General features: G+C 50.1%; 44 protein-coding genes (1 of these 44 only partly in view). 15 read left to right on the forward strand and 29 right to left on the reverse strand.

Annotation, left to right across the window (positions count from 1 at the left end):
* Positions 1-20: 20 nt before the first annotated feature.
* Complete coding sequence (locus ACTJJJ_RS25495; protein ID WP_440703416.1) at positions 21-461, forward strand: DUF6934 family protein; 441 nt, start codon at positions 21-23, stop codon at positions 459-461.
* Between the two features lie 159 nt (positions 462-620).
* Here the strand turns inward: ACTJJJ_RS25495 and ACTJJJ_RS25500 are convergent, their stop codons facing one another.
* The 19 genes from ACTJJJ_RS25500 to ACTJJJ_RS25590 form a co-directional block, all read right to left on the reverse strand.
* On the reverse strand, positions 621-1,556 hold the full coding sequence (locus tag ACTJJJ_RS25500) for a sugar ABC transporter substrate-binding protein (protein WP_440703417.1): 936 nt from the start codon (positions 1,554-1,556) through the stop codon (positions 621-623).
* 106 nt (positions 1,557-1,662) lie between these two features.
* The gene (locus tag ACTJJJ_RS25505; protein WP_440703418.1) at positions 1,663-2,595 is read right to left on the reverse strand and encodes an ABC transporter permease; all 933 of its coding nucleotides are present in this window, start codon (positions 2,593-2,595) and stop codon (positions 1,663-1,665) included.
* Positions 2,596-2,714: 119 nt separating this feature from the next.
* The gene (locus ACTJJJ_RS25510; protein WP_440703419.1) at positions 2,715-4,217 is read right to left on the reverse strand and encodes a sugar ABC transporter ATP-binding protein; all 1,503 of its coding nucleotides are present in this window, start codon (positions 4,215-4,217) and stop codon (positions 2,715-2,717) included.
* A 76-nt stretch (positions 4,218-4,293) separates the two neighbouring features.
* Entirely contained in the window at positions 4,294-5,454 is a 1,161-nt protein-coding gene (locus ACTJJJ_RS25515) for a Gfo/Idh/MocA family protein (RefSeq protein WP_188937001.1), read from the reverse strand.
* Positions 5,455-5,607: 153 nt separating this feature from the next.
* The gene (locus ACTJJJ_RS25520; RefSeq protein ID WP_440703420.1) at positions 5,608-6,642 is read right to left on the reverse strand and encodes a TIM barrel protein; all 1,035 of its coding nucleotides are present in this window, start codon (positions 6,640-6,642) and stop codon (positions 5,608-5,610) included.
* Positions 6,643-6,698: 56 nt separating this feature from the next.
* Positions 6,699-7,913 carry a hypothetical protein gene (locus ACTJJJ_RS25525; protein ID WP_440703421.1) on the reverse strand — a complete coding sequence of 405 codons (1,215 nt, stop codon included), beginning with the start codon at positions 7,911-7,913 and terminating at the stop codon, positions 6,699-6,701.
* Between the two features lie 117 nt (positions 7,914-8,030).
* Positions 8,031-9,122, reverse strand: a complete 1,092-nt coding sequence (locus tag ACTJJJ_RS25530; protein WP_440703422.1) for an aldose 1-epimerase family protein — start codon at positions 9,120-9,122, stop codon at positions 8,031-8,033.
* Positions 9,123-9,209: 87 nt separating this feature from the next.
* Positions 9,210-10,022, reverse strand: a complete 813-nt coding sequence (locus ACTJJJ_RS25535) for an alpha/beta fold hydrolase (protein WP_440703423.1) — start codon at positions 10,020-10,022, stop codon at positions 9,210-9,212.
* Positions 10,023-10,031: 9 nt separating this feature from the next.
* A complete protein-coding gene (locus ACTJJJ_RS25540; protein WP_188937012.1) occupies positions 10,032-10,859 on the reverse strand; it encodes a sugar phosphate isomerase/epimerase family protein in 828 nt (275 codons plus the stop codon).
* A 29-nt stretch (positions 10,860-10,888) separates the two neighbouring features.
* A complete protein-coding gene (locus tag ACTJJJ_RS25545; protein WP_440703424.1) occupies positions 10,889-11,938 on the reverse strand; it encodes a ThuA domain-containing protein in 1,050 nt (349 codons plus the stop codon).
* A gap of 26 nt (positions 11,939-11,964) precedes the next feature.
* Positions 11,965-12,816, reverse strand: coding sequence for a sugar phosphate isomerase/epimerase family protein (locus ACTJJJ_RS25550; RefSeq protein WP_440703425.1), 852 nt, complete (start codon positions 12,814-12,816; stop codon positions 11,965-11,967).
* Between the two features lie 45 nt (positions 12,817-12,861).
* Positions 12,862-13,602, reverse strand: coding sequence for a 3-keto-disaccharide hydrolase (locus tag ACTJJJ_RS25555; RefSeq protein ID WP_426295877.1), 741 nt, complete (start codon positions 13,600-13,602; stop codon positions 12,862-12,864).
* A gap of 212 nt (positions 13,603-13,814) precedes the next feature.
* Entirely contained in the window at positions 13,815-14,960 is a 1,146-nt protein-coding gene (locus tag ACTJJJ_RS25560; RefSeq protein WP_188937020.1) for a glycoside hydrolase family 130 protein, read from the reverse strand.
* Positions 14,961-15,072: 112 nt separating this feature from the next.
* A complete protein-coding gene (locus tag ACTJJJ_RS25565; RefSeq protein WP_188937378.1) occupies positions 15,073-15,672 on the reverse strand; it encodes a YceI family protein in 600 nt (199 codons plus the stop codon).
* Positions 15,673-15,788: 116 nt separating this feature from the next.
* Positions 15,789-16,358, reverse strand: coding sequence for an RBBP9/YdeN family alpha/beta hydrolase (locus tag ACTJJJ_RS25570; protein ID WP_426292072.1), 570 nt, complete (start codon positions 16,356-16,358; stop codon positions 15,789-15,791).
* A 24-nt stretch (positions 16,359-16,382) separates the two neighbouring features.
* Positions 16,383-17,468 (reverse strand): formylglycine-generating enzyme family protein, encoded by a 1,086-nt coding sequence (locus tag ACTJJJ_RS25575; protein WP_440703426.1) that lies wholly within the window; start codon positions 17,466-17,468, stop codon positions 16,383-16,385.
* A gap of 16 nt (positions 17,469-17,484) precedes the next feature.
* A complete protein-coding gene (locus tag ACTJJJ_RS25580; RefSeq protein ID WP_440703488.1) occupies positions 17,485-18,927 on the reverse strand; it encodes a phytoene desaturase family protein in 1,443 nt (480 codons plus the stop codon).
* A gap of 35 nt (positions 18,928-18,962) precedes the next feature.
* On the reverse strand, positions 18,963-20,534 hold the full coding sequence (locus tag ACTJJJ_RS25585; protein WP_440703427.1) for a sulfatase family protein: 1,572 nt from the start codon (positions 20,532-20,534) through the stop codon (positions 18,963-18,965).
* A gap of 202 nt (positions 20,535-20,736) precedes the next feature.
* Positions 20,737-21,315 (reverse strand): DUF4142 domain-containing protein, encoded by a 579-nt coding sequence (locus ACTJJJ_RS25590; RefSeq protein ID WP_440703428.1) that lies wholly within the window; start codon positions 21,313-21,315, stop codon positions 20,737-20,739.
* Between the two features lie 193 nt (positions 21,316-21,508).
* Here ACTJJJ_RS25590 and ACTJJJ_RS25595 point away from each other — a divergent pair, with 193 nt between their 5' ends.
* The 5 genes from ACTJJJ_RS25595 to ACTJJJ_RS25615 all read left to right on the forward strand — a co-directional run bounded on the left by ACTJJJ_RS25595 (position 21,509) and on the right by ACTJJJ_RS25615 (position 26,856).
* A complete protein-coding gene (locus ACTJJJ_RS25595; RefSeq protein ID WP_440703429.1) occupies positions 21,509-21,952 on the forward strand; it encodes a response regulator in 444 nt (147 codons plus the stop codon).
* A 28-nt stretch (positions 21,953-21,980) separates the two neighbouring features.
* Positions 21,981-22,631, forward strand: coding sequence for a biliverdin-producing heme oxygenase (locus tag ACTJJJ_RS25600; protein WP_440703430.1), 651 nt, complete (start codon positions 21,981-21,983; stop codon positions 22,629-22,631).
* Positions 22,628-24,913 carry an ATP-binding protein gene (locus ACTJJJ_RS25605; RefSeq protein WP_440703431.1) on the forward strand — a complete coding sequence of 762 codons (2,286 nt, stop codon included), beginning with the start codon at positions 22,628-22,630 and terminating at the stop codon, positions 24,911-24,913. The genes ACTJJJ_RS25600 and ACTJJJ_RS25605 overlap by 4 nt, the downstream gene beginning before the upstream one ends.
* 184 nt (positions 24,914-25,097) lie before the next feature.
* Positions 25,098-26,198 (forward strand): DNA topoisomerase IB, encoded by a 1,101-nt coding sequence (locus ACTJJJ_RS25610; protein ID WP_440703432.1) that lies wholly within the window; start codon positions 25,098-25,100, stop codon positions 26,196-26,198.
* Positions 26,199-26,388: 190 nt separating this feature from the next.
* Positions 26,389-26,856 (forward strand): ferritin-like domain-containing protein, encoded by a 468-nt coding sequence (locus ACTJJJ_RS25615; protein ID WP_188937038.1) that lies wholly within the window; start codon positions 26,389-26,391, stop codon positions 26,854-26,856.
* Between the two features lie 80 nt (positions 26,857-26,936).
* On the opposite strand, the gene ACTJJJ_RS25620 is transcribed toward ACTJJJ_RS25615, so the two are convergent.
* From ACTJJJ_RS25620 to ACTJJJ_RS25640, 5 genes are all read right to left on the reverse strand, one after another.
* Positions 26,937-27,587, reverse strand: a complete 651-nt coding sequence (locus ACTJJJ_RS25620; protein ID WP_440703433.1) for a LolA family protein — start codon at positions 27,585-27,587, stop codon at positions 26,937-26,939.
* A gap of 102 nt (positions 27,588-27,689) precedes the next feature.
* Complete coding sequence (locus ACTJJJ_RS25625; protein WP_426292081.1) at positions 27,690-30,251, reverse strand: DNA translocase FtsK 4TM domain-containing protein; 2,562 nt, start codon at positions 30,249-30,251, stop codon at positions 27,690-27,692.
* Between the two features lie 41 nt (positions 30,252-30,292).
* Entirely contained in the window at positions 30,293-31,324 is a 1,032-nt protein-coding gene (locus ACTJJJ_RS25630; RefSeq protein ID WP_426292082.1) for a quinone-dependent dihydroorotate dehydrogenase, read from the reverse strand.
* Positions 31,325-31,419: 95 nt separating this feature from the next.
* A complete protein-coding gene (locus ACTJJJ_RS25635; RefSeq protein ID WP_188937050.1) occupies positions 31,420-31,728 on the reverse strand; it encodes a hypothetical protein in 309 nt (102 codons plus the stop codon).
* A 97-nt stretch (positions 31,729-31,825) separates the two neighbouring features.
* Complete coding sequence (locus ACTJJJ_RS25640; RefSeq protein WP_440703434.1) at positions 31,826-33,469, reverse strand: beta-N-acetylhexosaminidase; 1,644 nt, start codon at positions 33,467-33,469, stop codon at positions 31,826-31,828.
* Positions 33,470-33,717: 248 nt separating this feature from the next.
* On the opposite strand from ACTJJJ_RS25640, the gene ACTJJJ_RS25645 reads away from it, so the two are divergent.
* The 4 genes from ACTJJJ_RS25645 (at position 33,718) to tamL (ending at position 44,561) form a co-directional block, all read left to right on the forward strand.
* Positions 33,718-36,147 (forward strand): TonB-dependent receptor domain-containing protein, encoded by a 2,430-nt coding sequence (locus ACTJJJ_RS25645; RefSeq protein ID WP_440703435.1) that lies wholly within the window; start codon positions 33,718-33,720, stop codon positions 36,145-36,147.
* Between the two features lie 274 nt (positions 36,148-36,421).
* Positions 36,422-37,132, forward strand: a complete 711-nt coding sequence (locus ACTJJJ_RS25650) for a hypothetical protein (RefSeq protein WP_440703436.1) — start codon at positions 36,422-36,424, stop codon at positions 37,130-37,132.
* A gap of 45 nt (positions 37,133-37,177) precedes the next feature.
* A complete protein-coding gene (locus ACTJJJ_RS25655; protein ID WP_440703437.1) occupies positions 37,178-42,136 on the forward strand; it encodes a translocation/assembly module TamB domain-containing protein in 4,959 nt (1,652 codons plus the stop codon).
* Entirely contained in the window at positions 42,126-44,561 is a 2,436-nt protein-coding gene (gene tamL, locus ACTJJJ_RS25660; RefSeq protein ID WP_440703438.1) for a translocation and assembly module lipoprotein TamL, read from the forward strand. Before ACTJJJ_RS25655 ends, tamL begins: the two co-directional genes overlap by 11 nt.
* 14 nt (positions 44,562-44,575) lie before the next feature.
* On the opposite strand, the gene mce is transcribed toward tamL, so the two are convergent.
* Positions 44,576-44,977, reverse strand: coding sequence for a methylmalonyl-CoA epimerase (mce, locus tag ACTJJJ_RS25665; RefSeq protein ID WP_440703439.1), 402 nt, complete (start codon positions 44,975-44,977; stop codon positions 44,576-44,578).
* A gap of 74 nt (positions 44,978-45,051) precedes the next feature.
* A complete protein-coding gene (gene rsgA, locus ACTJJJ_RS25670; RefSeq protein WP_440703440.1) occupies positions 45,052-45,987 on the reverse strand; it encodes a ribosome small subunit-dependent GTPase A in 936 nt (311 codons plus the stop codon).
* A 454-nt stretch (positions 45,988-46,441) separates the two neighbouring features.
* Here rsgA and ACTJJJ_RS25675 point away from each other — a divergent pair, with 454 nt between their 5' ends.
* Entirely contained in the window at positions 46,442-47,554 is a 1,113-nt protein-coding gene (locus tag ACTJJJ_RS25675; RefSeq protein WP_426292089.1) for an ROK family protein, read from the forward strand.
* Positions 47,555-47,590: 36 nt separating this feature from the next.
* On the opposite strand, the gene ACTJJJ_RS25680 is transcribed toward ACTJJJ_RS25675, so the two are convergent.
* Positions 47,591-48,847 carry a 3-deoxy-D-manno-octulosonic acid transferase gene (locus ACTJJJ_RS25680; RefSeq protein ID WP_440703441.1) on the reverse strand — a complete coding sequence of 419 codons (1,257 nt, stop codon included), beginning with the start codon at positions 48,845-48,847 and terminating at the stop codon, positions 47,591-47,593.
* Positions 48,848-49,066: 219 nt separating this feature from the next.
* Here ACTJJJ_RS25680 and ACTJJJ_RS25685 point away from each other — a divergent pair, with 219 nt between their 5' ends.
* From ACTJJJ_RS25685 to ACTJJJ_RS25700, 4 genes are all read left to right on the forward strand, one after another.
* Entirely contained in the window at positions 49,067-49,819 is a 753-nt protein-coding gene (locus ACTJJJ_RS25685; RefSeq protein WP_188937074.1) for a hypothetical protein, read from the forward strand.
* A gap of 18 nt (positions 49,820-49,837) precedes the next feature.
* Entirely contained in the window at positions 49,838-50,716 is an 879-nt protein-coding gene (gene lipA / locus ACTJJJ_RS25690; protein WP_090156965.1) for a lipoyl synthase, read from the forward strand.
* A gap of 384 nt (positions 50,717-51,100) precedes the next feature.
* Entirely contained in the window at positions 51,101-52,381 is a 1,281-nt protein-coding gene (metK, locus tag ACTJJJ_RS25695) for a methionine adenosyltransferase (protein ID WP_188937076.1), read from the forward strand.
* A gap of 215 nt (positions 52,382-52,596) precedes the next feature.
* The gene (locus ACTJJJ_RS25700) at positions 52,597-53,679 is read left to right on the forward strand and encodes a fatty acid desaturase family protein (protein ID WP_188937078.1); all 1,083 of its coding nucleotides are present in this window, start codon (positions 52,597-52,599) and stop codon (positions 53,677-53,679) included.
* 37 nt (positions 53,680-53,716) lie between these two features.
* Here ACTJJJ_RS25700 and ACTJJJ_RS25705 read toward each other — a convergent pair whose 3' ends face one another.
* Both ACTJJJ_RS25705 and ACTJJJ_RS25710 read right to left on the reverse strand, forming a co-directional pair.
* Complete coding sequence (locus ACTJJJ_RS25705; protein ID WP_440703442.1) at positions 53,717-56,830, reverse strand: efflux RND transporter permease subunit; 3,114 nt, start codon at positions 56,828-56,830, stop codon at positions 53,717-53,719.
* Positions 56,827-57,671: the 3' portion of an efflux RND transporter periplasmic adaptor subunit gene (locus ACTJJJ_RS25710; protein ID WP_426292092.1), read on the reverse strand. The gene runs 223 nt beyond the window's last position; 845 of the gene's 1,068 nt are visible here — the last part of the coding sequence; the start codon falls outside the window, past its right edge — the gene reads right to left on this strand; its stop codon occupies positions 56,827-56,829. Before ACTJJJ_RS25710 ends, ACTJJJ_RS25705 begins: the two co-directional genes overlap by 4 nt.

Genomic DNA, 57,671 nt, shown 5'->3' on the forward strand with positions numbered 1-57,671 from the left:
ACCTGTTATCTCCCGATTGTATGGATTTAGAATTTTATCCTTTAACTGCAAGAGAAAACCGTCTTCTTTTCGAGTTTGAAAGTATAAGCGAACAAAAGCGGATTTCAAAACGTGTCACATTTGCTGCTTTACCCGATACCCCCTCCGTCTTCAACCTTGCGCTGATGGATCTTGATCAGTATGGAGCAACCACTGATGTCACCGTCAGTAACAATTCGGACATGCCCAAAGTAATGGCAACCGTGATCCAATGCGTATTTTTGTTTCTGGAAAAATACCCTTCGGCTACTGTACACATCACAGGCAATTCTCCTGCGCGTACTCGACTGTACCGCGCTACCATCAGCAGAGAGATTTCAAAAGCGAAAAATTTTATCGAAATTTATGGAATGGACGGCTGGCAAATTGAGCCATTTCGCTCTGGTAAACACTATGACGCGTTCTTAATTAGAAGACTATGAAAAGTACATTGAATAAAAGTGAAAGAAGACGCCCTCGGGAGGTAGTTACCTATCCATCCGTTGAAGCATTCACCCAAGCCAAGCTTGAACAGGCCATGAAACTTCTGGAAGGCGCGGATTTATCTCCTATCTTCGGTCCAGGTTATGAATGTTTTTCTTTTAAAACTCCCCCACATTCTCCTTCGTCACCAGCTGAAAAGGAATAATCACTTCCTTATCAAATGCCTCTTTTTTAGCTGCTTTCACTGCCGTTTCTATCGCTTTTCCGCCCTGTTCTTTGGCATTCTGGAAAACCGTGGCGTCCAAGGTTCCCTTTTTTACAGCTTGTAATGCATCCGGAATAGCGTCTACGCTAACCACGAGTACTTTGCCTTTTAAGCCTGCGGCTTCCAGTGCTTTCACCGCGCCCATGCCCATTTCGTCGTTTTGAGCAAAAATGGCGTTGATTTTATCGCCGTAGGATTGGATCCAGTTTTCTGTGAGGGACATTCCCTTGGCGCGGTCCCATTCGCCGGTTTGCTCGGCGAGCAGTTTGAGGCCCGGATTGGCTTTCAGGATTTCCTTCGCACCGTTATCGCGCCGGATCTGCGCGGCCTGGCCCATGAAGCCGTGCATCATCAGCACGTTGCCTTTTCCTCCCAGCTTTTCGGCGATGTATTTCATCGCGATGCGTGCCGATTCGGTGTCATCCGAGCCTACAAATGCCGTGGGCTTGGCAGAAGTTTCGGAATTGACATTGATAATGGGAATCTTCGCATCCATCGCCAGTTTGATCGCCGGCGAGCTTGCTTCCACTTCGCAGGGATTCATGATAATCGCGTCCACTCCCTGGCCGATAAAGCTTTCCACCTGCTCCACCTGCTTCAACGCAGAGCGCTCGGCGTCGACGGTGATCAATTCTACGCCCATCTCCTTCGCCTTCGCCTCCATTGCGTCGCTCACATTCACGATAAACTCATTCTGCATGCTCAGCATCGTAGCGCCGATCACCAGTTTTTTCCCTCCATCCGATCCCGTCTCTTTGTCAGACGATTGATTACAGCCCGCCAAAAGGACTGTCGCGATGAATATTGCGAAAATTGCGTTGCGTTTCATAGAGTTATCAGCGGTAGCCCGTCAGTTTATGTTTTAATATTAAAATCATTTTCAAATCCCACTTCTCCATCCTCCCCTTCTTCCCTCCCCCCCTTTCCTCCTTCAATCAATCCTTCTTCCCAACCCCATCCAGCACCACGGCGCCGATAATGATCACACCCATTACCACCTGCTGGTAATAGGAGGTTACATTCAGCAAATCGAGGCTGTTGCTGATTACTCCTATCAGCAAGGCGCCGATCAATGTGCCTGTCATGGTTCCCGTGCCGCCCGAGGTGCTGGTACCGCCGATTATCGCAGCCGCGATAGCATCCAGCTCGAAGCCGGCACCGGCATTGGGCTGACCAGTCGTGATGCGCGACGTAAGCAAAATACCTCCTAACGCAGAAAGCAGCCCGCAAATCGTATATACCCACATCTTGACACGGCTCACACGTATACCTGACGCACGCGCAGCAGGCTCGTTGCCCCCAACCGCGTACATATAGCGTCCGAGAATCGTTTTATTCAAAATAACCGAACATACCGCGAATGCAATGAGCAGAACAATGATAGGAAATGGAATTCCGCAAATATTACCTCCTCCGATGAAATTGAATGAATCGGAAAGATTTGATACCGGCCTTCCCTTACTGAGAATCAATGCGAGCCCTCGCCCGATTGTCATCGTTCCGAGCGTAACGATGAATGGAGGGACTTTGCTTTTGGTAACCACCAGCCCGTTGAATGCACCCATGGCAGAGCCGGCTCCCAGTCCGACGAGCAGCGGCACCACGAGCGGATAAGTATCGGGGTGAGCGAATGTCGCGGCGGCTACGCCTGTTACCGCTACCATCGAGCCAAGCGAAAGGTCGATTCCCCCGGTGATGATCACAAAAGTGACACCAAATGCTAATAATGCGTTGATTGACACCTGATTACCAATGATCAGCAGGTTCGAAACGGTAAAAAACTTCGGCGTACTCAACGCCAGCACCAGGCATATCAATGCAAATGCGAAAAAGATGCCGTACTGGCCTAATTTGGAGAGCTTGTTCATTCGTTTGTTGGGTATTGTGCCGTGGTTCGGTTTGACCGCCGTTTGCTTCTTTTAAATTTCGATTCGTATGTAATCTGCATTACATGTCGGCGGTCAGTGGTCGGCCGTCGCCACTCCGCTCACGCTACCGCATACCGCATAATCAACTCCTGTGTCGCTTCCGCCCTGGAAAGCAGCGCGGTTTGTTTTCCTTTGGATAAAACCAGAATCCGGTCGCTGAGTCCCAGGATTTCCGGCAGCTCCGATGATATCATGATGATCGCCATGCCCCGATCGGCCAGGCTGCGGATCAGTTTGTAAATTTCAAACTTGGCCCCTACGTCCACGCCGCGGGTTGGCTCGTCGAGGATAATGATCTCAGGCGAGGCAAGCAGTACTTTGCCGATAACGACTTTCTGTTGGTTCCCTCCACTCAAATAAGTGACGTGCTGATCATCCCCCGCTGTCTTAATCTTCAAATCGGCAATCATTTTTTCGGTGGCCGATTGTTCGCTGTGTGTATTGATAAAACCGCCTTTGCGGTGATTTTTCATGCTCGAAAGTGTGATATTGCTCTTTACCGACATCCTTGGAATAAACCCAAGCCCTTTCCTGTCCTCGCTCACATATCCAATTCCGCGGTCGATGGCCTCGCGTGGCGTACGTGCGCAAAACGGCGATTGTTTGATCGAGATCTCTCCCTCATCCCATTGATCCAGCCCGAATATTGCTCTTGCTATCTCAGTTCTTCCCGCACCCATCAACCCCGCTAACCCCAGTATTTCGCCGGATTTTACATCAAAACTGATATTTGAAAACTTACCAGCCCTACCCAGGTTCTGCACCGAAAGTACTTCCCGCCCTGCCGGCTGCGTTGCTTCCGGAAACATCTGATCTATTTCTCTTCCCACCATCATGGCGATCAATGCATTCTGATCCAGATCGGCGGCACTTTTCGTGCCGATGTATTTCCCATCGCGGAGCACGCTAATGGTATCCGAAATCTGGAATATCTCATCCATTTTGTGGGAAATGTAAATAATACTAACACCCTGCGCTTTCAGATCACGGATAATCTGGAATAATGTACCGACTTCCTTATCTGAAATAGCCGAAGTAGGCTCATCCATGATGATTACTTTCGCGTCGTTCGAAACAGCCTTCGCAATCTCGACCATCTGCATTTGCGCCACGCTGAGGTGTTTCATTTTCGTCTTTGGCGCGATGTCAACACCCATCCGGTCAAGCAATGCGCCCGCTCGCTGGTTTATTTCCGAATCATTCAACCAGCCGGAAAGCAGTCCTTTTTTACCAGAAACCTCCCTTTCCCTTCCCAGGAAAATATTCTGCGCCACGGTCAGTTCGGGAATAATCAGGATTTCCTGATGGATCATGGAAATACCTTTTTTCAAAGTCTCATTTACATTGTTACCGATCAGGTTTTCGCCTTCCAGCAAAACCTCCCCGGAATCGGGCGCAACCAATCCGATCAGTATTTTCATGAACGTCGATTTCCCGGCCCCATTTTCACCCATTAAGGCATGTACTTCGCCTTTTATCAGGTCAAAATGGATATTGTCCAGCGCTTTCACACCGGAGAATGACTTGGAAATTTCCTTAATCCTCAGAATGTAGTCGGACATAGCAGTATCGAAACTGAGGCTTTAACCTATCCCGCAGGAAATGGTCAAAGCCTCAGATTATGAATGCGTTATTGGATCAACCTTCCCAATGTACGCCGGTATCCTTCCAGCTTTTGGAAGCCGCCGAATCCAGTACCGCTTCGCACACTTTCTGTGTTTCGTAAGCGTCGCGGAAAGTCGGTGAACAAGGTTTGCCGGTTTGCAGGCTTTCGAAGAAATCGGCTGCCTGGTGGATGAACGAATGCTCGTAACCAATGCTGGTCCCGGGAATCCACCATCTTTTCATGTAAGGCTGATCGCTGTCGGTGACAAGGATCGATCTCCATCCGCGAACGATCGACTCGTCGTTGTGATCGAAGTATTCCAGGCGGTTCAGATCATGCAGATCCCAGCGGATCGATGCGTGTTCGCCATTGATTTCAAAAGTATAAAGCGCCTTGTGGCCGCGTGCGTAACGAGTAGACTCGAAAAGGCCGAGTGAGCCGTTATCGAAGTGGCAATGGAAAATACAAGCGTCGTCGATGCCCACTTTCTGAACTTCGCCAGTTCCGGTGTGCTTACGCTCTTTGATGAATGTCTCAGCCACGGCCGAAACGTCCTTGATACCGCCATTGATCCACATGGCTGTGTCGATACAATGCGCCAGCAAGTCGCCGGTTACTCCGGAGCCTGCCGCGTCCACGTCGAGGCGCCAGGTAGCGGTTCCACCTTGCGGCACATCCGGGCTGATCGTCCAGTCTTGCAGGAAGTTCGCGCGGTAATGGAAAATACGTCCCAGTTTACCTGAATCCACAATTTGCTTCGCCAAGGTCACGGCCGGAACGCGGCGGTAGTTGTACCAGACAGTATTTTTAACTCCCGCTTTTTCAATAGCCTCCACCATTGCCTTCGCTTCCGCAAGCGTACGTGCGAGGGGTTTTTCACAAAGGATCATTTTTCCCTTCGCAGCCGCTGCTAATGCGATCTCGGCGTGGGTATCATTCGGTGTACAAATATCCACCGCGTCGATATCGTCGCGCTCGATGATCCTGCGCCAGTCGGTTTCGTACGATTCGTATCCCCACTGCTCGGCGAAGGCCTTCACTTTCTCCTCGTTACGGGAGCAAACAGCCGCCAGCACCGGGCGGTATTCGAGCTCAGGAAAAAAGTCCCCGATCCTTTTATAACCATTGGTATGCGTGCGGCCCATCAAACCGGAACCGATCAGCGCTACACGAATTTGCTTTTTTTCTGACATAAGGTTTTGTTAGTTGGGGCTTTAAGCGATTCGCTTCGGGCCCTAGGTTTTTGGAATATACTTTTGACCATGGACGATGGACCATAGACCATGCGTTTGCTAGTCCATATCATGGTCCATGGTCGGCGGTCTATGGTCTGTAATCGAAAACCATTACGCTACCCACCCATGCGCATTGCGCACTTTCACGAGCGCAGCGAGGATGTCGTTCCAGGTTTGCTGCTTGTACATTACCTCGTTGGGGAACATGCAGCCATCCCAGCAGATATGGCGGAACGCTCTCGTAGGCTCGCCTTTTTCGTCGCGGAGCCAGAATCCGGCGTGGTGCACGATGTCGAGCTTGCCGTTTGGATCGGTAGCCAGACAGTGGCGGCCGGTTTTGTCGTGCGAACCGGTGCCGTGAACGGTGCCGTCGTTTTGTGCTACGTGGAAATCGATGGTCCACGGACGAAGCGCAGCGGTCATTTTCTTGAAGGCTTCATCCAATGTGGCCCGGTCGTTCCACTGGAAATCTGCGGGCAAAATACGATCTTCCGGTGCATTGTAGCCGAGCAGATAAAGGAATGTATGTGACATATCGGCTTGGAAACCTACATTCGGGCGGTCTGTCGCTTCGAGCGTATCGATCATAGCTTTCCAGCTATGCATACCACCCCAGCAGATTTCCCCCTCCGCAGCCAGCCTTTCACCGAAATCAGCGGCAACGTCGGCAGCACGTCTGAAAGTCTCGGCAATTTGCTTGGTATTACCTTTGGGATCAGCCGACCATGCTTCCGGCGAAGAAGCCGAATCGATGCGGATTACGCCTCCCTGCCTTACACCGGCATCACGGAGTTGCTTCCCAAATTCACATGCCTTGCGGACCTGCTCCACAAACGTATCGCGTGCGTCCTTGCTGCCCATTGCAGAACCAGCCCAAACGTTGGCTACAAGGCTGCCGGCTTCGAGGTTATACCCAGCCAGCTTATCCGCCAGGCGTTTACCACCGTCGGCGCTATTCAGATATTCACCAATATGCTCGTCGAAAAGACCGATATCGACACCGTCGAATTTCACACCGTCCACCTCGGCAGCGGCAGTTTTTTCCAAAAGCGTATCAAAAGGAATGATCGGTTCCGAATCAGAACCTTTGCCCACGATGCCAGGCCATGTGGCGTTGTGGAGTTTAGGGAAATTATTTTCAGGCATGGTTTGAGGAATTTATGGTGGGGGACTTCGGCCGTCGGCCGAAAGCCGAAGTTTATTTACAATACTAGGTCAGGGTTGCCCGGACCGAAGTGCTTCAAGATCACAATAGGATCTGTTTTCGAAGGGTTGCTGATCACTACGCCTTCGACCGCAGCAGCTTCGCTTACGAAGTACTCGTCGTTGGTTAACTGTCCATAGCGGATCAATGCAGGGGTTTCGATATCCCACACACCGAATTTTCCATGTCCCTGCATTACAATCATTCCGTATGCAGCAGCGTCAGTAATGGTAACAGTCTGTCCTGGAAAAACGGTAATTTCCTTGGCACTGTAAGCCTCGTTTTTATAGCAAATCCAGTTTTCGCTATATCCTTCTTCGGCCATCACAGCGACATCTTTTACCGGTTTGGGGCGCATGAAATGCTTCTCCATTAAATTAGGATTTACGTTCAAATCCCAGTCGATCACTTCCATCAACAGGTCATAATCGCCAATTCTGTCTTTCGGCGTTCCTTTCCAAAGCAACTCTTCCGGAATCACCGCCTCGTTGACAAGCGATTGATACATCGCAAAAATATCCGATGCTTTTTGAGGCTCATAGGTACACAAGCTACCCGGCGCATGCAACATGCCAGGAGGCACATCCCAGCCTGTTCCCGGCTCCAGACGAAACGCCTGGGAGTAATTGGTAATCTTGTTGTCACCTTTGGTGAAGTTCATCAGACATTCTTTGATCTGCTCTTTGGTTGTACCGGGAGCGATTCCGATGAATGTGTATGGAAAATCACCACCGTGATTGTTCAATTGAGGCGGGAAATAGTAGGCTTCCGGCTTTCCATTCTGGCCCACCATAGCGGCGTGCTCATCTCTGTGGTGAATGTGATGCGGAAGTGGCCCCATATTGTCAAAAAACTTGGAGTACATGGGCCAGCTCTTGTATTGATCCCAAAGTCTGTCGCCTATAATCTGACCTTTCAGCTCTTCTACCGCGTCCCGCAATGTCACTTTTTGAATCCCTGATTCATCTTCCAAAACGATTTGGCTCAAACCTTCATTTTCACCTGTAAGCGGCCCGTTTTCCGCAGGAGTTGTGGATGACAACCAGCGCTCATCGATACCACCACGCTCTCCACCCAGCACGTAATAATCGTCGGGGTGCAACTTGATCCTGCGGCCAGGAACGCAAAACGAACGCGGCACCCATGTCGGGGCCAGACGTAAAATTCCCTTCCCCTGCTCCAACGCCTTCTCAGCTATACTTGAAAGTCCCATTGTTTTTGTATTAAAGAATTGGTTTTTGGTATACTTAGTTAAAATTTTCACTGTGTGTTAATGTACTGTCGTTCTTGTCGTCCTGAGCGGACCGGGCCGCTCAGGGGGACAGTATCGCTACACATTCACCTTTAATTCAAATTCTTCGATTTCTTCCCTCGCAGTCAATACGCTCAGTTCCAGATCATATTCCCGCGTTTCTTCCGGTTCCAGAAAAATCAACGTTCCGTCTTCCCTTGCCTTAGCCTGCCCGGAAAGCGGGTGCGTACTCGGCTCGATACCCGTTACGTATTCCCCTTTGCCCCAATGTTGCCAGTTGGCTAGCCAGGGCAACTGTTCTTTTTTGAATTTCAATGCCACGGCCAATCCGAGCTTCGCATTGTGCAATCCACAAATGCTATCTCCGAAAATGTCGGCGTCCACATCAATTAAGGCTACTTCTTCTCCGCTTCCCAAGTGGCTTTCCAGCGGTGCCGGGGCTTTCTTGAATGCATTACCTTCTTTGAAAATCTTTGCATTCTCTTCAAAGCGCGGGCGCCATTGGCCATTCCAGAGAATGTCGGTACCCTCGTCCACGATCGGCCATCCAAAATTGAAATGGTACAGCAACATATGCGGCGTGGCGGTATTGGCTTTGTTGATCACCTCGTCGTGAATGCGCAGTTTTGGCTCTCCCAACGTGGCTGAAATCGTTCTTTTCAATTCCAAACTTGGTCCGAAAGGCCGCGTTTCGCGGATAATGCCGGTAATGCTCATATCGTATTTCCCAGCGCGCAAGTCTGGCTGAACGATCGAAACGATTTCCGCAGGCTGATTACCGATCAAACCATGTAATCCGCGGTCGCCGAAACTGTCAGACTCCGGCCCGCCCGCGTGCGAGAGGCCACAGGTAGTAAGCAGGCCGCCTCCAAACGTGCGGAGCCAGTCAATGCCTTTGTCAGAAAACGGTTGCGGATAGGTAACACCCCCGTGACTGATCCACGCGAGGCTATGCTGGTTATAAAATGCCTCGGCAATATCCATCGCACGGTCTATCACGACTTTAAACCGCAACCCACCGCCAGTATTTATCCACGCTATGCGAGTGCCTCTGCCAGCACCATTATCGAGCACAGAAGTTTCGATGCCGCCTATCTGTACGTAGTTCGACACCTTATCTTTCCAATCCTGCGCTGTCTGATCCTGACCTTTTGAATCCGCAATCTCCATTATATCTCAATTAAACCTCGAATTATCTAAACCTAAAAAAGGCGCAAAATGCCTGGCTTTAATGCTTTTAACTCAAAAAATGGGAGGTCAGGCTACCGGTACGCTGGTCAGCCAGTTTCTCACTCTTGCATTGAAATCTTCTGTATTCTCAAAATGGAACGCGTGCCCGAGCTTATCGTACAAAAACAGCTCGGCACCCGGAATGCCACCGGCGACCTCTTCCGCCATCCATACCGGCGTAAAAATATCCTCCCTGCCGCCTATGACCAGTGTCGGGGCGTTGATCTTACCCAGTTCCGGCAATGCATTGTGGTTAATGCAGGCAGCCGCCTGTCCTTCCAGTCCGTGCAATGGCTGCGGGAATGGGTTGAATGCATCTACACTACGGCCATTTTCGAGGTCCTCGTGTTGTTTCGCATCGTCCCACGACGATTTCGAAAAGATCAGCAACTGAATATACAAGCTGAACTCCTCCGGCCTGAAACGGGCCTTGGCATTCATAATATGTTGGAAAAGGCCCTTGGCATAATTGTCGCAACGCGCCCACGGGCACATTAACACGAGCGATTTGACCTTGTGAGGATGCCTTATCGCGAGTTGCTGCGCGATGGTACTACCCATGGAGCAACCGATCACATGCACGTTTTCCAAACCCAAAGAATCGAGTAAGCCGGCATAGTCATCCGCCATTTGCTCGGTAGAATACGGTCCGGCCGGTTTATCTGTCAGCCCTACACCACGATTATCGCCGATAATGCAGCGGAAATGATGCTTCCAGTCGGCAACATGCACATTCCATACCGCGCCCGGCGCCGTTATGCCCATAATCAGGAGCAGAGGCTCGCCGGAACCGCGTTCTTCGTAGTAAAAGTTGATACCGTTGGTTTTTATTGTGGGCATGGGGAGATGCTATTTTAGTGCCGGAATCAACTCCTGCTGAATCCACTTCCCGTCGTGCAATGTCACGAAATCGGGGTCTTCGAGGGCTTCCTCGCCTTCATCTTCGCAGATGATCCAGCCTTTGTAATTGATGTCTTTCAGCCACTGGGTTACGCCGGGCAGATCTACCTTACCATTACCCATTAATGTAAACTCAGGGTTGCCGTCCCAGTCCTTATAATGCACATGGTTGATCAGCGACTGATATTCCTTCATTTTCGTGAGCGGATCCATGCCACCGTTGATGATATGGCCTACATCGGGCGTCCAACCGGTTACTGACGCATCCAGGCCTTCAAGAACGATCTTGTAATCTTCCTCGGTACGGATTATGGAGGTATGCGGCGAGTTCGGATGGTAGCTACAAGGCACGCCTTTGTCGGCGGCACGGCGCGAAACGGTGTTGACGATGTTCACGAGGCGCTTTTGCCGCTCTTCGATGTTATGCCTGCCGGCCGGGATCTGTACTGTGTTCAAAACCGCACCCGGGAAGCGCTGCAGCACACGGATGGCGTGGTCCGCCACTTCGCGTTCGCGTTCGGTCTCTTCGGACTCGTTCCAGTCCAGTGCGAGGGCCAATGCGGCGAGTTCGATACCTTGTTCTTTCAGTTTGGCTTCGAGCAGATCAGGGTCCTGAAGATCGCCCATCCAGGTAAAAATAGGTTGAATACCGGTAAAGCCCGCTTTGGCGATGACTTCGATCATGTGTCCTAACCGGCCCTGGTGTGTTTGGCCGCTGTTGCTCATGAACCAGGTGTAAACCTCTGATCCAAAGCGAAATGGAAGTTGCTGAGACATTAAAAAGTTTATTTTCAATTACATAAAAATCACTTCGACTTCTTTTTCACTACCTCGCCCGGCATGATCAGCGAATCCCAACCAGCCAGATCGGAGGGCTTCACATTCGCTTTGTACCCGCTGAAATTGAATGTAGTAGGCTTGTAAGGGCCCACAAATGCAATGTCGTTATTCGGTTTAATAGCATTTTCAAGTCCCAGTCCCCAGAACATCGCATTCACGATCATCCTTCTGAAACCTTCATTCAACAAATCCTCGGACGCACCATGCGTAGTGGTGAAGGCGCGGCCTTTCCGGCCCCCCTTCATTTGATAATCGCGAATCCAGGCAACCGGCAGCAGTTCTTTCGTCGGATCGGCAGGCGAATCGGCGGTCATGCCATTCAGCACCTGGCCTTTTGCCAGCACAGTTCCTTTGGGCGCTGCCGTATAACCTCCCGACTGAACCCACATATCCTTCACGCCCCGCATGATCGGATGCGTCGTCTGTGTTTCGTCGATGACGATTTTAGAGGATTGCTTATGGTTCGTCCCATAATGCGACACCCAGGTTTCACCCAAAATATGTTCGCCGAAACCGTCTTTCCATTCCGTTTTTGGCCCCTTATAGTTCCAGGTATAATGCTCCCATTTCGGGTCATTTTTAATTTCAAATGCATGTGTCGACGTGCGGAACGCTACGATGGGCCCTCCTCGTTTGAGGTAGTTCTCGAAATGCTGCATTTCCTTGTCTTCGAAATGCGCGAAACGCATAAAAAGCACCATCAAGTCGGCCTTATCGAGCACGTCGAGGCCTTTTACATTGGAACTACCCGGGTAAATGTAGCCATTCGAGTCGAGCGCGTACACGACCGTACAGGTGAACCCGTAGCGCCTGGCCATAATCCGCGCCAGTGCGGGAAGCGATTCTTCGCCGCGGTATTCGTGGTCGGTGGCAATAAAAACGATGTTTTTACCCACCCCCGGCCCTTTGTCGCCTTTGTACACGACCCGGTGTTTCGCGGGATCGTCCTGTGCATTGGAGCCGAAAGTGATCAGTGCAATGCCGAACGCCAGCATTGATTTCAATAGATTCTTCATAAACCCGGACTGAAAAAGGTGGTTGATCAAAGCCCGTGTTTCAGGCCCATTTCGCGGATAAATTTGTAGCCGTTTTCGGCAATGTCCCACGGCTCATTGAATTCTCGCCACACGCCGATTGCATTCGCAAAACCGGGATCGTTCCGCGAAAATGCCTCGATCGTCAGCCAGCCATCGTATTTAATAGCCGCCAGCGCCGGGAAAGCATCATCCCACTTCACCTGCCCGGTTCCCGGCGTACCGCGGTCGTTCTCACTGATGTGTACGTGCGCCAGCACCGGTGCGATCGTCTGCAAGCCACTCAAATAGCTTTTCTCCTCGATATTGGAATGGTGGGTGTCGAACATCGCCCGAACATTCGGATGGTCCGCGGCCTTTACGAGTTTGAGCAGCTGCTCCATGGTATTGCACAGGTAGCATTCGAAACGGTTAAGCGCTTCGAGGGCAAATGTGATGTTGGCCTGTGCGGCGTAATCGGCAGCCGCATTCAAAACTTCACCCGCCAATGCATATTCCCGATCTTCGGCCGGGCGGTTTACAAAAACAGTATGTGCCGAGTGGAAAGGTCCGCAAATGACTTTGGAATTCAGGTCATGGGCACGGTCAACAGCCCATTTGATTTTGTCCAAAGCTCTTCCCCGAACCTCCGCTGATTCGCTCACCGGATTTTCGTCGGCACCGACCGTCATTACCGCCGTAGTTTCAAGGCCCAGGTCTTTCACAAAACTGCCCATCCGTTGGTAAGCCGCGGCTTCCTGGGGGCCTAAATAGAACTCGACACCGTCGTATCCAATCGTTTTCAGTCTTTCGATGATCGGAAACAAGTCATCCGAAACTGCCGCCGTCCAGGCCAGCACATTAAATCCGATTTTATTCATAGTAGGCATTAAGCCGACGGCCAACAGCCGACAGCAGATGTTTGATTAATATTGTTTGATGCGCAGGTCTTTGTATTCCACTTTCATTGGTGGGCCTACATGTACCTGTACACCTAAAAGGCCTTTTTTGGCTCCATTTACCGTGTCATTGTCGGTAACATCACTCATGAGGACGCCATTGATGTAGTGTTGGAGATGATTTCCCTTCACTACGAGGTGGAAAGTATTCCAATCTTCACTTTTGATCAATGTCTTCAAAGAATCGGAAGAACCGAGCGAGCCTACCACTTCGAAGCCTGTCCAAGCATTTCTCGCCACGTTCTTGCGGATAGCTTCCGGTGTTTTTTCGCCTGTATATTCCTTGATGACCGTTTTCTGGCCGCGGTAGGCCAATGTGGTACGCTTGCGCTCTTCGTAGTTCTGGCCGGTGTAGTTGTTTTTGCCATCGATATCGGCCTGGTAGCCTTTCAATGCAAAAGGTACGTCGGTCAACTGTTCGCTGCGGTAGTTGATACCGGAGTTACCGGCAGCCGCGATCTTGAAGGATCCCTTTAATTCGAAATCTCCCGGCTCGCCGCCTTTCCAAATGATGAATGAGTTGGTTTTTAAGAGCGTTTCAGGAGTTATTTCCCCCACGAGGGAGCCGTTTTCGACACGCCAGTATTTCGGATCCCCGTCCCAGCCTTTCAGTGTTTTTCCGTCGAAGATGGATTTAAAGCCTTTTTCGGCTTTTTGGGCAAAAGTATCGACCTGGCTGGTGAGGGTCATCACGGCGGCCAGAAGCATTCCGGCCTTGATAAATCTGAAACTCATTTTTGATCGCATTTATAGGTTTAGTGACTTCTGAACAACTGACTTCCCTTACTTCAAGAATTATTGGGGCATCAACCTCCTCTTAAAAAAGCAGAAATTAATATCCAAAAATTCCTAAAAATATCTGATGGACTATCCTGTACTGACCTGCTACCGGCGCGAAGCTCTTGCTTCGTACCAACGCATTAGGGCAACGGATCGCCAGGGGTTTTGGCAGCGGGATCGTATACAGCCACTCCTACACGTGAATCGGCGCAGCCATAGTAGAGGAGCCATTTCTTTTTGTAATACACCATTCCTTCAATGAAAACCGTCCCTGCTACGTACTGGCCGCTCTTTTCGAACGGTTCCATCGGACGGAAGAACGGCGCATCGAGGCGCGCGAGGACTTTGGTAGGGTCATTTTTATCAAACAATACCTGACCGGCGCAGTAGCTGTTCGGCGTAAAGCGTTTGTCGCCGTCTTCGCCTTTGTCGTTTTTACCATTATAAAGTAATACAATTCCCTTGTCGGTCAGGATGGCCGGGGGGCCGCATTCGGTGAGGTTGCTGTCGAAGTAACCTTTTCTTGGCGAAATCAGATTGACGAGCTCGCCTTTGCTATCGACCACCGGTTCCCAGTTGATGAGGTCGGTGGAGGTGGCTATATTCACATTTGCCTCTCCAAAATAGAGCCAGTATTTGCCGTTTATTTTTGCGATCACCTGCTTATCTCCAACCAATTTGGTCACAATAGAGCCGGATTTTGTCCAAATGTTGTTGAACTTGCCATGATAGGCCTCCCTGAAAGCGGGCCCATATTTCTCCCATTTGAGTAAATCGCGGGACGTAGCGACTCCAAGGCGCGCCTTGTCCTTGTTCCATTGGGTATAAATCACGACGTACAACCCATCTTCTGTTACAGCCACACGCGGGTCTTCGCAGCCGCCGGGCCATTCATTAGCCTTCTGACTGTCCTCAGCAGGAAACAGCACCGGTTCTTTTCTCCTTTTGAAATGGATCCCATCCTCACTTTCGGCGTAGCCGAGGCGCGAAGTACGCATACCAATCGCCTTGCCGGCCTTATCCTCCGCGCGGTAGAGCACCACGATCTTGCCGTTTTTGATAGCCGCAGCGGGATTGAATGTATCATTCGACTCCCAATCGACATGCCGCTTTTTCATAGGGCAAAAGAAATGCGAGGTGCTGTCGGGAGATATCACGGGATTCACGCCGGCTGGTCGTTTGAAACCACCGATAGTCCAATCGGGTAGTTTGTTTTCGGTTTGGGCAAATGTCTGCCCTGTGAAGATCGATGTGCATATAGCCAGGCCGGCGATAAAATTTTTCATAGATTTTCTATCAGTTATCAAATCGTACCTCTCAAATATAAGGCTCTGCGGGCAATAAAAAATCCGGTCTGATTGCTCAAACCGGATTTCATGCCTTTTAAATATGCGTTGATTATTTGTTCGCCACCAGATTTACATCGAGTGTAAAATCGTTTTCGATCGCCTTGTCTCCGAGGTTTTCAAAGAAGTTGGTCGAGCGGAATTTGATATCGTATTTGGTACGATCGATCGCTACTTTCGCGTTGGCAGTCACTTTTTTGGCATCGGCTGTAACGGTTGCCGGGAATTTCACATCCTGGGTAATCCCTTTGATCGTCAGCTTGCCGGTTACATCATATGCATTTCCGCCTTTTGGCGTCACGGTAGAAATCACGAGCTTAGCCTGCGGGTGTTTTTCAACTGAGAAAAAGTCGTCGCTTTTGAGGTGATTGGTAAGCTTGCCGTTCATTTCCTTGTCGGTCACATCGGTCACAACGAGTGATTTGATGTCGGCCACAAAACTACCTCCTTTGAGCTTGTCGTTATCAACCACGAGTGTGCCGCTTTCCAGAGGCACAGTTCCGGCATGCGTTCCCGTTACTTTTTTAGCGCCCCAATTAATAGTGCTTGCCTTGGGATCCACCTTCAAAGTTTTGTCGGCAGCATTCTTTCCAGGACCGTTGGCAATTGCAGCAACATTGAAAAGCAAACCAGCTGCTGCGAGTACAAACATTCTTTTCATAATAATTTCAATCGTTTAAAGTGTAGAAGAATTGTTTTGAAAGATATAAAGAATAAAAAGTACTTAACAAATCATTAACAGGCTTTAACAATCCTATACGTCGTTTGTCAGGAGCGCGTTGCTTCGCTTTCCAGCAATTTTACGTCATCAAAGCGCTCCAATATCTTCTTACCATCGACCCAGTCTTCGAGCCCCGATACGGCATTGATATGCCCTTTTTTGCCCACATTGACGAAATCGCTTCCCCAGTTCGCGGCAAATACTTTTGACCGGCCTATTGTCGCGTAAATGTCGTTCGTACTCGCTACCACAATCGTTTTGAAAGGAATCGTACGCACAGGTATGGGCGTAAACCCGACGACAAAATTCAATCTTTTCGAAAGTTCGGCATCGGCCGGGGCCACTAATAATGCGCCCTTGATCAGCTCCGAACTAAATTCCTGCGCCCAATGCGCCACGGTAATGCATCCCAGGCTATGCGCAATGAGGATCGTCGGCTCGGTGAGTTCGCCGATCTGCTTTTGAAGCTGCGCAACCCAGTCCTCTTTCACCGGCCAGTCCCAGTTCTCCTGCTGTACGCGGTCGAAACGGTGTGGATATTGCTCTTCCCAGATGGTCTGCCAATGCTGCGGGCCCGAGCTCGCCAGCCCCGGTACGGTCAGAAAGCGCGTACTCATAATACTATCGATTTGATGATCACATCATTTTTTATCCATTACACAACGGAAACCAAGATTGTTGCTCCCGCTCGTCACTTCGCCCTTGCCGCGGCTTCCGGCTTTATAACGAATGCAATAGTCGTCGCTGCAAAGGAACGAGCCTCCCCGCTGGACGCGTTTCACTGCGCCGGGCTCGTCGGGGTCGTAGCTATCCGACGGCCCTTTCGGGTTAGCGGCGGGACTTTTCTGGTAATAATCGGGACGATACAAGTCCTCGCACCATTCCCAGACATTGCCGTCCATGTCGTAAAGCCCGTAAGAATTCGAAGGGAAGGACTTAATGGGCGCTGCCGTAAGATAGCCGTCTTCTTTGGTATTCTTGTCAGGGAAACTTCCCTGATAAATATTCGCAACCCATTTGCCGCCGGGTTTTAGCTGGTCGCCCCAGTAATAGGTGTGATTGCCTTTCCCGCCCTGTGCTGCAAACTCCCATTCTGCTTCGGTAGGGAGCCTCTTACCTGCCCATTTTGCATAAGCGGAAGCATCTTCATACGAAACATGTACCACCGGATAGTTTTCACGGCCTTTGATCGAGCTGGAAGGTCCTTCGGGATGTGCCCAATCGGCTCCGGCCACGTAATTCCACCATTGCAGCGGGTTATCCAGGCTCACGCGTGCAGGCGTGGGCGTAAAAACCGCCGAGCCGGGAACCAGCTTATCAGCCGGCACACCGGGATAATCGGCTGGGTTCAATGGGCGTTCGGCGACGGTTTTATAATTGGTCGCTTTTACAAAAGCGGCGAATTCGGCATTGGTTACCTCATGGGAATCGATATAATAGCCATTCACGGTTACCTCGTGCATCGGGCGCGCATCGGGAAACTCGTCGGCGCCCATCAGGAATTTCCCGCCGGGAATCCACACCATACCGGTACTATCGCCGGCACCTTCCGTCACCAGGCTTGCATTGCGGATCGCGGCTGCGCGGGAAGGCATACCGTCGGCAATGCAGGCTGCCAGGCTGTCGGCTTTGCGTTTTTCTTCGGCGGTTTGTTTGCTTCCGCAGCTCCATAACGTCACAGCCATCGCTCCTACCAGACCGCAAAAACCTTTTATTGAAAACTCCATATTCCAGAAAACTCGGTTATCCTTTTTTTACTTCTACTTTAAAAACATCCTTCAAAGCCTGTCGCGCAGCGTGGTACCCGCACATCCCATGTACGCCCCCGCCCGGCGGTGTGGACGACGAGCAAATGTAAATGTCTCTGGCCGACGTCCGGTAAGGCGAAATACTCAGTACCGGCCGCGAATACAACTGCCAGATATCCTGAATACCCCCGTTGATATCACCTCCGATGTAATTCGGGTTATATTGTTCCAATGCGCTGGCATTGGTAATGTGTTTTGCTTTGATCACGTCCCTGAAACCCGGAGCATAGCGTTCGATCTGGCTTTCCAGGGCGTCGGTCATGTCGCGGTCGTCGCCGTTGGGTACGTGGCAATAGGCCCATGCCGTATGCTTGCCTTCCGGTGCGCGCGTTTTATCAAAAAGACTTTGCTGCGCTACAAGGGCAAAAGGTTTCTCGCCCCGTTTGCCATTTCCTACATTACGTTCATACTGCACAATTTCTTCGAATGTATTCCCCAGATGCACCGTCCCTGCGCTCCTGCATTCCTCGCGTTGAAAGGGTATCGGCTCATCCAGTGCCCAATCGACCTTGAAAATCCCCGGACCCTGCCGGTAGGTTTCGAGACGACGTTTGTACGAAGTACTCAGCCTGTCGCCCGCGATGCGTATCAGCTGTCGCGGCGTCACATCCATTAAGACCGCCTTCGCCGGTGGAAGTTCATTCAATGAGCCCACCATCCAGCCTATTTGGATCTTTCCGCCGAGCGATTGAAAATACGCCCCCAGTGCGTCCGCAATGCTTTGACTTCCGCCTACAGGAATCACCCATCCTTTAATATGTGCCGCCGCCATGAGCATGATACCAAACGCCGACGTGGCAATATTATCCAGCGGCTGGATCGAATGCGCTGCCATTCCGGCCCATAATGCACGTCCCTCCGCTGTTTTGAACTTCGTGGCAGTCCAGGTCGCCGGGGGCAGTGCTGCTAATCCAAAACCTGCCAGGCGAAAAGGCTCGGCAGGCCATTGCAACGGCCCTAGCAGATCCGGCAACAACTTCGGGACCGATTCGAGCAAATTACTCATCCATTTGCGGTAAGTACTCCCATCCGCACCCAGCTGCGCCGCCGTCGATTCCACCGATTGGTCCAACACTGCCACCCTGCCTCCGTCCAGCGGATGTGCCGCGTCGTGAGTCGGTTGAACGAACGTCAACCCGAAATCCGCGAGCGGCAGCTTTGCAAAAAATGGCGACATCAATGCCATCGGGTGAACCGCCGAGCAAATGTCGTGTCGGTAACCGGGCAACGTCAGTTCCGCTGTACGCATACCGCCGCCAATCGTTTCTTTACCTTCAATCAACAACACCGAAAGCCCCGACTCTTGTAAGGTAATGGCCGCCGCAAGCCCATTCGGACCAGAGCCGACCACTATCGCATCGTATTCGGGAGTACCCACTCCTGGAATATCCACTCGGGTGTCTGCCACGCTGATCAGGGTTTAGCTGTCGCAAGGATCTGCAATGCCTCGTCGTCTTTGTATTCGTTCATTAACGTTTTCAGCTTCGTTTTAAGATCGGTTGTCAGTGTTTCTGTTCCTTTTGTTCCGTAGATATTCGAAACCTCTTTCGGATCTTTTTGCAAATCATACAATTCCCATGAATCGGCACCGCCGTAGAAGTAGGCCAGCTTGTAGCGGCTCGTCCTTAGCCCGAAATGCGGGTGTACGTGGTGCGGCTGGGGGAACTCGTAATAGTGATAATATGCCTCTTTCCTCCACGGAATTTGTGCTGCGCGGTTCGCTTTCAACAATGGGAAGAACGATTTGCCCTGCATGTCCGAGGGAGTTTTCACACCTGCGATATTCAGCACGGTAGGCGCCCAGTCGATATTCACCACGAGGTCGCTCACTTTCGTACCCGGTTTGATCACCCCCGGATAACGGATCACAAACGGTGTTTTGAGCGATTCTTCGTAAATGAACCGCTTGTCGAACCAGCCGTGTTCGCCGAGGTAAAAACCCTGGTCGGAGGCGTAGATCACGACCGTATTTTTGGACAAACCACTTTTATCGAGGTAATCGAGCAACTTACCAATGTTACGGTCGAGTGAATTGGCCGTCGCGAAATAATCACGGAGGTAACGCTGGAATTTCCATTCCACCAGTGCTTTCCCGGTCAGGTTCTTGTCGGTAACTTCTTTTGAAACCTTGTCATAGTAAGCCTTAAAAACCTTTTTCTGCTCGGAGTTCAGGCGTTTGTAGAGAAAATCTGTTTCATAATCCACGCCCACTTTCAGGTCGAGCTTCATGCGCATCGTTTTGTCGATCGTCATATCCTGGTCGGCGGCTGCCTTTCTTCCCTTATAATCATCATAAAATGTCGAAGGCAGCGGAAAAGTCACATCATCATAAGCGCCAAGGTCTTCCAGGGCGGGCATCCATTCGCGGTGCGTGGCTTTGTGGCCGACGATCAGGAAAAACGGCTTGTCGTTTTCACGTTTTTCGAGCCATCCGGTAGCAAACTGGGTAATAAGATCGGAAACGTAGCCTGTGTATTTGGTGGTATCGTTAGGTTGGCCCACGAACTCCGGATTGTAATAATGCCCCTGGTCGGGAAGTACATTCCAGTAATCGAAACCTGCCGGCAGGCTGTTCAAATGCATTTTACCGATCCAGGCCGTCTGGTAGCCGTTCTTGCGGAGCGTTTCCGATAACAGCGTCTGGCTGGTATCGAATTTCGTGCGGTCGTTGCGTTTGTAGCCGTTCAGATGGCTGTATTTGCCGGTGAGGAGTGTAGCACGGCTCGGGCCGCATATGGAGTTGGTAACGAGGTTATTGGTAAGCAATGCGCCTTCCCGGGCAATGCGGTCGATATTCGGTGTTTTGGCGATTTTGTTTCCATAGGCACCAATGCCCTGATAGGCGTGATCATCGGAGAATATGAAGATAATATTCGGGCGCTGAGCGGCTTGGCCGAACGCCAGCGTAACCGACACAACCAATGCAATCAGGCCTGAAAAGGCCTTTGAAATCAACTTCGTAGTACGGGTAAGGATAGCAAACATGAAATACTCTATATAATAGGTAGACAAAATAAACTTATGCAAAATCAAATCGCAAGCGTTTTACCGGAATTACTTTGCGAGGCCGGCTCCCGACGGGGTTTAAAATTACAAATTGGAGATTTGTTTTCACTATCCCGCGTTTCTTAAACGCAAAATGCCCGGAACGCTTGGCGCCCCGGGCATTTCAAACCAACGGTTTAGCTTACTTTACCTTTTCATGGAGCGCCTCAGCCGTTTCCAGGTGATGTTTCAATGTCGGCACTTTTCCTGCCGCCCATGCTTTTACATCCGGGTCTTTAGCGTCACTCCCGGCTTCTTCGAACTCGTTGATATCTTCCTTGTGGTCGTCGACCATGAAGGATACGTAGGCTTTATCAAACTCTTTGCCTTTCTTTTCGGCCAGTTCATCGTACTTTTTCTGCTTGTCGTCGCTCAATGTAGCGGGAAGCGTGATGTTTTTTTGAGCAGCGAGCGCTTTCAATTCATCATTGGCTTTCGAATGGTCGGTAACCATCATTTCGCCGAACTTTTTAACGTCGGCGCTTGCCGCATTCATCTTCGCCAGTTCGCCCAGTTTCACCTCCATCATACCGCCGTCGGCAGCTGCCACGGCAAACTCGGAGTCGTCTTCCAATGCAGTCGTATCGAGTTTCGCTTCATTTTGCTCTTCGGCAACTTCCTTGCTGTCCTCAGTCTTGTTGCTGTTACAGGCAGTGAACGCCACGCCGGTGGCCACCAAAGTAGTAGCGGCCATTAGGATACTCAATGTGATCTTTTTCATAACAGGTTTTCATTTTTTGATGATTTGGGTGCTAAAAAGTAAAAAACTGTGCCACCCCATCACAAACCCGTTTGCGGCCGGCACCCGCGGCAGGCACATTTAGTTTTCTGGAAAAAGAATGCATATTTTTGTAGCTATCCGTCGACATCGCGATGTGTTGTTCAGCCATTTTATAACCCCCTCTTCCCGATTAATGAGCTTCCTTACCCTTACGCGTATTTTGCTGGCCGACGACGACCACGATGATACTTTCTTGTTCCGGGAAGCATTGGAACAGGTCCCGGTTGAGACACGGCTTTCTGTTGCTGAAAATGGTGCGCAGCTCCTCCAATTAATGAAAGGCGCAGATGCCAAGCCGGATATCATATTTCTGGATATGAATATGCCGGTCAAAAACGGGCTTGAATGTCTGGAAGAAATCAGGGGTACGGCCGGGTACGAACAGGTTCCGGTTGTGATCCTCTCGACGTCCGTGGCGCAATACCTGTGGGAATCGGCGTATAAGGGTGGCGCTAACCTCTATATCCAGAAACCGACCAGCTTCAAAGGTTTGATAGAAATCCTTAAAATGTGCCTGCTCGAAAAGGCGGGAACGGTAATGCCGGTGGGGTTGGAACAATTTTTGATTACCAATTAATCTTAACAGGTTTCAATTTGCATTCAGTATGAGTGAAGCAACTGCTTTCAACACGGAGCAAGACTTATTTTTCAAACAATTAAGACAAGAGACAGTGGAAAGCCACCAGGCACTGGAAGATAACCGACTTTCCAAAGCAATACTCAATCCCTCCGTTTCCATTCAGGATTACCAGACTTACCTGGCCGCTCTTTTCGGAGTGACTGTCGCCTGCGAGGATCAGATATTCCCCGCTATTTCCCACGTTATCACCGACTTGTCCGATCGTTACAAATCGCGACTGATCATCGACGACCTGCTTGCGACGGGTTTTACAGAAGCCGAGATCGACGCATTACCCGTTTATCATTTCGAATTTTCTTCGGTCGCTCAGGCGCTGGGTATCATGTATGTGCTGGAAGGTTCGACACTCGGCGGAAGATTTTTGTACAAACACACGCATGAAGTGCTGGGACTGACATTTGAAAACGGCGCTTCCTACTTCTGGGGATATGGTACGCAAACAGGGAACCTGTGGAAAAGTTTCATCTCCGCCCTTACCCAATTTGTCGAAGAGCATGAAGAAAGGGGCGAGGTAATCGCCAGTGCAAAAAATACTTTTACCATCATTGACAATTGGCTGAGGCAAACAGGCGCAGCGAGCGTGACCCGGCCGGTCGTAACTGATCAGCATGAATGAATATTAAGGACATCGTAAATCGCGACATTGTCAATCTGACGAATTGCGAAAGTGAACCCATCCATATACCAGGCAGTATTCAACCCCATGGTTTTTTGCTGGGAATAAAAAAAGGTGATTCGAGGATCGAATTCTGCAGTGCCAATAGTGCCGTATACATCGGCGTCGGCCCTGAAACGTTGCTTGGCAAAGATATTTCGGATATTTTCCCAGGGGAACAGGCCTCGCGATTCGCCTTGTACGCCGGCGAAGAGGTTATCGACTCCGCAAAGCCGTTTGTGTTCTCGCTGAACGGGACTTCGTTCAATACCACCGTTCACCAGAGCGGCGGCAATGTGATCATGGAGCTGGAACCGTTCCCCGACGGTACCCTGAACTTGCCGAACCTCTACACGCAGACACGGAATTTCGTGTCGATCATGGAAAAATCCAGCGGCTTGCTGGACCTCTGCCAGGAGATCGCCGATGAGACGCGCGCCATTACCGGTTACGACCGGGTGATGATCTACCGCTTCGACGAGCAGTACAATGGAGAGGTGATAGCCGAAAGCCGACGCGAAGACCTGGTTTCGTTTGCTAACCAGAAATACCCGCATACCGACATCCCCGCACAGGCACGCGAACTGTATATCCGAAATCCGCTGCGAATGATCGCGGACATCAGCTATACGCCGGTACCGCTGCTCACCATCGACGATTCTGCTGACAAGGGAAACCATTCCCTGGATCTCAGCCTGTCGATCCTCCGCAGCGTATCTCCCATGCATATCGAGTATCTCAAAAATATGGGTGTAGGTGCGACGTTGACGATCTCACTGCTCCAAAACCAGAAACTTTGGGGTCTTATCGCCTGCCACCATTATGCGCCGAAGATATTGCCACATTATACACGCCTTTCCGCATTGCTGCAGGGCCATTTCCTGACCTCGCAAATAGCGGTACGGGAAGTGGCCGAGGAATACAAAATCAGTGAAGAAGTGGACAAAGCCTTGGTGGAAGCGCTGGCGCTCCTGCACGAGACCGAAAACTTCATGGAAGCCAGCCACCGTTCGCCGGCATTGCTGAAACTCGCGAATGCGACCGGCGCCGCCATTTACCATGAAGGCGTCCTGTATACCAACGGCCTGGTCCCCTCAGATTCCGAACTGCTTGATTTATTCACATTTCTCGCAAATGCATACCCCAATCAGGCGTTCGAGACAGACAACCTCTCCGACGTTTATCCGGCCGCGAAAGACATTTCCAAATATGCCGCGGGGGCGATCTACCATTCAATGGTTTCCGGCGAAAATGACGGGATTTTATGGTTGAGGCAAGAAAAAATCGAGACAATCAACTGGGCCGGTAACCCGGATAAGGCTGTTTTACCTAATGAAGACGGCGTACAGCTTTCCCCGCGCAAATCGTTCGAGCTATGGATGGAGATTGTGAAGGATAAAAGTGCCCCGTGGCGCAAATCGGAGGTTAATGCGGCGTCGAGCTTTTCCTATGCACTGCAAAAGCATATTAATTACCGGATTATCAGGGCGCAGGAAGATGAAAACAGTATCCTCAACGATGAATTGCGGCTTGCCAACAAGGAACTGGCCAACCTGAACTGGATATCGACCCACGATCTTAAAGAGCCGCTTCGGAAAATACAGATCTTCGCATCAAGGGTGCTTGATCGCGAAGATCCCGACCTGTCTGTTCAGGTTAAAGATTCGGTTGAAAGAATGCGTTTCGCAGCCGAAAAGATGCAAATGTTGATCGAAGATATCCTGACCTACTCGAAAGCGGGCAGCATGGAAAAAACCTTCGTCCTCACAGATTTGAACGAGGTGCTACGGAATGTACTTTCGGAATTGCAGGATACTATCGATGAAAAAGGTGCTGCGGTTCATGCGGAAGATTTACCCTTCCTTGAAATCATACCTTTCCAGGTACACCAGCTCTTCATTAACCTGATCAGCAATGCGATCAAATTTGTAAAAACCGACGAACGGCCTGCTATCAGAATAACCGCAGACGTCGTCGAAGCGACAGCTGTTTCCCTTGAAAAAACCGCATCTGCCCGATATCACGCCATTGCTTTTCACGATAACGGAATCGGCTTCGAGGCAGAATACGAAAGCCGGATCTTCGATATTTTCCAGCGCCTGCACCCCGCCCACAAGTACCCGGGCACAGGCATAGGTCTGGCGATCTGCAAGAAAATCATGGAAAACCATAAAGGGCTGATTGATGCAAAATCGGTTTTCGGTGAAGGTTCTGTGTTCACGATATATTTCCCGGTTGCGTAACAGCCGATTTCTGTGAGTACATTGTTCCTCAGCTTAGCTGCTCATAGGGCCGGGCTGGGGATTTTTTATGTAGTTTAAAATGAATGCAGTGTCGCTGACAGGCGGTTTTGAATCGTCTAGCGGTCACCGGCGCGGATTGGTATTAAATTATTAGGATTTGTGGGACAACAAAAAAGTAAACCACATGTCAGTAGCCGCAGCCCCTGCATTAACAACCGACGAGCTTGTCATCACGGCCCGTCAATTTAAAAAACTAAGAAAGAATCCTGCATTGACAGCGGAAGCGGCCGGGCTTCATTATGTCCAGTCTGCCGATGCGCCTGGCTATACCCGCAAAGGAAAAGCACCCCGGTTCTACTATACCGATGCTGCCGGCCTGCGTTGCAAAGATCCTCAGGCGATCAAGCGCATTAAATCGCTGGTGCTCCCGCCCGCCTGGACCAATGTATGGATCAGCGCCGATCCGGATGCACATTTGCAGGCCACGGGAATCGACGCTGCCGGCAGGAAACAATATCGCTACCATCCCTACTGGAACCTCATCAGGAACCAGACCAAATATTACAAACTCCTGACTTTTTCCGAAGCCCTGCCGCTATTGCGCGAGCAGGTGGAACATGATCTCCGAAAGCGCGACTTCGACCTTTCCAAAGCCATAGCATTGGTGATCAAGTTGATGGACAAAACCTGTATGCGCGTGGGCAACCAGCGTTACAAGGTTCGTCACGGCTCGTCGGGCATTACTACGCTCGATGCCCGCAGTGCGACAGTCACCGGAAGCCGTATCCGATTTATATTCAAAGGAAAGAAGGGCATCCGGCAGGACATTACCCTACAAGATAAGCAGCTGGCACGCCTGGTAAAGCAATGTAAGGAAATGCCCGGGAAAAGGTTGTTTCAATATGTCACGGAAAGTGGCTGCAAATGCGCACTGAACGCCCAGCAGGTCAACGATTACATTCGCCGCCATACAGGCGCTACCTTCTCGGCAAAGGACTTCCGGACCTGGATGGGAACTGTTACCGCGTTCGAATACCTCAGTCGCCAGGAAAAGGCATCGTCGCAACGGCAACTGACCCGTGTACTAAACACCTGTCTCGACGCCGTGGCCACTCATCTGGGAAATACGCGGGCGGTTTGCAAGAAATATTATGTTCACCCCGCTGTTTTCAGAGCTTACGAGCACAATCGCATCCAACGCTTCCTGAACAGGCAGGTTGAAGAAGCCGCCTATTTTTCAGAAACCGAGCAGCATGTCCGGGCATTGCTAGCCCGCCCCAATTGAGGGTTCTGCCGACATTCGGAAGCATATACGCGTGCCGTTTCTCTCGCGGCGGGAAATATCTCCTACATATACGCAGGCGAAAAACGCCTTATGCACTCCTTCCGCGGCTGTTGAAATAATGGCACAGCATTTGAAAACAATGCAACTGTTTACAAACAAAACTTGTCACAAACTTTAACATTGAAGAACCATGGAAACCAATGAGAATTTAATTGAAGTAATGAATGATTTGATCCGAATTAACAACGACCGCGTGGATGGTTATGAAAAGGCACTCACCGAAGTTGAAGACATAGATGTTGACCTGAGAGGCATCTTTCAGAAAATGGCCAATGAAAGCCGTGAGAATATCAATGAACTGAGCACAGAAATCCGCAGGCTCGGCGGCGAAGTGACATCGGGAACGACCACTTCCGGTAAGATCTACCGTGTGTGGATGGACATCAAGGCCACATTTACCGGCCACGACCGCACATCGGTTCTCGAAAGCTGCGAGTATGGCGAGGATGCCGCGCAAGAAGCTTACGACGATGCATTAGCTACCGACGCCGATCTGCCGGTCGATATTCGTCAACTGATCGCCAACCAGAAAGCAGAATTGCTCGAATCGCACAACCTGATCAAGAAATACCGCGATCTGCATCAGGCGGTCAATTAAAAGAGAATATATAACGCGTATAAGGAAAATGGGTGAGCCTCTCGGTCTCACCCATTGCTATGTTGATATACTTCTGGAAATTACCGCAGGTCGACCACTTCCACACCCGGATATTGTTTGGCATTGAAGGCGAAAAAATTGTCGGCCACATTCACGTCCGCTACAAACTGATCTACCTTATAAGTTACCTCCTGTCCGTTCTTTTGGAAGATCTTCCAGCTGCTGATCGACTTATCAGCCTTGTTCACTTCGATCTGCACTTTATTAACCTGGCTGTTTTTGTTGGTTGACGTTAATTCAACCACTTCGACTGCCTTTCCTGCTTCCTGTCTTTCCTTTACAAAAGCGGATTTGAAACCCTTTTTATAGGCTGTGTAAATTTTGGTCGGGTCCAGGTCGCCGCCAGCAGCGGGGTCGAAATCCTGCAAATTCACTTCATTGGTTTCCTTGATGTACGTAGCCATCAGTTTACCGTCGTTAAAGATCTCCTGACCAGCCATTTTCAACCTAAACTTCGTTCCTTTCACGGTCGCTTCTCCTTTCAATGGCTTTTCACCCTTGGTAATGTAGGTAAAAAGTGCTTTAAAGGATTTGATCTTCTGGTACTTGCTGCTCATGGCGTTCAATATATCCGATGACTTTTTATCACCCTGCGCATTGGAAGCGAATGGGTTTAAAAGCACAACCGTCATTACCGCAAACAGGCAAGCACATTTCTTCAAATTTCTCATATTCAATTATTTAATCCTTACTAAGTTTATAAAAACGGGGTTTTTAGTGAAATATTTCAATTTTAGACTCTGCAAGCACCCAGGGGTTTAATGCCGTTCGAACTAGCTAACCCCCATTACGCGGAGATGCTCTTCCAGCATATTCAGGTCGTGGTACATCACATCGCGTGCTTTACTTCCGGTGAAAGGCCCTACTACGCCCAGCACTTCCAGTTGGTCCATGATCCGGCCTGCGCGGTTGTACCCGAGCTTCATTTTACGCTGGATCAGCGAAGTACTCCCTTGCTGGTGCGTCACGATCAGGCGCGCGGCATCGGGTAGTAAACTGTCGAAATCATCCGGGTTAAGATCCGCCTTACCTTCCGCGGCGTCCTCACCTTCATATTCGGGCAGGGCATAAGCTTCGTCATAGCCGCGCTGCGCGCCGATATACTCGCAAACATCCTCGATCTCGCGGGTGTCTATAAACGGGCATTGCAAACGGATTACCTCCGAGTTGATCGCCAGCAGCATGTCCCCCTGCCCCACCAGCTGTTCGGCGCCACCCATATCAAGGATGGTACGGGAGTCGATACTCGACGTTACCCTGAACGACAGACGTGCCGGGAAATTCGCCTTGATCAACCCCGTGATAACCTTCACCGAAGGTCGCTGCGTCGCCACTACAAGGTGAATACCTACCGCACGTGCCAGCTGGGCCAGACGGGCAATCGGCGTTTCAACTTCTTTACCGGCCGTCATCATCAAGTCGGCCAACTCATCGATCACCAATACAATGTATGGCAGGAAGCGATGCCCTTTTTCGGGGTTCAGTCTTCGCGCCGCAAATTTCGTATTGTACTCCTTCAAATTCCGTACCGCGGCTTCTTTCAGCAGATCGTAGCGGGAGTCCATTTCGATACACAGGGAATTGAGTGTAAAAATTACCTTCTTGGTATCTGTAATAATGGCTTCTTCGGCATTCGGGAGTTTCGCAAGAAAATGCCTTTCCAGCTTGTTGAAAAGGGTCAATTCCACCTTTTTCGGATCCACAAGCACAAATTTCAGCTCTGCCGGATGCTTTTTATAAATCAATGAGGCGAGAATGACGTTCAAACCGACGGACTTACCCTGCCCGGTCGCACCTGCCATGAGCAAGTGGGGCATTTTTGCCAGATCGGCAATGTGAATGTCATTCGAAATGGTTTTGCCCAAAACAATCGGCAAGTCGTAGTTCGACTTCTGGAAACGCTCATTCGCAAGCACCGATCGGGCAAAAACCGTTTCCCTGTTCTTGTTAGGCACCTCGATACCGATCGTTCCGCGGCCGGGCATAGGCGCAATGATACGGATACCGAGCGCTGCAAGGCTCAATGCGATGTCGCCTTCCAGGTTCTTGATCTTCGAGATCCGGACACCGGCTTCCGGGATGATCTCGTAAAGCGTTACCGTCGGCCCGATCGTCGCCTTAATTTTCGATATATTGATACCATAGCTGCCAAGCGTGTCGACAATCTTGGTTTTGTTGCTTTCTAGCTCTTCCTGGCTTACTTTTTCATGCTGGTTCTCAACAACTTCGTTCAGCAGGTCGATATGCGGAAAATGATAGGATGGCAAGTCAAGCATCGGGTCATATTGCCCGAATTCGCGTAAAATCGACGCATTGACATCCTCATCTTCGAACTCCTCTTCCTCAGCTTCCTTCCCCTGCGTGGTATCCTCTACTTCCAGTTCCAGAAGCGGTTCGGATGGCACCGCTGATACTTCCATCGGCATTACAGGCAACTCCATGGTCGTCGATGCAGCGGGTACCGGTGGAGCCGCAACCGGCAATACCACTGCGGGATGCGGAGCAGGGCGGGGCGTCTCCTCTTCTGTTTCCAGATCGGAATCCGGCTCTTCTTCCGAAATCAACACCTCATCATCATAAGTATCGTTTACGACCGACACAAATGCGCTCTCGGAAGCTGCAACGGCAGCCGGATCGCCCGAAGAATGCGGATCTCCCGTATCCTCACCCGCTACTTCCGGTTTCGCATGCCTTGCCTGCCACGACTCATATCTGTCGCGCACATCGTAAAAGAACACCGCGAAAACGAATAGTGCAAAGAGAATCGGCAATACACTCCCCCATTTCAGCCAGTCGAAAAGCGACACATTGATGAGGTAACCGAAACCGCCGGAGAGGAAGCTGAGCGTGTTTTCGGTATTGCTCATGAGAATCACATAACCCATCAGCACACTTACCCAGAGCGTAAAAAAGATCACCTCCCGGGTCGTTCTGCTTAACGGCAATATTTCCCTGCCGAATGCCATTTTCCAGCCGGCTACAAACGGCACGAGCGGCAACAACAATGCTCCTACCCCAAACCAGCGATAGACGAAAATATGCGAAACCACTGCCCCGAGCACGCCCAGGAAGTTGCGGGTCTGCCGGCCTGCGTCACGCAGCGACTGGTGCCCCAGACCGTCCAGCACGCTCTGGTCGGACAGACCGGTGACAATGTAGGAGAAAAACGATGTTTCCAGGATTAATCCCAGGATGATAAAGAAAGTGCCCCAGGCCAACGTGTTCTTCGGACTGGTGAAAATGTGTTCCCAATCGAGGGATACACGAAAGCGGGGAGCGGCGGCCTCCTCCGGTTTCTGGCGCTGTGTGTTACCTCTTGGCTTGTTGACTGACATTTATTTCTATTCCGGGAATGCGTGAAGTGCTGTTTTAGATTTTACTTCCTGACCAATGCCTTGCAGATCCTGCTGACCACACCGGGCCCTTCGTAAATAAAGCCGGTATAAAGCTGAATCAGGCCGGCCCCTGCATTTATTTTTTCCAAAGCTTGCCCGGGAGTGGCGATACCGCCGACTCCGATAACGGGAAATGCATGATTGGATTGTTCACAAAGGTAACGAATTACTTCCGTCGAGCGATGCGTCAATGGGGCGCCGCTCAATCCGCCCGCCCCTATGTTAGCCACTTCCGTCCGATCGGTTACAAGGCCTTCGCGGCTGATCGTCGTGTTGGTAGCGATCACTCCTGCGATGCCGGTTTCCTTTACAATATCGATAATATCATCGAGCTGGCTATTGGTAAGATCCGGCGCTATTTTCAGGAAAATGGGTTTGGGATTGACCCTTTCGGCGTTCCGGGTTTGCAGTTCTTTCAAAATTTCAGTCAATGGGCCTTTCTCCTGCAAATCCCGCAATCCGGGTGTATTTGGCGAGCTTACATTCACTACAAAATAATCCACCACATCGAACAACTCCCGAAAGCAGATCAGGTAATCGCTTAGTGCCTGCTCGTTCGGTGTATCCTTATTTTTACCAATATTACCTCCTACCAGGATTTTTGATTTACGTTTCGCCAGTTTCGCCGCAGCCACCTGCACGCCCTTGTTATTGAAACCCATCCGGTTGATGAGCGCCTTATCCTTTTTTAGCCGAAACAAACGCGGCTTATCATTCCCCGGCTGCGGGCGCGGCGTAACCGTCCCGATCTCGATAAACCCGAAACCTAATGCTTCCAGCTGGTCTACCATTTCGGCATTTTTATCGAACCCCGCGGCCAGTCCTACCGGGTTACGGAACCGCAAACCGGCCACTTCCTGCACCAGGTCGGGGTGCTCGTACGTGTACAACGCACGCATGATCCTCGGCATGAAAGGGATTTTAAAGGCGACATGGAGCACCTCGCACACAAAATAGTGAATGCGCTCAGCGTCAAACAGGAAAAGTATAGGGGAGATCAGAATCTTATACATCCTGCAAAAATAGAATGTTTCACAGGAAGGCGCGGGTGGGTCGGGGAATTTTATTTTAAGTCTTGCAGCAGTTGTTTCAAATGACTGTCAGATCGCTAATCAGCTCCGTCACCGCCACCAAATCGGATAAAATCATCGATCATCACGACGTCCCGTAGGTCTTGTGGTCTCCTCGCGAGTATCTTCAATTCACGTAAGTCATTTATCCATTCTGCTTTGCGGATTTTAATGGTCCTATCACGGGTACTGTGATCGAAGCCTATAAAAAGTTCGAATTTTTTCCGGATCTCAAAAAACCTGTCGAATCGCTCACGCGGCGTTTCCCCCATGCCGGTTAGCATTACATCGACATACGGGTCATCGAGGCTTTTATAAATAGTGATTATTCTCTTCTTCGTTTTCATGCCTCTAAAAATCTATGCAGAGTAAATATCGGGATATTCACTAAACAATAAAAGCACCCTTTTCAGGATGCTTCTATCAACTTTCAAAGTAACACGACTACTTTTTCTCCGGCCACACATATTCGAACTTGCCGTTGATCGGCGCGCCGAAGTAGTTAACACCGAGGAAATCGAGGCGCTTTTTGTGGATTTCCATGCGTTTGCTGAAATCTTCGAAGTTCTTGCCCTCTTTAGAAGTCCAGCCGACTTCAGCCAGCGCGGTGGCGCGGGGCCATACCATATATTGTACGTAGGCAGGGGTTTTCATGTATTCGGTCCACACGTTGCCTTGCACGCCGAGAATGTGCTTCGCTTCGTCGGCTGTAAGTTCCGCGGGCGTTGGTTCGTAGGAATAGGACTCAGCCAGGTCGGTGAAACCGCCAATTGCGATCGGTTGTGTTTTGGCGTCGGCCTGATAATGGTCGAGGTAGCAGAAGTTACCGGGTGTCATGATCACGTCGTGGCGCTCTTTCGCCGCGGCGATACCGCCTTCAATGCCGCGCCAACTCATCACTGTGGCATTTGGAGAAAGGCCCCCCTCGAGGATTTCGTCCCAGCCGATCATCCGGCGGCCTTTGGCAGTAATGAACTTATCGATCCGCTTGATGACGTAGCTTTGCAGACCGTGCTCGTCTTTCAAGCCTTCTTTCTGAATGATATTCTGGGCAAAACGGCTCTCCTTCCACTGTACTTTCGGGCATTCGTCGCCGCCGATGTGGATATATTTACTGGGGAAAAGGTCGATCACTTCGGTAAGAACGTCTTCCAGGAACTTGAAAGTCTCCTCACGCGGCATGAAAACGTCGTCGTAAACGCCCCATTTCGTTCCTACTTCATAAATCTTGTCGGGATTGTTACCCAGCTGCGGATAAGCTGCCAGTGCCGCCAACGCGTGGCCCGGCATTTCGATCTCAGGGATCACATTCACGAAACGATCCTCTGCATATTTAATAACCTCTTTGATTTCATCCTGTGTGTAAAAACCTTCATAAGGCTGACCATCGTATTTATGGTCGCCGTAATGGCCTTTCATCGTCTCTTTGCGTTTCGAGCTGATGGTTTTCAGTTCAGGATACTTCTTGATCTCGATGCGCCAGCCCTGGTCGTCGGTCAGGTGCCAGTGGAACTGGTTCTGCTTATGCAATGCAATCAGGTCGATGTATTTCTTGACAAATTCAATCGGCATGAAATGACGGCACACGTCGAGCATCAGCCCGCGGTAAGCGTAGCGCGGCACGTCTTTGATCGTCACGTAAGGCACGGCCCATTTCACGCCGGTGACCGACGCACCGGCGCCCGGAGCTTCGCTGAATACCTCTGCCGGCAACAGTTGCAGGAGAGTTTGGACACCATAGAATGCTCCCTTGGCGGTCAGCGCCTGGATGGTTACGCCCTTGGATGTCGACAGCAGGCGGTAACCTTCTTCGCCGAGGCTGGCGTCCGATGATACCGCGAGCGTGATATCACCTTTGCCTTTGGTGGTTGTCACAGTTTGTCCGGTGGCCTTTCTAAGTTGCGCGGTGAGCATGTCCGCTACATGTGCCCATTTGGCGTCGGCAGGTGCGCCGACTTTCGTTTTTGCTTTGAGCGTCCATGCGCCTTTGGCGGTCAGGACCTGGGTGGGTTTGGGGATGACATTGATCTGCGCGAATGCAGAGTGCACGAGCACGCAACAGATCAGTCCGAAAAGGAAGCGTTTCATCAGGTAGGAATTCAGTATTTATTAAAATTATTTAAAAATGCTGCAAGTTAATGTGTTCCCCATTTAAAATACTGCAGATCTTAAATTTTTTATAATTTTATGTAATTATTTCAAAAACGGGCACGTTACCATGATTAGGTGTAACTTTGTACCCTCTACCGCTTTACAACTAGGTTTTGTTACATTCTTCACACGCTGTCAGCCAATTTCGCAAACTTAACTCCTAATAAAATCTAAATCCTATACCCGTGAAAAGCACTTTGCTTCTTAACAGTCTTGCCCTATTTTTACCTGCACAACTTCTTTTTGCATCTCCTGAAAGCCCGCCTTTTCCTGTGAATGGTACAAAATCACACCGCGTAGTCGGCGGTAAGCTTGTAGGCAAAATCGTGGAGGCGCCCGATAATGCCGGGGTAGCATTCGCCACAATCGCGTTGCTAATGCCCAAAGATTCGTCCCTGGCCAATGGCGCAGTGGCCGATGAGAACGGGGTGTTTACGATTGCCGACGTAAAACCAGGCAGCTACATCCTGCGTGTAACCAACATGGGTTACCAAACGCTTTACCGGCCCAATGTAAAAGTAGCCGCCGAAGCCAACTTGCTCGATTTGGGTAGCATTACCGTGAAGGCCGAGGCACAAAAATTGGCCGAGGTGGTGGTGAAAGGTGAAAAAACGATGATTGTCGACGATATCGACAAGAAGATCGTCAATATCGGCAAGGACATGCTTGCTACGAGCAACAACGTGAGCGACCTGCTCGAAAAAGTACCGGCGGTTTCACTGGACGAGAACGGCAACCCGCAGGTACGCGGCAAAGGGAATGTGGTCGTACTGATCGACGGCAAGCCGTCCAACCTCTACGGCAGCGACCTTCCTACCATCCTGCAGTCTTTTCCGGCGAACCTCATCGAACGGATCGACGTGATGACGACCCCTTCCGCGAAATATGAAGGCGAGGGCGCATCGGGGGTAATCGACATTATTACTAAAAAGACGAAAATCCGCGGCATGAACGGCGGTGCGCGGTTGAGTATTGGCAACAAAAACAACAATGCGGCGTCGGGTTACCTGAGCTACAAAGCCGGGAAATTCGGTTTGAATGCGTCCCTCAGCGGGCAAACACGAGCCACCACCTGGGAAAGGAAATTGAACCGCGATAATTTCGTGACCGAATCGACCTCGCATCTGCAGCAGGATGGTACCGGCGGCAATAAGGGCAAGAATGCATTCGGTCGTGTGGGTGTCAACTATGATTTTAATGACAAAAACTCCATTGAAGCCGGCGTAAACTACTCCCGCGACAACAGCCGCAACAACAGCAATATCTTCAACCAAACCACGCTCGCTTCGGGTGTGGTATCAGAAAGCTTCCGCCGCCTCAACAACAGCAAAGGCAATGGCGATAATGTCAATTTCAGCTTCGATTACCGCCGGAAATTTGCTGATAAAGATCATCAGCTCAATTTCAACTCGAGCTACTCCCTTGGCGGCTCCGACGGAGAATCGTATTTCGCACAGGAAAGCGCTGTCGACAGCCTGCTGCGCAACCAGCAGAACCTGCGCAACAACAACCGCCATTCGCTTTTCCTGAATGCCGATTACACCTGGCCCATCACGCCCAAAGCGACACTTGAAGCTGGTGTACGCTCTCGCACGAGCTCGAACGACAATGTAAATGCGTTCTACAATCTCGACCGTGAGACGAACGGATACGTTTTTGACGACAATATCAGCAATGTGTTCGGCTACAAGGATGCGACTTACACCGGTTTTATGACATTCTCACAGAAAACCGACCTCTGGGGACTCCGGGCCGGCCTTCGGGTAACAGATTATAACCAGGATATCGACCAGGTGAGCCGTAACCAGGATTTCAGCGTGCATTTTCTTACGCTCGTACCTTCCCTTGCGGTGACGCGCAAACTGGGCGAATCGTCCCAGGTAAAGCTAAATTACAGCCGCCGCGTGCAGCGTCCCGAAGCCGACTGGCTGAACCCCTATACCGATGTTTCTGATCCGCGCAATGTAAAAACTGGTAATCCCAACCTGCGTCCCGAGTTTACCCATAAGGCTGAAATGGGTTATTCCAACTACGAGGCCAACGGCGGCTGGGGGCCATCGCTTTTCATGGATTATTCTAACAATGCAATCACGCAGATCCGGACGATCGATGAGGCTGGTGTTTCGCTCACCAGATACGACAACGTGGGGCGCGAGTTCTCTTATGGTTTTGAAACCGATTTCTCCCAAAAACTATTTGGCGACGTGTTGAAGCTCAATGGAAGCGGTCGCGTTTTCCGGAGCGAGGTGGTATCGACCCTTGCGCAGATCGACAACCGCACATGGAGCTACTCCGGTAACCTGAATGCATTCATCACGCTTCCGGCCGACTTCCGCGCGTCGGCTTACGTAAACTACGAGGGCCCGCGGGCAATCGCACAAGGCACGCGCGACGGCGTCTTCATAGCCAATATGGGTATCCGCAAGGATTTGCTTGAAAAGAAAGCGACCATCTCCTTTAATGTGCAGGACATTTTCCTATCGCGGAATTACAGAAGCCAGCTGAATACCGCCACGTATTCGCAGACGTCGAACTGGCATCAGACCAACAGGCTTGTGAATGTGACATTCCAATACAGGTTTGGCAAAATCTCCGCAAGTGGCGACGATGCCTGATACACCCGGGAACAATTGTTAATATATGTGAAAAGGAAGGGCCGTCGCGACCCTTCCTTTTCATTTACAAGCAGTTCGCAATTGCCACTGGTGGTGTCGCTACGCTCATTCTTGCCCAAATGCCGACTCATGGAACGGTTTTTGCAAATAGCTGGCACAGGAGTCGATTAATTTTGCTTATTTAAACCCCGAACACGCAAAGTGATCTAAAAACGTAGTCCGGACAACCGGACTACGGAAAAGGTCCAAAACTTTAAACAAAATCTTTACACAAATGAAAAAGCTCAAAATGCTGGCCGCTCTGTTACTCGTAACCGCTGGCTCGTACGCACAGAAATTGCCCGCTGACTCCATATTTTCACAGTTTTACAAAGCAACGGGCGGCAAAGGTTTATGGGACGGTGTAAAATCCTATAATCTGACGAGAAGTTATTCCGCCGCTGCGGCCACTCCGTACAACGCCGTGATCACGGCCTCCATACCCGAACAGTCCATTTACAAGAACAAAACCATCATGAAACGCAGCTTCGTGTATACTGTGAAGGGCGACCAGGGGTGGATTAAAGTGCCGATCGGGCAGAAAGTGGACGTGAAAGATCTCAGCCAGGCCGAGCAGCAGAATATGCGTTTGGAATTGTATGATAACCTGGTGCCTTTTATCGATTATAAAAACCGCGGGCTGATCGCCACGACTGTCGGTGTCGAAACCGTCAATGGTGTTCAGGTCAATAATGTTGAATTACAGGGAAAGGGTGTAAAGTACAATCTCTATTTCGACGCTAAAACAGGTCTGCTGGTACGCCAGAAGACGAATCAGGGCGGCGTTGAAACCACTACCGATTTTTCAGATTATGCGAAATCCGCGTACGGTATTTTGTACCCTGCTAAACTCGTGGAACTCAACAGCTCCGATAAAAAACCGGTTACGATCAAATCGGCATTGACGGTCAACGACAATGTAAACGTCGAACTGTTTAAAAGATAAAAACCTAGATTCTCAACGCCTCGATGTGGCGGAAAACAGCCAGGGATGAAGAAAGCACTGAAAGTATTGGCCATAATAATCCTGACAGTTTTGATTCTGGTTGGCGTGTTGATCTGGGGTATCCAGACACCGTTCGGCCAGAATTTTTTAACGTCCCAGGCAAATTCCTTTCTACGTAAAAAACTCAAAACCAAGGTCAATATCGAAAAGGTGCGCTTCGATATTCCGGATTGGGTACTGCTCGAAGGCGTTTATTTCGAAGACCTCCATGGCGATACGCTCGTGGCGGGCAAGCGCCTGTACGTAGACCTCGACATGTACAGCCTCATTAAGGGTGACATTGGGATCAACAAGGTGGAACTGGAAGGGGTGAATGCCAATATCAACCGCGTTTTGCCGGATACGACCTTTAATTTCCAGTTTATTGTTGACGCATTCGCCGGCACCGCGGAGGTCGACACAACGCCGTCGAAACCGCTCAAAATGCGGCTTGACCGGATTTCCCTTAAAAATGTCCGGTTTTCTTATCGCGACGCGGTTATCGGCACCGATGCTTCGGGCAACATCGATTCAGCGGTTGTGAAATTCGACAAATTCAATCCGACTATTTCGCAATATCACCTCACCAGCACGGCATTGCACAACAGCCAGGTGAAGCTGCGAATGTACCCCGCATTGAAAACCGCTGCCGCCGGTCCCGAGCCGAAGCCCGATCCGGCCGATTCACTGGATATTAAAGTAGGCGACATCGATATTCAGCAATTCAAATGGCAGTTTGATGACGAGACTTCAGGGCTCAAAAACGGCATGACGGTGGGCAAACTCGCCGGGCATGTGAACAGCGTTTACATGGGCGGCCAGCGCGTGGATGTGAAAAACGTTTCACTGCAAAACATGTCGCTTTTTGCGGAATTTGCTAAAAAGCCGAAAACACCGGAGCAAAAGAAAGATACTACTGCGGCCGGGGCCCCGGCGGCCGGAGCCCCGGCGGCCAACAGCCCCGGCTGGTATGTAAAAGTGGGTGAGATTAAACTGGCGGACAATGATATTCGCTACGACGATTTCAATTCACCTGCCATACCCAAAGGCCTCGACTATGCACACCTGAATATCAAAGACTTGAATGTCGATTTACAGAACTTCCTTTTCTCACCCGAAAATATAGCAGGGGCGCTCAAATCTGCCTCATTCAAGGACAAAAGCGGTTTCCGCCTTGATGCATTCCGGACCGATTTCGCCTATGGCGACCACGAAACTTACCTCCGCAATCTCTATTTAAAAACACCCAATACCCTGTTGCGCGACGAGTTGAGCCTGCGTTATAAAAACCTCGACCAGCTTACGAACGACATTGGCAAGGTAAAACTCAAACTGCGCCTCACCGACAGTCGCATTGCCTTTGCAGACATTCTGTTGCTTGTACCCGATCTGGCCAAGACTCCCCCATTTGATGCGGAGCCGAACGGTGTCGTGAAAGGCACGGGGCAGATTAGCGGGTCGGTGGATGATATGCTGATTTCCAAAGCGAAGTTCACCATGCTCGACGGCACCGTTCTGAGCGCCGACGGCCGGCTGAAAGGTCTCCCGAACGCAGAAAAGCTTGATCTGGATCTCAATATCAATGAAATATCTTCCACAAAAGCAGATCTGCTCAAAATGCTGCCCGACAGCGTGGTTCCCGCTTCAATCGAATTGCCTGATGCTATCAAGATTTCAGGAAAAGTGAAAGGTTCGATGGAGGACCTTACGCTGGCGACGACCATTAACACGACGTTTGGAACAGGCACTTTTTCAGGTAACCTTAAAAACATCACCGACAGCCTTCGGGCACAATATAATGGTACGCTGACCCTTACGGAATTCGATCTCGGAAAACTCACCAAACAGCCCCCTGCCGAAATGGGTAAGCTCACACTCCGTGCCGACGTGGATGGTGTGGGGTATGCCCCTAAAACAATGAAAGCGCGGCTGGATGGCAATATTGAAAGTGCAGATATTAAAGGTTATGTATACCAAAACCTGAAATTAAAAGGTGATATCGACCATGGCCTGGCCAATGTTGCCGCAGATATGGACGACCGCAACATCGATCTCGACCTGACGGCGCAGGCTGATCTGTCAAAAGAATATCCATCGGTCAAAGCGGATCTCGAAGTGACTAATCTCGACCTGACCGCCCTTAATTTGTACACCGATTCGTTGCAGGTAAAAGGCAGCATCAAAGTCGATATGCCTTCCACCAATCCAGAAAACCCGCTCGGAACCGTAAATGTAGACAGCCTTGTGCTGACACACCATCGCAGGCCGGTCGGTATTTCCAATATCAATGTGCAATTGACCGATTCCGCCGGCGGCAGACAGGCTTATATCGAATCACCTTTCCTGAAAGCCAAAATGACCGGCCAGTATTCCTATACAGATATTGGCGACGCGATCCTGACCGAGGTAGGAAAGCATTTCAAATCACCCGACCTGACTTACAAAGAAGTTACCAGGCCGGTCAACTTCGCCCTGGATGCCACGCTTACCAATCACCCGGCCATCCAGGTTTTTGTGCCTGAAATACGGGAAATGAAAGCGATACAGCTGCATGCGCAAATGGATAACCAGAAAGATTCGTCGCTGGTGGCCCGGCTAAGTGTTCCGATGGTAAATTACGACAGTACCATCGTGGAGCGCGTGTCGGTGGATTTCAGCACCGTGGAGGCCAATGCAGCTTTGAATGCGAATGTAGGGCTGGTTAATACGGGCGGTTTCAGAATGCAGAATGCATCGTTGGCAAGTCAGATCGTCAACAACGATGTCAAGTTCGATTTCGTCGTCCGCGACTCGTTGAGTACCGAACGACACGCCGTAAAGGGTGACCTGGTCGTCAACAACAATCAATACCGTCTCAATTTGCGCGACGACCTGCTTTTGAATTATGATAAATGGGAGGCCGACACCGCGGGTTACGTGCAATACGGATCCGACAGCGTGTATGTGAAAAATTTCGCGATCAGCAACAAAGGGCAGTCTCTGAAGATCAATTCGACCACCGAAGCGCCGAACAGCCCGCTCGACGTCACGATGTCGAATATCTCCATCGGTCCGCTCATTGAAATCGCCACCCTCGATTCTACGCTTGCTACCGGGACATTGAACGGTAAAGTCCTGCTGAGTAATTATATGACTGCACCTGTGTACACGGGAGAACTGACAGTCAATAACCTGGCAGTAACTAAAATACCGGTGGGTGACCTGTCACTGAAATCGACCAACGAAACCGAAAACCTGATCCGCGTGGCGATGTCGCTGGTGAACGACCAGAACGACGTTAATATCAATGGAAGCTACAATCTGAAATCCGAAACACCGATGGATTTCAAGATGGATCTGAAAAAACTCAGCGCCAAAACCATCGAAGCTTTTAGTTTTGGCGAACTGAAACGGGCGGAAGGTAACCTGACAGGCGATATCGCCATCACGGGCTCCACTGACAGCCCCAGGCTGAACGGTGCCGTCAATTTCGACAATGTAGCATTTAATGCAACGCAGTTGGGTTCAAGATACGCTCTCGCCGGGCAAAAGATCCAGTTCAATGGTCAGAATATCAATTTCAACAACTTCACGATCACCGATTCGCTGAACCAGGCGATGAAGATCAACGGGAATGTGAGCATTGCCAAGCTCCCGGATGTAGGCTATAACCTGACTATCTCCGCTAAAAACTTCAATGTCCTGAACTCAACCCAGAAACAGAATGAGCTGTTTTTCGGGAAGGCCAATATCGATGCTAACCTGACTGTAAAAGGCCAGGGCGCCAAATCGGTGATCGATGGGAATGTGAAGGTGGACCCCGGCAGCAATATCACGGTGGTAATGCCCAGCGATGCGACCGAGGCAGGCGACGCTACCAAGGGGGTGATCGAGTTCGTGGATATGAGCGACCCGACGCAGGTGGTCAAAAAGGATTCTATTGAGGCTGAACAGAATGTCATGGTAGATTTTGCTTCGCAAATCTCGCTCGATATCGCTGTCGACGATAAATCGGAATTCAAAGTTGTGATCGACGAGTTGAACGGGGATAATATCCGGCTGAAAGGCAATGCGCAGCTCAATACGGGTGTCGCCCCGAACGGGCAGTTGTTTCTCCTCGGATCATATGACCTGACGGAAGGCTCCTACGACCTCACGCTGCAAATCCTGAAAAGGCAGTTCGAGATTAAAAAGGGAAGTACGCTCCTCTGGACGGGTGATCCGATGAAGGCCGATTTGAATATTACCGCTGCCTATCCCGTAATGGTAGACCCGGGCTCTATCGCCGCCAAATTTCAGGGTGCAAGCAAAATACAGGTCGAGGTGCAGATCGTGATTACAGGAAATCTCACGACGCCTAACATTGCGTTTAAGATCGTGATACCCGAAAACTCCGTTGACAAGCAGGTTCAAAACGACATTACCCAGCAGACATTCTGGAAGGATATGGAGAACAACCCTTCCGAGGCGAACAAGCAGGCATTTGCATTACTGATCACGAACAAGTTCATTACCGACCAATCTACCGCCGGCTTCAATATCGGTTCGAGCGCAGAAGCTGTGGCCCGGCAAAGCGTAAGCCAATTGCTCAGCGATCAGCTCAATAACCTGGCGTCGGATCTTGTGAAGGGAGTCGACCTCAACATTGGCTTGAACTCCACCGCCGACCAGACCACCGGTGCCCGCACCGACCTGAACGTGGGCCTCAGCAAGGCATTTTTGAACAACCGGTTGAAAATTTCCGTAGGCAAAAACTTCGAGCTCGAAAGCAAAACCAACTCGGGCAACTCAACCGAGGTTTTCGACAACATCGCCCTCGACTATTCTATCAGCAAGGACGGCCGGTATATGTTCCGGGGTTACCGGAAAAACCAGTACCAGTCGATACTGGAAGGTTTCATCATCGAAACGGGGGTCAGTTTTATCATTACGGCGGATTACGACCTGATCCGCGAAATTTTCCAAAAGCAACGCAATGAGAAGTAATGTAGGGTATATACTGGCGATCTGTATTTTCCTGGGCAGCTGCTCGGTCAATAGGTATGTACCCGAAGGCCAGAGCATTTATGTAGGCAACAAGGTGAATGTGCAGCCCGACAGCATTTACAAACCGAACGTATCCGGGGTGGCCGATCAACTGGAAGAGCTGATCAAACCACCTGCTAATAAGACCATTTTTGGCTTCCCATGGAAAGTCTGGTTCTACTACTGGATCGGCGAACCGAAAGATGAGGGTGGGCTGCGGAGCTGGTTCCGTAAAAAGCTCGGCGAACCTCCACGTTATGCAACCCAGCGGATTGTGGATATCAATGCCGCCAATATGGTTGCATTCCTCGATAATGAAGGTTACTACCGCTCCAACGCTAAGGGTAAGATCGTCCCGAACAAGAACAAGCGAAAACGTACCGCGATCACGGAATTCGATGCATACGTGATGCCGCGCTACGTGATCAACGAGATTAGCTACGTCGTGCCCGATAGCTCGCTTTTCAATCGCGACCTGGTTTTAGCCAAAGAAAAAACGCTGCTTAAAAAAGGCGATCCGATCCGCCTGGAAGTAATCACAACCGAGCGCACGCGCATTGACCAGGAATTGAAAGGAAAGGGTTATTACTATTTTAACCCCGATTACCTGATTGTAAAAGTCGATTCTACTATCGGTCGCGCCGACTCCACATTGGGTCCGCAACAGGTGAATCTGTTTCTCGAAACCAAGAAGGAAACGGCTCAGACTTCGCTGAAACAGTATTTTATCAACCGCATTTACGTCAATACAGGGACGGACGAAAACAAGCTGACCGACACGACCGGTCTCGCTGCGCGCGGCCCGCTGCGCCGGGGCATTACCATCACGGATCCCGGCAACAATTACAAGCGCCGCATTTTCTACGATGCCATCGGTTTCAGAAGGGGAAACATGTATACCAATACAATGCATGACGTCTCCCTGCAAAGGCTGATCAACCTTCAAAATTTCCGGTTCGTCAAAAACCGTTTCGAACTTGTTCCCCGCTCCGATTCTGCCTTGCTGGATGTGTATTATGACCTTGCGCCGATGAAGAAAAAGTCGCTGCAGACAAGCCTCTCGGCCAGTACCAAATCCAACAACCTTGGCGGCTCGGAGCTGGAAGTGAAATGGCGCAACCGGAACTTCTTCCGCGGTGCCGAAATGCTGGCGATCAAAGCATATTTCGGATTCGACGTGCAGCTGGGTGGAAGCCGTACTACTTCCAATAACATTGGGAACGAATATATCCGGTATGGTGCCTCGGCCGATCTCTCGTTTCCCAGGTTTATCATTCCGTTTGTAAGGATCAGGCCGGAAAAAAGTCAGTCTTTGCCTAAAACCATTCTTTCCTTAACCTACGAAAACCGGATACAGCGTAACTTTTATACTACGCGTTCCATCCGGGGCGATTGGTCGTATGTGTGGCGCCGCAACTCGGAAGTGGAGCATACTTTCGCGCCGATTTCCATCAACTTTGTGGAACCGAGGAATATCAATACCGAACTGCTGGGGGAAGTTGCAACGGACCCGAATACCAACCCGCTGGACGTCGACCGGCTTTTCAGGCTTGTCGATACTAAATTCTTTATAATGGGATCAAACTATTCTGTATCCTATCGCCCGACTCCCCGGCCTTTTAGCAAAAACCAAATCGCGATGAGTGGCGGTGTCGAATGGGGCGGGAATATTTTAAGTCTGCTGGCAAAGAAAAACGCCGAAGGATATCCGAAAGAGTTTCTTAAAGTACCCATTCTGCAATATGTAAAAGTAGATGGAGATGTAAGATATTACCGCACCATCACACCTTCGATCAAATGGGCGAACCGCATTCTCGTGGGAGCTGCCAAGCCATACGGAAACTCGAAAACAATGCCCATACCACAGTTTAAACAATACTTTGCGGGCGGTAGTACCGGGATCAGGGCATTTCGCGCACGCTCGCTGGGGCCGGGATCGGTAGCTCCGGATACGTTATCTATTCGCTTGCTGGGTTATCAGTCTTTTGCGGATATCCGCATGGAATTCAACTCGGAAGTACGGATGAAATTCACCGACATCATCAACGGAGCCGTTTTTGTGGACGCCGGAAATATCTGGTCGTTCGGAGATAGTACCCGCGCCTCCTACCCTGGCACTGCGCTAATCAGCAACAAGTTTTTGAAACAAGTGGCAGTCGGTGGAGGTATCGGTTTACGGCTCGACTTTTCGTACCTGATTTTCCGCCTTGATCTCGCGACACCATTCCGCAAACCGTGGTATGTGAATGAGGCCAAGACTGTGAGCGATGAAGGTGCTGTTTTGGAATACAAAAATCCGTGGGTATTCAATGAAATCAACTTTGGAAGTAAAGCCTGGCGAAAGGAGAATTTGATATTGAATATAGCGGTCGGGTTACCGTTTTAGTGCCTCCCATAGTGCTAGCGGATCTCCTGACAAAGCTCTACCAACACCCCATTCGCGCTTTTGGGATGAACGAAACAGACCAGCTTATTATCAGCTCCACGTTTGGGAGTTTCATTCAGTAATGTAAAACCTGCATTACGCAGCCGTTCCATTTCCGCGACAATGTCTTCCACCTCGAATGCGATGTGGTGAATGCCTTCGCCTTTCTTTTCAATAAACCGGGCGATGGCGCTATCCGGTCCTGTCGCTTCGAGCAACTCTATTTTTGTTTGGTTTATCTTAAAAAATGAAGTGGTAACCTGCTCCGATTCAACGGCCTCGCGTTTGTAAGGAATTGTATTAAGCAATGCCGAATACAGCTTCTCTGCCGCTGAAAGGTCACTGACCGCAATGCCAATATGCTCTACATTCTTCATAAGCGGATACGCATTATTCGACTAGTAAACTCTAAACTTTCCACCGAGCGACTGCCACTCATGAACGGCAAGCCCTATTTCCGGTTATCATCCCCAGCCATAATGCTCAGGTAGCTCTCAAAACGGCTCATTGCGATCCTCCCTTCCGAGACGGCGTCCTTCACGGCGCAACCGGGTTCGTTGATGTGCTGGCAGTTGTTGAAGCGACATTGATTCAGCAAATCGCGCATTTCAGGAAAATAGTGACTGATTTCCTCCTTTTCCATATCGGCCAGGCCAAGTTCCTTGATCCCCGGCGAATCGATGATGAATGTGTCTTTTTCGAGCTCGAACATTTCCGCAAACGTGGTGGTATGCACGCCCTTGTTTGCAAATGTGGAAACTTCCTGCGTCTTAATGTCCAGGCCGGGTGCGATTGCATTCACAAGCGTCGATTTACCGACACCCGAATGCCCGGAAAGCAGCGAGACTTTTCCTTTCAGGAGTGAATTGAATTCCCCGAGGCCGGATTCTTCCAACGCGGTCGTTGTCAGGCAACGGTAACCCAGACTTATGTACAATTCCATGAGCTCCGTCTGAAAATCCTTCATATCGTCGTTCAGTAGGTCCTGCTTATTGAAAACGAGCACACCCGGAATCCGGAATGATTCGATAGCTACCAGGAAACGATCGATAAAACCCAGCGAAGTACGCGGAAATACCAGGGTGCAGATCAGCATCGCCTGGTCCACATTGGCGGCGATGAGGTGCGCGTGGGCCGTTTTGTGGACAGAACGGCGTATCACATAATTCTCGCGTGGAACGATCTCGTGGATAATACCGAAGTTTTCCCCTTCATTCTCCACTTCGAAATTCACATAATCCCCTACCGCGATCGGGTTGGTCACTTTCAAACCCAATGCTTTGAATTTGCCTTTCAAACGACACTGCCAGATGTGTCCGTCCCTGCTATCCCTGACCTCGTACCACGAACCGGTGGAACGAAGCACCAAACCCCTTATTAAACTCATTTGTCTTTGTTTTGGAACCAGCGAATTTAAAAGGACTTTACCAGAAGTCCCTAAAAATTACCCGTGAAGTCAAAACCTGTATCAAAACAAGTAGTTTTCGCAGATCCCTGATTTTTATTCTGCATTACGTATAATTAGCTACTTCAAGCCTGAAAATCCCGTTTGTGACCACTGCATTAATTATAAAACGTTTGGCCTATCGCCCGATTCGCTAAGGATTTTACAACAAATAATAATATTTTTTAAAATCACACCCGTTTTTTCTGATTATTTCATACATTAGTATCACTTAATCGTAAAGAAAATTAAAAACGTCATCCTATAATTATTTTCACTTCGCATAATGGACTTAGTGGCAGAAGAACCGAGTTCGGTCATTGATATTCGTAAAAATCGCATTAGAAGCAGTCTGTTGCTGCATCTATATCAATCGGGCGACACATCCATTAATAAAATGGCCAAGTTGTTCCATGCGAGTATCCCGTCTGCAACCGGCATTGTGAATGACCTGATGCGAGAGGGCTGGATTACGGAAACAGGCACTGGTCCTGCAAGAGCCGGCCGCCCACCCGTACTATATGGCCTGAATGCAAAGAAATACCTTACGCTGATCATGGACATTAACCGCCATGACACGCAGCTCTGTATATTCGACCTTCATAACCAACTGATCCTCAAAAGGAAAGTCGACATTCGTCTCGACGATTCGGCGAATTTCCTGGAAGAACTGTTTGAGTCGACCGACGATTTCCTAAAATCCAACAATATCACCCGCAGCAAATTGTGGGGCATAGGCGTTTCGATGCCCGGTCTGATCAATTCTTCGCAGGGGATCAACTTAACCTACCTCAACCTGACGCCTCCGGGCGTGCCGCTGGTAACGCACCTCAAAGCGCATTTCGACCTTCCCGTGTGCCTTTTCAACGATACTAAGGCCACCACCATCGGCGAACACCGCTTTGGCTATGCCGTGGATAAGTCGCAGGTCCTGACGATCAATATCGACTGGGGAGTTGGGCTCGGAATAATCATAAATGGCGAGGTTTTCAATGGGGCTTCGGGCTTCGCCGGTGAGCTGGGGCATATCCAGGTGAAACCGGACGGGATGCTGTGCCATTGCGGAAAAGTAGGCTGCCTCGACACAATTACCTCAGCTATTGCATTGATCCGCCAGGCGAAAGAAGGCATCAGCAGCGGCCGCGCAACGATCCTGAAACAGATCGTGAACGACAATCTCGAATTACTGGAAACCTCCCACATCATTGAAGCCGTTCACGCAGGCGACGAGTTTTCGATCGATCTGCTGAGTACTGTCGGAACTGAATTAGGGAAAGGACTGGCTACCGCCGTTCATTTGTTCAATCCCGAGGTAATTATCGTGGGCGGTTTGCTGGCCGAGGCCGGACCGTTCATTTCCAACCCGATCGAGCAGGCTATCAACAAATATTGCTTGTCGGATTTCAAAAACCCGCTCTCGATCCACATTTCCAAGCTGGGCGCCAAAGCGCGCTTGCTCGGAACGCAGGCTTACCTGTTCGACAACCTGATCGCAAAGGAATTTTCCTGAAAATACCTATACTGATGGCGCTTCTAATGGGCGTCATCAGCCTATTGCTTCCTTCACTTTCTGCATAATCAGGTCGGTAGCACCCGTTCCCGACAATACGTATTCAGCACTTATGTGGCCTGCTTCTGCGGCCTCGGAAGCGTTCCCGACCCAGTTTTGCATGATCTTTAAGAGCTGATCCGTATCGGCCACAGCGAATGCACCGCCCCTTTCCATCAGATCCACCGCTTCCTGGAACCTGTGATAGCCTTTGTTACCAAAAACAATCGGCAAGCCGAATGTCGCCGCTTCGAGGATATTGTGCAGTCCGGCGCCGAATGAGCCGCCGATATAAGCCATATTACCATACCGGTAAAGCGAGGAGAGCATTCCGATATTATTGATAATGAGGTAGTCGTACCCTTCCGCGCTCTGTCCCGCCGCCACTTCTGAATATAAAATGGAACGACCGTTCAGTTTAGCTCGCCAGCCGGCTATTTCATCGGCCTTGATCTCATGCGGCGCGATAATCGCCTTTAGTTTGCCTGTCAGTCCGTTCAGCGAGGGAATGAGTACCTGCATATCCGCATCCCACACCGAGCCCGCGATCAGACACGGACTTTCACCCTTGAAACGCTCGATTTCGGGAAGCTCACGCGCATTGTACGCAATCGCGCGCACACGGTCGAAACGGGTATCGCCCGCGATGCTGCAAGCGGAAATTCCTGCGTGGTTCAAAAGCGAAACCGACGCCTGGTTCTGGACAAACAAATGATCGAAATAGCCGAGCATTTTTCTAAAAAAACCGCCATAAGATTTAAAAAAAACCTGGCTGGGCCGGAAGATGGAAGAAAACGAAAGAACATAACTCCCGTTTCTTCGCAATTCGCGCAGGTAATTAAACCAGAATTCATATTTGATAAAAAACGCAATATGCGGGTTTACAATTTCCACAAACTCGCGTGCATTGGATGGCGTATCGATCGGCAGGTAACAAATAAAATCCGCTCCATTGTAATTCTTCCGGATCTCATAACCCGAAGGCGAGAAAAAGGTAAGCAATATGAAATGATTGGGATAGGCATTCCGGTACGCCTCCATCACGGGCCTCCCCTGCTCAAATTCACCCAACGACGCCGCATGGAACCAAGCCACCGGCCTACCCGCAACCTGTGCCTGAAATGAAGCACGCAGGCGGCCGGGAAGACCCTTCCGCCCCTCTTCGCCTAACTTTAATTTGTGATTGAAAGGAGCAACGAATCTGATTAAAAAAGCGAAAACCTGAATGGCGATCTGATAAATGATTTTCACCAAAGCACTCTGATTAAAAGGATGTTAAAAAAGAAGCATACCACCGCCTATTTTGCGGATCAGAGACCTCTGGTTGGCTTTTTTGCATCTTTTTTCGTTTAAAGAACATAAATGTACAAAAAACCGTTAAAGTGATGTCGGTATACAGCAGCATACGCTATTATTTTGTACTTTCACTGTTCATACGACACATACATAGTCACGGAGAACTATACCAATAATATGATGCGTGTAAAACTTTTACTTTCAGTAACGATTCTGTTTGCACTATCGACAGAAATATACGCTCAGCGCAGGTCTGTGAAGAATGAGGACGCCGAGGAGACCTATAAGACATTTACCTCTGTGGGTGTCACCACTAATACCAACTCCGGGATTCTCGGCGGTGCGGTATTCCGTCAGTCAGCGGCTTTGGGTTCAAAAATGTTCGGAAAGAACGCCTATCGCTACCTGGCACTCGAGCTGGTGAACGTAAAACACCCGAAAGAACTATCCACACAAGATTTTGTAACAGGCGCACGGCTGGTTTATGGTAAACAAAACTACCTGTTCGTGCTTCGTCCTGAATATGGCCGCGAAATAGCGCTGTTCAGCAGGCAGGACGACGAAGGCATTTCAATCAGCGGGATCGTTGCAGCTGGGCCTTCGCTCGGTTTCGAAAAGCCCTATATGGTGCAGTACCAGAACGCCGGTCGCGTTACTACCGAGCCTTTCGATCCGGACAAGTCGGGTGACATTATCGGGGCTGGCAGCTTTTTTCAGGGTTTCGGAAAATCGAAAGTTGTGCCGGGGCTGCATATTAAAACAGCAATGAGCTTCGAGCTGAGCGCCTTCCGGGATAATGTGACAGGCGTCGAGATCGGGTTCATCGCGGAGGCTTTTTCAAGAAAAATTACGATTATGGCGGATGCGCAGAACAAGGCCTTTTTTACATCCGGATACCTGACCCTTTATTTTGGAAGTAAGAAAAGATAATTACCATTACAGATTGATATGATTGAATTGCCAGTAATACCGTCGGAACGCAGAAAACGCCCCGATTGGCTCCGGGTTAAACTCCCCGCAGGCCCCGAATTCAGGAAAGTAAGACAGCTGGTCGATAACTATAAACTCCACACCATTTGCGAAAGCGGAAACTGCCCTAATATGGGAGAATGCTGGGGCGCCGGAACGGCCACCTTCATGATCCTCGGGAATGTGTGTACCAGAAGTTGTAGTTTTTGCGCGGTGGCAACCGGCCGCCCCAACGAATACGACACCGACGAACCACGGCGCGTAGCGGAAGCGATCAAGCTGATGCAGGTGAAACACGCGGTGATCACATCCGTTAACCGCGACGAGCTGAAAGACAAAGGCGCGGAGATCTGGTATCAAACCGTTCGTCAGGTAAAAGAAAATACCCCTGAAACGACCATCGAAACACTGATTCCCGATGTAAAAAGCAACTGGGACGCGCTGATCCACATGATCGAAGCGGGGCAGGAAGTGGTTTCCCACAATATGGAAACTGTGGAACGTTTATATCGCGCGGTACGCCCGCAGGCAAAATATACCCGCAGCCTCGAACAAATCAAACGCACGAAGGAATTCGGGCAGCGCACCAAATCGGGCATTATGCTGGGCCTTGGTGAAACACAGGATGAGGTTTACAAAGCAATGGACGATCTGGCCGAAAACGGCCTCGATATTCTTACATTGGGACAATATCTTCAACCCACAAAAATGCATCACGAGGTGATTGAATGGATCACGCCTGAGATGTTTGATAACTACCGGGAAGAAGGGCTGAAACGTGGATTGAAATATGTAGAGTCCGGACCACTCGTTCGTTCCAGCTACCATGCGGAGCGGCATGTGAATGTGCCGATCTGATCAAGCAGAACATAACTATCACATAGCAAAGCCGGCGCAGTTTGACTACGCCGGCTTTATTATAGTACCCAAAAATTACGCATTGTCACCGTTTGCTAAGTAGCGGATGACCGCAGCACCCAAACAAACAGGCATTTATTGCAAGCGCCGGCCAGCGAGCTGATAGAACCAGTTAAAATCCTGAGCTTCAACATTTACAGGATCGGACGGGAAAGGGATTGAATTTTGATAAAATTGAGGAAATTATTCCTAAACAGTACGATTCACAAAGTCAATATCTAAATGATTACTTATTTTTGCCAACAACTACGAAAATAGAAGAGCTTCTTATCAGGTAGTTCTATCACACATTTAAACTTTTCTTTAACTTTTATTTCGTTTCCAATGCCATACTTATTCACCTCGGAGTCCGTATCTGAAGGACATCCTGACAAGGTAGCCGATCAAATATCAGATGCACTGATTGACAATTTTCTAGCATGGGATCCCACCAGTAAGGTAGCCTGCGAAACACTGGTGACGACCGGGCAGGTAGTTTTGGCCGGCGAGGTAAAGACCAACACCTATCTGGACGTTCAGAAGATCACCCGCGAAGTGATCAGAAGGATTGGTTACACGAAGAGTGAATACATGTTTGAAGCCAATTCCTGCGGTATCCTCTCGGCAATCCATGACCAGAGTGCGGATATTAACCAGGGGGTGGACCGCGCAGCAGCAGCCGAAGATTTCGAATCGAAAGCGAATGCACAAGGAGCCGGTGACCAGGGTATGATGTTCGGGTATGCTACCCGCGAGACAGCGAATTATATGCCGCTTGCACTCGACCTGGCGCACAAGATTCTGCAGGAAATGTCGGACATCCGCAATAACGAGCCATCATTGATCCCTTACCTGCGCCCTGACGCGAAATCACAGGTAACGATCGAATATAGCGACAACAACGTACCGCAACGTATCGATACTATTGTGGTTTCGACACAGCACGACGACTTCGATAGCGAAGAAGCAATGCTTGCGAAAATCAAAAGCGATATCGTCAATATCGTAATCCCACGCGTGAAAGCGAAACTGACGCCGGAGCTGCAAAAACTGTTCACAGGCGACATTACCCACCATATCAACCCAACCGGAAAATTTGTGATCGGTGGTCCTCACGGCGATACCGGTCTTACAGGCCGTAAAATCATCGTGGATACTTACGGCGGCAAAGGTGCACACGGTGGTGGTGCGTTCTCCGGAAAAGATCCTTCCAAAGTAGACCGTTCTGCGGCATATGCAACCCGCCATATTGCCAAAAACCTGGTTGCGGCAGGTCTGTGCGACGAAGTACTCGTTCAGGTTTCATACGCGATCGGTGTGGCCGAGCCTTGCGGTTTGTACATCAACACCTACGGAACTGCGAAAGTAGCTGAAAACGACGGGGCTATCGCGGAGAAAGTAAGCGAGATCTTCGACCTACGCCCGTACGCGATCGAACAGCGCCTGAAACTTCGCAACCCTATCTATTCCGAAACAGCGGCATATGGCCACATGGGACGCAAGAATGAAATCGTTAAAAAATCGTTCAAAGGTGCCAACGGCGAAGAGAAAGAGGTCGAAGTTGAACTCTTTACCTGGGAGAAACTTGATTTCGTAGACAAAGTCAAAGCGAAATTCGCTCTTTAAGCCTTCGCTTATACCACTAATAAAGAGGTCGGCACAGATGTCGGCCTCTTTTGTTTTTAGGTACATTCTCAAAATAATGTTTTAAATATCAACTTTCGACATCATTTTTGAGGTTAGTATTGAATTTAAATCAAGCATTTGCCAATATTTGCAGCCAAACTCCGTTCTCACGGAACCACCCCATTAATCTAAACTGCGTTTTCCGCTTGCCCTCAATGCAATATCAAAAAGTCAAATTCACGAATCCAGAGAAAAGTACGTTTTTCCCCACCCTCAGACAACGGGTCGATCAGTATTTCTCAACCAATGAAATTTGCAAGTCGGGCGGGTCCGGCATTATTTACAAAGCATTGTTTATGCTGAGCTTGTATCTGGTGCCATACATACTGATCCTTTCCAATCAGTTCGGCATGTTGGCCATGGCGGGTTTTGCTTTTGTGATGGGCCTTGGAGTGGCGGGAGTGGGCATGTCGGTCATGCACGATGCCATTCACGGCTCGCTGGCGACATCCAATGTATTGAACAAGATCTTTGGCGCATCCATCTATCTGCTTGGCGGGAATGCCTACAACTGGGAAGTTCAGCACAACAGGCTGCATCACACCTACACCAATATTCATGAAGTAGACGAGGATATCACCGGCAAGTTCCTGCTCAGGTTGTCCTACCACGAAAAGCAGAAATTCATTCACCGCTTTCAGCACATCTACGCATTCTTCCTGTACAGCCTGATGACGCTGTCGTTCCTGTGGAAGGATTTCAAGGAAATTTCGCTATTCAATAAAATGGCTGAATCGGGAATGACAAAGCCCTTTCCAAGAAAGGAACTGGTAAAATTGATATCGACCAAACTGGCCTATGTCGTATTTATATGTGTTATCCCGCTTAGCCTGACGTCCGTTACTTTCTCTCAATGGCTGATCGGCTTTCTGATCATGCACGGTACGGCCGGAATGATTCTCAGCACAGTATTTCAAATGGCGCACGTAGTAGAAGGTGCGGAGCAACCCGAACCCGACCACGCCGGTTGCATTGAAAACGCCTGGGCCGTTCACCAGCTGCAAACCACCTCTAATTTTGCCGGGAAAAACCGCATACTCTCGTGGTTTATCGGCGGCCTCGACTATCAGATAGAACACCACCTGTTCCCTTCGATTTCCCACATCCACTACCACGCATTATCTCCCATTGTAAGAGCTACTGCACTGGAATTCGGATTGGTTTACAATGCAAAAGCCAATTTCGGCAACGCATTAAGCTCGCATGTGAGGATGCTAAAAAATATGGGAACGCGGTAATCCGCATTCCCATCTATACTGAATTCTCCCCATCCACTCAAAAATGCGCCGGCTCTTCGAGCTCGCTATCCCGCGCGACGCGTTCGATCATTTTCATTTTCTCGAAATTTCTGGGCCGTGAGAAGAATGTGTAAATGGCCGGAATGACATACAGCGTGAGCACAAGCGAGAACAGAAGGCCTCCCATGATCACAATCCCCATGGACATCCGGCTGCGGCCTGCGGAGCCTAGCGCCATCGCGATGGGCAATGCACCAAGCACTGTCGCCAGGCTCGTCATAAGGATAGGCCTGAAACGCATTGTTGCTGCTTCCAGGGCTGCTTCCTGAATGCTTCGTCCCTGTTCGCGCAGCTGGTTGGCGAACTCGACGATGAGGATTCCGTTCTTTGTTACCAGTCCGATGAGCATAATCATCCCGATCTGGCTGAAAATATTGAGCGTCTGATCGAAGAACCAGAGCGAGAATACCGCCCCACCGATCGCCAGCGGCACGGTGAACATGATAATGAACGGATCGACAAAACTTTCGAACTGGGCCGCCAGAATGAAGTAAATCAGCACCAATGCAAGGAAGAACGAGAACATCGTATTCGACGAACTCTCGGCATAATCCCGGGAAGAGCCGCTTAATGCGGTCTGGATCGTTTCGTCGTTCAACTTGTCGCGGATGCGATCCATGGCTGCGATACCATCGCCGATAGTCTTACCCGGAGCGAGTGCTGCCTGCACGGTGGCGCTCATGTAGCGGTTGAAGTGGAAAAGCTGCGGCGGGCTGCTCTCCTCTTCGGCTTTGACGATATTATCCAACTGAACCAGATTTCCCGTATTGGTTTTGACAAACATACTTTTCAAATCTAGCGGTTCGTCGCGGTTGGCGCGGTCGTATTGGCCTATTACCTGGTATTGCCGGCCATTCATGGTGAAATAACCAAAACGCTGCCCGGCAAAAGCGAGTTGCATCGTCTGCGCCACATCCTGCACCGAAACGCCGAGCGATTTTGCCTTTTCGCGGTCTATAATAACCTGAATCTCAGGCTTGCTGAATTTCAGGTTAACATCCGTAATCGCGAAAGTCGGGTCTTCGGAAACCTCTTCCATGAATTTGGGAAGGTATTCACGCAATTTCTCAAAATCCGGCGCCTGGATAACGTATTGGATGGGCAGGCCTCCCCGCGAATCCACGGAGATCGTCTGTTGTTGTACCACAAACGACTTAGCGTCGGGCATCGATTTGAGTTTCTTGTTGATATAATCGGCAATTTCCTGCTGCGACTCTTTTCTCAACTTCTTATCTACCAATGCAATGCGGCCACTACCGGTATTTGCTGCACCAAGGCCGGAGTTTCCAGGCGAGGTGATCATCATCAGACCTTTGCGGCCCGGCATGGAATCCATGAGCATATCGCTCACATTCTGTACATAACGATCGGTAAATTCGAATGAAGAGCCTTCCGGCGCCGTCATATTGATACGGAACCAGTTGCGGTCGTCGAGCGGCGCAAGTTCCGATTGCAAGTCTTTCCCAAAAAACCAGATCATCCCCAGCGTAATGCCCACGAGCGGAATAGCCATCCAGCGCATTTTCAGGAATTTCCCGAGCGCATTGCCGTAGTCATTGGTAATTTTCTCAAAAAAAGGCTCCGTCTTTTCGTAAAACCAGCTTTTTTTGTGGGTCTTGCGCACCAGATACGCATTCAGCATAGGTGTCAGCGTCAGCGAAACGAAAGCGGAGATCAATACAGCGGCGGAAATAACGATACCGAACTCACGGAACAGTTTTCCTACAAAACCCTCCATAAAAATTACCGGCAAAAACACGGAAGCCAGCGTAATGGATGTGGACAGAACCGCAAATATGATCTCGTTGGAGCCTTTAATGGCCGCCTCGATCGGGCTCATACCCTGCTCGATTTTCTTGAAAATATTCTCGGTGACCACAATACCGTCATCCACAACGAGACCCGTCGCGAGCACGATTGCAAGCAGCGTGAGTACGTTCACCGAAAATCCCATGACGTACATAATGAAGAATGTACCAATGAGCGAAACGGGAATATCAATTAGCGGGCGGAAAGCAATGAGCCAGTCGCGGAAGAAAAGGTAAATGATGATTACCACGAGAATAATGGCGATCAGCAATGTCTCTCCTACCTCTTCGATCGATCGTTCAACAAAAATCGTGTTGTCAATCAGCGTATCCAGCTTGTAATCTTTCGGAAGCTCCTTTTTGATGGCCTCCATCCGCTTATTCACCTCTTTGGCGATATTGAGGTAATTAGCTCCCGGCATCGGCGAAATCGCCAGACCAATCATAGGGACATTGTCAAGGCGCAATATCGTTTCTTCGTTTTCAGGACCTAGCGTCGCCGAACCAATATCTTTCAGGTGGATAGTCTGCGTTGCCGTATTTTTGACGATCATTTCGTTGAAATCATCTTCGGTACGGAATCGGCCAATCGTTTTCACCGTCAGCTCCGTATTATCCCCCGCGAGCTTCCCGCTGGGCAGTTCCACATTCTCCTTGTCGAGCGCGGATTTCACATCCTGGGTTGTAATGCCGAGCGACGCCATTTTGACCGGATCCATCCAGATCCGCATGGCATATTTCTTCTGTCCGAAAATGCGGATTTCGCTCACGCCCTCTATCGTTTGCAGGCGTTGAGCGATCACGTTTTCGGCATAGTCGCTTACTTCGAGGTGCGAGCGGGTGTTGCTCGTGAAAGTGAGTACGATAATGGGCTCAGAGTTGGCATCGGCCTTAGCTACCACCGGCGGACCGTCGATATCGAGCGGCAATGTCCGTGAGGCGGAACCTACTTTGTCACGCACGTCGTTCGCGGCGCGTTCCATATCCACGCCGATGTCGAACTCGACGGTGATCTGGCTCGTACCCTGGCTACTGGTGGAGCTGATGGATTTGATACCTTCGATACTGTTCAGCTGCTTTTCGAGCGGTTCGGTGATCTGCGACTCGATAATGTCGGCATTCGCGCCCGTGTAGCTCGTGCGTATGGAAACCACCGGCGGGTCGATCGACGGGAACTCCCGCATTCCCAGGAATTTATAACCCAAAAACCCGAACAGGATGATCAGCAGGTTCATCACAATCGCGAGAACCGGCCTTTTGATGGAGAGGGTCGAAATACTCATAGGTTGACCTTCACGGCGGTGTTAGGTTTGATAGCGATGATCCCCGACGTAATGAGGGAGTCGCCGGGCTGTAACCCGTCTATGATCTGGATCTTTTTATCAGTGCGCAAGCCAGTGGTCACCATAGCTTCCTGTGCCTTACCGTCTTTCACCACAAACACTTTCTTACCTTTCAAAACCGGCACAATAGCCTCCGTCGGGATCATCATCGCCGTACGGTTCGCATCGAGATCGGCCAGTACTTTCACGAACATTCCCGGTATAAACCTGCCTTCGGGGTTGTTTGCCAGCGCGCGTACACGCAGCGTGCGAAGGTTCTCGTCCACTTTCGGGTCGATGGCCAGTATTTTGGCACTGTATGTCGACGGGTCGCCGTCGAGGTTGAATTTGACGGTGCTCCCCACGCGGATGCTCGGGCTGTATTTCTCGGGAACCGTAAAATCTATTTTAACAGGATTACTCTGAACAATGGTAACGATGGGCGTACCCGGGGCCATAAATGCGCCTTCGCTGATGAACTTCAACCCGATCCGTCCGCTGAATGGTGCGCGGATCTCCGTTTTTTCAAGCTGCGCTTCGATCACCTCTTTTTCCGCATCCAACACACGGATATTGTTGGAAGTCACATCATATTCTTCCAGGTTGATTGCTTCCACATTGAGCAGCTTTTTCTGCCTTGCTTCTATTTTTTTGCTCAAATCCTGGTTGTAAGCTACTTTTTGCAGCTGCGCCCGGAGTTCGCGGTCGTTGATCTTCGCGATGAGTTGTCCTTTGGTTACGTACGAACCTTCCCTAATGTCGAGCTTCACAAGTCTGCCTGATATTTCCGACATCAGATTGA

The sequence above is a fragment of the Dyadobacter sp. 22481 genome (assembly GCF_052044875.1).
GTDB classification, from domain to species: Bacteria; Bacteroidota; Bacteroidia; order Cytophagales; family Spirosomataceae; genus Dyadobacter; species Dyadobacter endophyticus.

Excerpts from the sequence above, each read along its gene's own strand:
- ACTJJJ_RS25495 (WP_440703416.1), top strand. The coding sequence starts at position 21 with ATGGATTTAGAATTTTATCCTTTAACTGCAAGAGAAAACCGTCTTCTT.
- ACTJJJ_RS25500 (WP_440703417.1), bottom strand. The coding sequence starts at position 1,556 with ATGAAACGCAACGCAATTTTCGCAATATTCATCGCGACAGTCCTTTTG.
- ACTJJJ_RS25505 (WP_440703418.1), bottom strand. The coding sequence starts at position 2,595 with ATGAACAAGCTCTCCAAATTAGGCCAGTACGGCATCTTTTTCGCATTT.
- ACTJJJ_RS25510 (WP_440703419.1), bottom strand. The coding sequence starts at position 4,217 with ATGTCCGACTACATTCTGAGGATTAAGGAAATTTCCAAGTCATTCTCC.
- ACTJJJ_RS25515 (WP_188937001.1), bottom strand. The coding sequence starts at position 5,454 with ATGTCAGAAAAAAAGCAAATTCGTGTAGCGCTGATCGGTTCCGGTTTG.
- ACTJJJ_RS25520 (WP_440703420.1), bottom strand. The coding sequence starts at position 6,642 with ATGCCTGAAAATAATTTCCCTAAACTCCACAACGCCACATGGCCTGGC.
- ACTJJJ_RS25525 (WP_440703421.1), bottom strand. The coding sequence starts at position 7,913 with ATGGGACTTTCAAGTATAGCTGAGAAGGCGTTGGAGCAGGGGAAGGGA.
- ACTJJJ_RS25530 (WP_440703422.1), bottom strand. The coding sequence starts at position 9,122 with ATGGAGATTGCGGATTCAAAAGGTCAGGATCAGACAGCGCAGGATTGG.
- ACTJJJ_RS25535 (WP_440703423.1), bottom strand. The coding sequence starts at position 10,022 with ATGCCCACAATAAAAACCAACGGTATCAACTTTTACTACGAAGAACGC.
- ACTJJJ_RS25540 (WP_188937012.1), bottom strand. The coding sequence starts at position 10,859 with ATGTCTCAGCAACTTCCATTTCGCTTTGGATCAGAGGTTTACACCTGG.
- ACTJJJ_RS25545 (WP_440703424.1), bottom strand. The coding sequence starts at position 11,938 with ATGAAGAATCTATTGAAATCAATGCTGGCGTTCGGCATTGCACTGATC.
- ACTJJJ_RS25550 (WP_440703425.1), bottom strand. The coding sequence starts at position 12,816 with ATGAATAAAATCGGATTTAATGTGCTGGCCTGGACGGCGGCAGTTTCG.
- ACTJJJ_RS25555 (WP_426295877.1), bottom strand. The coding sequence starts at position 13,602 with ATGCTTCTGGCCGCCGTGATGACCCTCACCAGCCAGGTCGATACTTTT.
- ACTJJJ_RS25560 (WP_188937020.1), bottom strand. The coding sequence starts at position 14,960 with ATGAAAAATTTTATCGCCGGCCTGGCTATATGCACATCGATCTTCACA.
- ACTJJJ_RS25565 (WP_188937378.1), bottom strand. The coding sequence starts at position 15,672 with ATGTTTGTACTCGCAGCAGCTGGTTTGCTTTTCAATGTTGCTGCAATT.
- ACTJJJ_RS25570 (WP_426292072.1), bottom strand. The coding sequence starts at position 16,358 with ATGAGTACGCGCTTTCTGACCGTACCGGGGCTGGCGAGCTCGGGCCCG.
- ACTJJJ_RS25575 (WP_440703426.1), bottom strand. The coding sequence starts at position 17,468 with ATGGAGTTTTCAATAAAAGGTTTTTGCGGTCTGGTAGGAGCGATGGCT.
- ACTJJJ_RS25585 (WP_440703427.1), bottom strand. The coding sequence starts at position 20,534 with ATGTTTGCTATCCTTACCCGTACTACGAAGTTGATTTCAAAGGCCTTT.
- ACTJJJ_RS25590 (WP_440703428.1), bottom strand. The coding sequence starts at position 21,315 with ATGAAAAAGATCACATTGAGTATCCTAATGGCCGCTACTACTTTGGTG.
- ACTJJJ_RS25595 (WP_440703429.1), top strand. The coding sequence starts at position 21,509 with ATGAGCTTCCTTACCCTTACGCGTATTTTGCTGGCCGACGACGACCAC.
- ACTJJJ_RS25600 (WP_440703430.1), top strand. The coding sequence starts at position 21,981 with ATGAGTGAAGCAACTGCTTTCAACACGGAGCAAGACTTATTTTTCAAA.
- ACTJJJ_RS25605 (WP_440703431.1), top strand. The coding sequence starts at position 22,628 with ATGAATATTAAGGACATCGTAAATCGCGACATTGTCAATCTGACGAAT.
- ACTJJJ_RS25610 (WP_440703432.1), top strand. The coding sequence starts at position 25,098 with ATGTCAGTAGCCGCAGCCCCTGCATTAACAACCGACGAGCTTGTCATC.
- ACTJJJ_RS25615 (WP_188937038.1), top strand. The coding sequence starts at position 26,389 with ATGGAAACCAATGAGAATTTAATTGAAGTAATGAATGATTTGATCCGA.
- ACTJJJ_RS25620 (WP_440703433.1), bottom strand. The coding sequence starts at position 27,587 with ATGAGAAATTTGAAGAAATGTGCTTGCCTGTTTGCGGTAATGACGGTT.
- ACTJJJ_RS25625 (WP_426292081.1), bottom strand. The coding sequence starts at position 30,251 with ATGTCAGTCAACAAGCCAAGAGGTAACACACAGCGCCAGAAACCGGAG.
- ACTJJJ_RS25630 (WP_426292082.1), bottom strand. The coding sequence starts at position 31,324 with ATGTATAAGATTCTGATCTCCCCTATACTTTTCCTGTTTGACGCTGAG.
- ACTJJJ_RS25635 (WP_188937050.1), bottom strand. The coding sequence starts at position 31,728 with ATGAAAACGAAGAAGAGAATAATCACTATTTATAAAAGCCTCGATGAC.
- ACTJJJ_RS25640 (WP_440703434.1), bottom strand. The coding sequence starts at position 33,469 with ATGAAACGCTTCCTTTTCGGACTGATCTGTTGCGTGCTCGTGCACTCT.
- ACTJJJ_RS25650 (WP_440703436.1), top strand. The coding sequence starts at position 36,422 with ATGAAAAAGCTCAAAATGCTGGCCGCTCTGTTACTCGTAACCGCTGGC.
- ACTJJJ_RS25655 (WP_440703437.1), top strand. The coding sequence starts at position 37,178 with ATGAAGAAAGCACTGAAAGTATTGGCCATAATAATCCTGACAGTTTTG.
- tamL (WP_440703438.1), top strand. The coding sequence starts at position 42,126 with ATGAGAAGTAATGTAGGGTATATACTGGCGATCTGTATTTTCCTGGGC.
- mce (WP_440703439.1), bottom strand. The coding sequence starts at position 44,977 with ATGAAGAATGTAGAGCATATTGGCATTGCGGTCAGTGACCTTTCAGCG.
- rsgA (WP_440703440.1), bottom strand. The coding sequence starts at position 45,987 with ATGAGTTTAATAAGGGGTTTGGTGCTTCGTTCCACCGGTTCGTGGTAC.
- ACTJJJ_RS25675 (WP_426292089.1), top strand. The coding sequence starts at position 46,442 with ATGGCCAAGTTGTTCCATGCGAGTATCCCGTCTGCAACCGGCATTGTG.
- ACTJJJ_RS25685 (WP_188937074.1), top strand. The coding sequence starts at position 49,067 with ATGATGCGTGTAAAACTTTTACTTTCAGTAACGATTCTGTTTGCACTA.
- lipA (WP_090156965.1), top strand. The coding sequence starts at position 49,838 with ATGATTGAATTGCCAGTAATACCGTCGGAACGCAGAAAACGCCCCGAT.
- metK (WP_188937076.1), top strand. The coding sequence starts at position 51,101 with ATGCCATACTTATTCACCTCGGAGTCCGTATCTGAAGGACATCCTGAC.
- ACTJJJ_RS25700 (WP_188937078.1), top strand. The coding sequence starts at position 52,597 with ATGCAATATCAAAAAGTCAAATTCACGAATCCAGAGAAAAGTACGTTT.
- ACTJJJ_RS25705 (WP_440703442.1), bottom strand. The coding sequence starts at position 56,830 with ATGAGTATTTCGACCCTCTCCATCAAAAGGCCGGTTCTCGCGATTGTG.